Origin of the sequence: Micromonospora sp. L32, assembly GCF_052068055.1 — a bacterium.
Lineage (GTDB): Bacteria > Actinomycetota > Actinomycetes > Mycobacteriales > Micromonosporaceae > Micromonospora > Micromonospora purpureochromogenes.
Genome location: NZ_JBQHDD010000002.1, coordinates 612,612 through 667,580, shown reverse-complemented (window position 1 = coordinate 667,580; position 54,969 = coordinate 612,612). Strand labels below are relative to the sequence as shown.

The following is a 54,969-nucleotide window of genomic DNA, read 5'->3' as shown; positions in this document are numbered from 1 at the left end:
CTGACCCGCCCCGCCCGTCCGGCGGTCGGGTGATGCGGCGAATCGGCCCTGGCCGGCGGGGTGGGCCGGGAGGATGGGAAGGCGATGAGCTTCCTGACCGTCCTGCCGTTGGCCGTGGTCATGGTGGCCGGCACGCAACTGGTCGCGGCGGTCTTCCTCGCCTCCGGCGACCGGCCGCGGCAGGCCTCGCTGGGCTTCCTGGCCGGCGCGGCGGTCGTGGTGATGGCCGGTACGACGGCCGCCTGGCTGGTCACCCGCCGCGTGACCGGCCTCGCCGAGGACGTCGGGGCGGGCCCCCGTGAGGAGATCAGGACCGCCATCGGCCAGGTGGTGCTGGCGCTGCTCGTGGCGCTGGCCGCGGTGGTGTTCCTGCGCCGGCACTCGAAAGGTCAGCCGGCCTGGATGAGCCGGCTGCAGCACGCGGGCCCCGGGTACGCGTTCCGGCTCGGCCTGCTGATCATGGTGGCGATGCCCGTCGACGACCTCACCATGGCCACCGTGGGGGCGAACGTCGTCCGGTACGACCTGCCGTGGTGGCACCTGGTGCCGTTCGTGCTGCTCACCCTGCTGCTGCTCGCCCTGCCGTTGCTGGCGCTGCTGCTGCTCGGTCGGCGGGCCGAGCGCGCGCTGCCGACGATGCGGGACTGGGCCGACCGCCACTCCTGGATCGTCAGCGAGATCGTCGTCGCCTTCTTCATCCTGATGACCGGGGCCGACCTGCTCAGGTGACGTCACGATCGGCCCGCCAGTTCCGTCGAACTGTCGACCGGAAGGAGTCGAGATGAAGGTGCTGGTCACCGGTGCCGGTGGCACGCTCGGGCGGGCGGTGCTGCCCCGGCTGCGGGCGGACGGGTTCGACGTGCGGGCGATGAGCCGGCGGCCCCGGCACGACCCGGCGGCGGAGTGGGTGGTCGCCGACGTGGAGACCGGGGTCGGGCTGGCCGAGGCGGTGGACGGCGTGGACGCGGTGCTGCACCTGGCGTCGCTGCCGAACAGCCGGCGTACCCACCGGGTGGACGTGCTGGGCACCCGTGACCTGGCCGTCGCCGCCGGGGCGGCCGGCGTCGCCCACCTGGTGTACGTCTCGATCGTCGGCGTCGACCGGGTGCCCTACGCCTACTACCGGCACAAGCTGGCGGCCGAGCGGGTGGTGGCCGCCGGTCCGGTGCCCTGGACGGTGCTGCGGGCCACCCAGTTCCCGCCGTTCCTCGACGCGCTGCTGCGCGCGGCGAGTCGGCTCGGCCCGGTGATCGGCGACCCGGCGGTGCTCGCCCAGCCCGTCGACCAGCACGAGGTCGCCGGCCGGCTCAGCGAACGGCTCACCGCCGGCCCGCTGGGGGGCATCGAGGAGTACGGCGGTCCGCAGGTGCTCCGCTTCGACGAGGCGGCGCGCGCCTGGCGGGCGGCCCGGGGCTCGCGCCGGCCGTTGCTGCCGGTGCGGATTCCCGGCCGGCTGGGCAGCGCGCTGCGTGCGGGCGGGCTGACCACCACCGCCACCCCGACGGGCCGGCGGACCTGGGCGGATCACCTGGCTGACACGTACGGGGGAACCGGCCGGAGATGAAACCTCCCGCCGTTCACGTTCGCCTTACCGTGGCGCCATGTTCACCGTCATCGCCACCGTCATCCTCTACGTCTTCGGGTTCGTCTTCCTCTACGGCGTGATCCGGCTCGCCGTCCGGCACGGCATGGAGGACCTGGAGGCCCGCCGGCCGCAGGTGCTGCGGGTCGCCCAGTCGGCCACCGCCGACGACCGCGCCTTCATGCGCGAGAACGCCTTCCTCAGCGGTAACTGAGCCCGCGTCCGGGCCGGCGTGATCGACCCCGTTTGCGGCGTGTCGCGGCTTCGGCAGCGTGGGACACCGCGACACGCCGCAAGCGGGGTCGATCAACCCCGCCGGCCGGGCGGGTGCCGACGGGCGGATCAGTGCGGCGGGTGCGAGGATCGCAACCGTGATGGGGACGTTGAAGACCGAGCCTGCCCGCACCCGAACCGACCTGCTGGCGTCGCCGGTCGCCGCCGCGTTGGCGCAGTGGCCGGTCGAGGCTCCGGTGGACGTCGAGGACGTGCTGGTCGCCCCGATCGACGCGACGCTCGCCGACACCGCCGCCTTTTGCGCGGCGTACGAGGTGGGGCTGGACGTGTCGGCGAACTGCGTCGTCGTCGCCGGCAAGCGGGAGGGGGAGATCCGCTACGCCGCCTGCGTCGTGCTCGCCACCACCCGGGCGGACGTCAACGGGGTGGTTCGGCGGGCGCTCGACGTGCGCAAGGCGAGCTTCGCCCCGATGGCCGACGCGGTCGAGCTGACCAGCATGGAGTACGGCGGGATCACCCCGATCGGCCTGCCGGAGAGCTGGCCGATCCTGGTCGACTCCCGGGTGATCGCGACCCCGCACGTGATCATCGGATCCGGTGTCCGGCACAGCAAGATAGCGCTGCCGGGCCCGGCGCTCGGCGCACTGCCCGGCGCCCGGGTCGTCGAAGGACTGGCCCGCCCGGCCTAGCTCATCGGGTCGGCTCAGCCGGCCCAGCTCGTCACGCCCGTCGATGTGGTTGCACGTGAAACATCACGGGGATCGATGCCCGGTCAGGCGCCCGACTCGCGGCGCTCCACCTCGGACAGGGCTGCCAGCAGCGTCTCCGGCTCCTGCGCGCCGGTGACCGCGTACTTGCCGGCCAGCACGAAGGTGGGCACGCTGCTCACCCCGAGCTGCTGGGCGGCGGTCAGGTCGGCGGCCACCTCGCGGCGCCCGACCGGGGAGTCGAGGTGGTCGCGGACCTCGGTCTCGTCCAGGCCGACCTTGCCGGCCAGCTCGACCAACGCGTCCCGCGAGCCGAGATCCACCCCGTCGGTGAAGTGCGCCGCGTAGAGGGCCTCGACCATCTCCTCGGCCAGGCCGCGCTCGGTGGCGTACCGGATCAGCCGGTGCGCCTCGAAGGTGTTGGCCTGCACCGCGCGGTCGAAGCGCAGGTCCAGCCCCACCCCGGCCGCGACCTGGGTGACCTGGGCGAACATCGCCTCCGCCCGCTCCCGGCCACCGAACTTCGCGGCCATCGCCTCCACCAGCGGCTTCGGCTCGGTCACCGGCGTGGGGTCGAGCTGGAAGGGGCGGTAGCGGACGGTCACGTCACCGCCGTACGACGCCAACGCCTGCTCCAGCCGGCGCTTGCCGATCCAGCACCAGGGGCAGACCACGTCGGCGTAGATCTCGATCTCCATAACGGGGGTGAACAGCCAGCTCAGGCCGCTTGTTCCCGGACCTGGCGCTTGAGCCGGGCCAGGATGGCGGTGCCGCCGCGCACCCGCAGCGGGCTGATCGCCTGGGCCAACCCCATCCGCTGGTAGAGGTCGTCCGGCACGGCCAGCACCTGCTCGGTGCTCGCCCCGTCCAGGCCCTCGGCGAGGATGCCGGCGAAGGCGCGGGTGGTCGGCGCCTCCGGCGGGCAGTCGAAGATCGTGCTCACCGTCCGGTCCGGGTTGACCTCGGCGCGGAGGAAGAACGAGGTCTGGCACTCGGGCACCTGCTCCATGCCCTCCCGGTCCACGCCCGGCGGCAGGGGCGGGATGACGTCGGCGTATTCGAGCAGCATCTCCAGCACCACGTCGCGGGGTGCGGCGGCGAACTCCTCGACGATCTCGGCCAGCTTCGTCGGCATCTCGGGCATCCCGCCAGGCTACCGCCGCCCGCCCGGGACGCCCGGCGGTCGACGATCGGCGACCCGGCTTCCGGTGACGAAGGTCGCGGCTGGCGGCCATCGACCCGGCACCGCCACGCCCACGAGAGCGAGGGGCACCGGGTCGATCACGGGTCAGGCGTTCGGCGCCGCCTCGCTGATGTCGGCCAGCGCCGAGGTCGGGTCGAGCTGCATGGCCAGGTCGCCCAGGGAGACGATGCCCACCAGCTTGCGCTCGTTGTCGCAGACCAGCACCCGCCGGATGTTGCGCTCGCGCATCAGCGACGCCGCCTCCGAGGCGGTGGAGTGCTGCTCGATCATCACCACCTCCCGGGTGGTGATCGAGCCGATGGTGGTGGCCGACGGGTCGCTGCGCTCGGCCACCGCCCGCACCACGATGTCGCGGTCGGTCAGCACGCCGGCGAGGGTGGCGCCGTCGGTGACCACCACGTCGCCGATGTCCGCCTCCTTCATCACCCTGGCCGCCTCGTCCAGGGTGGTCTCCGCCGACAGGTAGACCACCTGCTTCGTCATCACGTCACTGACCCGGTACATGAGAGCCTCCGATAACACCCTTGCTCGATCCCGCAGCGGTACCCGGTGGCGCGCCCGCTACACCCGGTTGCCGAGGGTTCGGCCCACCTCGTCGACCAGCCGCTCGACCAGCCCGTCCACCGGCAGCTCCACCCGCTCGCCGCCGGCCCGGTCGCGCAGCTCGACGTACCCGTCGGCGAGCCGGCGGCCGACCACGACGGCGCGCGGGATGCCGATCAGCTCCGCGTCGGTGAACTTCACCCCGGCGGAGACGTTCACCCGGTCGTCGACCAGGACCCGCAGGCCGGCGGCGGACAGTCGCCCGCCGAGGTCGAGCGCCGCGTCGAGCTGCGGCCCCTTGCCGGCGGCGATCAGGTGTACGTCGACCGGCGCGATCGCCGCCGGCCAGAGGAGTCCCCGCTCGTCGTGGTGCTGTTCGGCGATCGCGGCCACCGCCCGGGAGACCCCGATGCCGTAGCAGCCCATGGTGGGCCGGACCGGCTTGCCGGCCGAGCCCAGCACGTCGACCGCGAAGGCGTCGGTGTAGCGGCGGCCGAGCTGGAAGATGTGCCCGATCTCGATGCCCCGGCGCATGGTCAGCTCACCGGTGCCGCAGGCCGGGCAGGGGTCGCCGGGGCGCACCTCGGCCGCCTCGATGGTGCCGTCCGGGGTGAAGTCGCGGCCGGCGACCACGTTGGTGGCGTGCCGGCCCGGCTCGTTGGCGCCGGTCAGCCAGGCGGTGCCGGTGACCACCCGCGGGTCGACCAGGTAGCGGATGCCGAGCTTCGCCATGATCTGCGGTCCGATGTAGCCGCGGACCAGCTCGGGATGGGCGGCCCAGTCGTCGAAGACGGCCACGGTGGCCGGGGCGAGGGCGGCCTCGACCCGCTTCAGGTCCACCTCCCGATCACCGGGCAGCCCGATGACCAGCAGGTCCGACGACTCCGCGCCCGGCCGGCGCACGCTCAGCACGACGTTCTTCAGGGTGTCGGCGGCGGTCCAGTCGTTCCGGTCGGCCAGCCGGCGGGTGTTCGCCAACTCGACCAGCGAGGCGATGGTGGGTGTCTCCGGGGTGTCGTGCACCTCGGTGGCACGCTGCGCGTCCGGGTCCGTGGCGGCCGGGGCGGGGGTGGTCACCGCCTCGGTGTTCGCCGCGTAGTCGCATTCCGTGCAGCCGACGAAGGTGTCCTCGCCGACCGGCGTCGCGGCCAGGAACTCCTCCGACGCCGAGCCGCCCATCGCCCCGGACGTCGCGTGCACCACCGTGTAGTCGAGCCCCAGCCGGTCGAAGACCCGCCGGTACGCCGCCCGGTGCCGCTCGTACGATTCCTGGAGGCCGGCCTCGTCGAGGTCGAACGAGTAGGCGTCCTTCATCAGGAACTCGCGCCCGCGCAGCAGGCCGGCCCGGGGCCGGGCCTCGTCGCGGAACTTCGTCTGGATCTGGAACAGCGTCACCGGGAAGTCCCGGTACGAGGTGAAGAGGTCCTTCACCAGCAGCGTGGCCATCTCCTCGTGCGTCGGGGCGAGCAGGTGCTCGGCGCCCTTGCGGTCGGCCAGGGTGAAGATGTCGTCGCCGTACTCCGTCCACCGGCCGCTGGTCCGGTAGGGCTCGGCCGGCAGCAGCGCCGGGAAGTGCACCTCCTGGTCGCCGATGGCGGTCATCTCCGACCGGACGATCTCGGTGACCCGGTCCAGCACGAGCTTGCCCAGCGGCAGCCAGGTGTAGCCGCCCGGCGCGGCGCGACGGATGTAACCGGCGCGCAGCAGGAGCCGGTGGCTCGGCACCTCCGCGTCCGCCGGATCCTCGCGCAGGGTCCGCAGCAGCAGGGTCGACGTACGTAGCAGCATTCGCGCAGCGTACGACCGGCGCGGCGGGGCCGGCGACGCCATTACGCGGGTCGGTGCCGAAACTTGTCGCGCACATCGGCCGTCCGGCCGGCAACCCGGCGATCCCGGGGTGGCGTCTGGAAAGGCATCAACGACTACCCCAAGGATCGGCTCGTGTGGACCCTCTCCTGAGTGAGTTCGACTCGTTCGTCCGTACCCGGACGCCGGCGCTGCTGCGCTCGGCTTACCTGCTGACCGGTGACCAGCACCTCGCCGAGGATCTCGTCCAGTCGGCACTGGCCCGTACCCACCGGTCGTGGGGTCGGCTGCACGACAGCGGCAACGCCGAGGCGTACACCCGCAAGATCATGTATCACCTGCAGGTCTCCTGGTGGCGACGCCGGCGGGTGCCCGAGTCGATGACGGGCGAGCTGCCCGAACCACGCGGAGGCGACTCGGGCCCCGACCACGCCCACCAGACCACCCTGCGGCTGACCCTGCGGGCGGCCCTGGCCAAGCTCTCCCCGAAGCAGCGGGCCGTGCTGGTGCTGCGCTTCTTCGAGGACCGCACCGAGGCCGAGGCCGCCGAGCTGCTCGGCGTCACCGTCGGCACCGTCAAGAGCCAGACCTCCAAGGCACTGGCCAAGCTGCGCATCGTCGCGCCCGAGCTCGCCGAGCTGTACGTCCTGGAAGGAAGCGCCCGATGAACGACCAGCGTCTCCGGCTCGACCTCGCCGACCTGGCCGAGGAGGTCACCCCGGTCGACCTGCGGGACCGCGCCCTGCGGACGTCCCGCCGGATCGGCATCCAGCGCGCGGTCGCCACCTCGGCCGCGGCGGTGGTGCTGTTCGGCGCGGCCACCGGCACCGCGTTCGCGTTCCTGCCGAACCGGGGTGCCGACCCGATCCCCGGCACCACGCCGTCGGTCACCGCCAGCCCGTCGCCCACCCCGTCCCCGACCCCGTCGCCCTCCGGCAGCCCGTCGATCGCCCCGCCGGCCACGTCGACCAGCAGCCAGCCCGCCAGCAGCGCCACCTTCGGCCGGCTCCACTACGGCCCGTTCACTCCGGGCGGGGCCGAGACCACCCACCTCTACTCGTGGAAGCCGGGTGACACCCCCGTCCGGCGGCTCGCCCTGCCGGTAAACCCGGCGCAGCTCAACGCCGCCGTCTCGCCGGACGGCCGCCGGGTGGCCTGGGTGGAGGACGGCGGCGCGCTGTGGACCTCCGCCCTGGACGGATCCGGCAAGCGCAAGCTCCACGACCTGGTCGACAACATGTGCTGGTCGCCCACCTGGTCGCCGAACTCCCGGCAGCTCACCGTGCGGCTGGGCGCGGCGGACGGCAGCTTCTCCAAAGCCGGCCTGCTGGACGTGTCGTCCGGCGCCTTCACCGAGGTGGCCGGCTTCGACGGCTGCCACCCGGTCTGGGCCGCCAACGGCACGGTGGCCTTCGCCGACGGCTCGAACGGCACCGTCGTCGTCACCGACCGAAACGGCGCCGGGCGGCGCACCATCCCGGGCCTCGGCAGCAAGGGCAGCCGGTACGTCTGCTTCGACGTCGCCAGCATCTCCCCGGACGGGCGGCGGATCGCGCTGTACCGGATCGACCGCGACGGCACCTATGGCGACGCGGCTCGCAGTCTGTCGGCCAACGCTGTGCTCGACACCCGGACCGGCAATGTGATGACCCTGCCGCTGGGCGGCCGTGAACTGCGGCAGGCCTACTTCCAGGCGGACGGCTCGCTGGTGGCCCGGGTGCGCAGCGGCGGCCGGTACACCCTGATCCTCGTCGACAAGGCCGGGAAGAAGGTCGCCGAGAAGCCGGAGCCGAGCAGCCTGGCGTCGATGCAGATCATCGCCGCCGTGGACTGACCCATCGGGTACGAGGGGGCGGGCCGTCCTCCAGGGGGCGGCCCGCCTGCTCGCCGTTACGCCGATGTGGCGGTATCCCGGCCTGGTCGACCCCGCCACTTCGGCGACATGGAGATGACCATCTAGCCTGGGGCATGCTCGAAGGTGGCTCCCGCAAGCGGAACCAGCCCGCACCACCTCACGTGATCTTCGAGGCGCTGACGGAGCCGAATCGCGATCCGGCTCGCCCCTGGTTGCTGCTGCTCGACGACGAGGAGCGACCTCAGACGCTCCGCGTCGACGCTCCGCACCTTGTCGTCTGGTCCTCGATCTGGCGGAAACGGCCGGACGCGACAGTTCGGTTCGACCTTCCGTCGGACGGCAATGGCGGGACGGATCTGCGCTGGACCCTGTTCCTGGCCGAGCCGCTGCCGGAGCCAGCCCTGCTCGGGCACATGCGCAAGCGCCTCAACCAGCTGATCAACGCGAACCTGCGGTACACGTTCGGTCAGTGATTCAGCAGGCGGGCGTCGGACGGGAGCAGGGCGTCCGCGAGAACGAATGCGTAGACGACGATCAGATCGCATCCATTCGGGGGCCGCGCCGCTCACGCTGGTCGGTCAACTCGGCCGCGGCCTCACCCGGCAGCGAGCGTGTTCCGTCCAATCTGCCGCCGAAGCGGGCGATGAGCGAGGCGTTGCGCAGGCGACGGGCATGGTCTCCCCCAGTTCCGGCAGGTACGCCTGGAGCGACTGGCCCCGGATGTGCGCGCGGTCGGCTCAAGCGTGGGTAGAACTTCACAGATTCAGCGCTGCTTGGCGAAGGTGACGAACGCGCGCCAGGTCTGCGGGTCGAAGGTGAGCACGGGGCCGGCCGGGTCCTTGCTGTCGCGGACGCCGACGACGCTGGGCAGGTTGTCGGCCACCTCCACGCACTCGCCCTGAGCACTGCGGGTGGACTTGCGCCAGGTAGCGCCGGTCAGGTCCATGACGTCATCACTTCCTTCATCAGCAGGGTCGACTGCCGGCGAGGCAGGGCCTCGCTGCGGACGCTCTCCCACCTCGCCAGCAGGATAGCGACATCGTCATCGGTATCGACCACTACGCCGCCGAGCTGGTTCTCCAGGTGACCAACCCATCCGCCGTCCGTGGTTCGCGCCAGGGTGAATGGCCCGGCTAGTCCAACATGCACGCTGACCTCGGCCGGGATGACGTGGACGCTGATGTGCGGGCGATCGACGCACTCGACGAGGTGCGCGATCTGCTGGGTCATGAGCCCTCGGAAGCCTTCGTCGGCACGACGGAGAACGACTTCCTCGATCACGGCCACGAACTGAGGTGCTTCCGTCCGCAGGAGAATGGCCTGCCGATCCATTCGGACTGCCAGCCGCTTCTCCACCTCGTCGTCGCTCAGAATGTCGTTCGTTCGGATCACCGCGCGGGCATAGTTCTCCGTCTGTAGCAGGCCGGGAATGATGCTCGGCTGGTAGCAGCGGAGCTGCTGCGACTGACGCTCCGCCTCCAGCCACGGCCGGAACCAGCTCGGCTGCCCGTCCCGCTCGGCGAGCTTGAGCAGCGACGTCAACAGCCCACCCGTGCCGAGCACCTCGTCCGCCCGCTTGAGGAAGAACCGGTCGAGCGGGCGCTGGCCCAGCTCGACCGCGGAAACCTGGGAACCCGAGAAGTGGACGAGTTTCCCGAACTCCTCCTGACTCAGCTCGGCGTTCACCCGGAGCCGGCGCAGTTGGGCCCGGATCAGCTCGGCGGTCGGCTCGCCTTCCACAGTTCCTCCACGATTCCCTCGGCGTCTCCACGGCCCGTCCCCGCGGCCGGAAGAGCTGACCGGGCTTCGCCCCGACCAGCGTCGATGCCTTCCGACGGTAATGGTGTCCTCACCAGACTGTCACGTAGCGGGTCGCCTTCCGTCCGGCCCGCTCCGGGGCCGCCCGTGACCCCCCGTGCAGGGGCGGCCCCGCCCCACGTCCGGAGGAGGTCGAGATGCGCCAACCGCTCCGCTGGTTGCGGTGCCGGGCGAACGGGAGCAGCGGGTGATCTTCAGCCAGCTCCCGGTACCCCGCCTCGGCCCGCATGCCGATCGGCCTCGGGCGTATCCGCCGGGCCGCCGGCCGCACCTGCCGATCCGCCCGCTCTGGGTGTGCCGGGCCTGCGGCCTGCCGTGGCCCTGCGCCGAGGCCCGGCTGCTGCTCAAGATCGAGTACGCCGATCAGCCGGTCGAGCTGGCCATCTACCTCTCCGGGCTCTATCACGAGGCCACCCACGACCTGTTCCGGCTGAACCCGCACGACGGGCCCACTCCACGGGAGCTGTTCGCCCGGTTCGTCGCGTGGGGGCCGTACCGGCGGCCGATGGTCGAGCCCCCGGACGACGACCGGAGCTGAGCCGCCCGATGAGGCAACATCTGATCATGATCGATTGGCGACTCGACCGGATCGGTTCGGCACTGCGCGGAGAGAACCCCACCGTCCTGGCCCGGCTTCCCGGCGGGTTCGCCGTGATCGGAGACGTGCAGTGGCTCCCGGGCTACTGCCTGCTGCTCGCGGACGACCCGGCCGTACAGCGGCTCACCGACCTGCCCAGGGCGAAGCGGCTGGCGTACCTGGAGAGCATGGACCGGCTGGGCGAGGCGGTCGAGCGGGCCTGCGCCGATGCCGACCCGGCTTTCCGGCGGGTGAACCTGGAGATCCTCGGCAACACGGACCCTTACCTGCACGCTCATGTCTGGCCGAGGTACGAGTGGGAGCCGCCGGAGATCGTCGGCAAGCCGGTCTGGCTGTACCCGGCGTCGAAGTGGCGCGATCCCGCCTCGGCGCTGAGCGAGCAGCACGACGAGCTGCGGGCCGCCATCACCCGGTACCTGACCGGGTAGCGGTCCCTGGTGGAACCGGATCGATGACCTCCGCCACGTTCGCCCGACGGGTAGCTGCGCGGGTCGGACCCGGTGTCAGACTGGTCGCCGCAGGCAACGAAGAGCGTGAGGGGGAGGCGGCGTGCGCTGGCGCAGCTTCGTCGCGGTGGGGGACAGCTTCACCGAGGGCATGGATGACGCGTACCCGGACGGCACCTACCGCGGGTGGGCCGACCTGGTGGCGACCCGACTGGCCGCCGAGGCCGGCCCGGACTTCGGGTACGCGAACCTGGCCATCCGGGGCCGGCTCTTCCCCAGCGTGGTGGCCGAGCAGGTGCCCGCCGCGCTGGCGATGAAGCCCGATCTGATCAGCTTCGCGGCCGGCGGCAACGATGCGCTGCGCCGTACCTTCGACCCGGACGCCCTGGTCACCCGCTTCGACGACGCGGTGCGGCAGCTCCGCTCCGGCGGCGCCGACGTGATCCTCTTCCGGTTTGCCGACGTGATGGCGCGGTTGCCCGGCCAGCGCCTGGTCGCCCCCCGGATGGAGCTGATGAACCGGGCGGTCGGCGAGACCGCCGAGCGGCACGGCGCGATCCTGGTCGACCTGTACGCCGACGACACCTTCCTCAACCCGATGCTGTGGAGCACCGACCGGCTGCACCTGTCGGCCGCCGGGCACCGGCGAGTCGCCGCCCAGGTGCTGACCGCGCTCGGGGTGGGCTGCGACGAGGAGTGGCTGCTGGTCCCCGAGCAGCCGGCTCCCACGCCCTGGCTGGCCGCCCGCGCCGCCGACCTGCGCTGGGCCGGCCGGCACCTGGCCCCGTGGATCAAGCGGCGGCTCACCGGGCGGTCCTCGGGCGATACCGTCACCGCCAAGCGCCCGCTGCTCGGGCCGGTCAGCGACTGACCGTGCGGACCATCCACGCCGCCACGCTGCTGCGGTCGACTCCGGACGACGAGCCGGTCGCCGGCCACGCGGTCCTCGTCACCGGCAACCGGATCGAGGCGGTCGCGCCGCTGGACGAGCTGACGGAGGCGTACCCGCAGGTGCGAGTGCGGCGGTGGGCCGGCACCCTCGGGCCGGCGCTGGTGCACGACGGGCCCCTGCCGCCGGCACCGAGCCCGCGCGAGCGAGTGCACGCGCTGTTCCGGCTCGGCGTCGCCGCGGTGCTCGCCGCGCACGTCACCGAGCCGGAGCTGCGGTCCGCCGCCGCCCGCAACGACGTCACGGTGCTGGACGGCCCGCGCCCGCCGGCGTTGGTCCCGAACGGCCGGGCCGACCTGGCCGTCTTCGCCGACGACGGCACCTGCCTGGCCACCGTGGTCGCCGGGCGGCTGGTGCACCGCCGCGCCTGACGAGGGCCGGTCAGCCGGGCCCGCCCGGTGGGGAGCGGCGCGACGGTCACCCCTGGCGGCCGATACCCCGTTCGACCGCAGGTGCCGACGTCAGGAGAACCAGGTCCAGGTGCGGTCGGTGCCCGAGCCGACGCCGACGATGCGCCAGGCTCCCTCACCCTGGAGGACGAGGGTGCCGTCGCGCAGCGCCCGGAGCGCCACCTCGCTGCTCCCGCTGTGGGCCAGGGCGTCCCGCAGCGCCGGCTGGTCGACGTAGCTGCCGTTCACGTAGAAGCCGACCCGGCCGAAGCTGTTGACGAGGATCGCGCCCTCGCCCGCCGCCGCGACCCCGTTGGCCGACAGCCGGTGCGGCAACTCCGGTCGCGGCTGCCACTCGTCGCCGACCAGGTGCCAGACGGCGCGTTCAGCACCGTCGACGAGCCAGACGTCCGTGCCCTCCGGCGAGACGACGGGCCGGCCCTCGGCCGCCACGGACGGCAGCTTCCGCCAGGTGCGCGCCTGGTCGGCGCTGACCACGACGGTCGTCCGGCCGTCGGTCATCGTGCTCACCCAGAGCCGCCCGTCGTTGCCCTCGACGAGGTCCGCAGCGGAGCCACGGTCGAGGGTCAGCGGAGGCTGTTGCCGGACCGGGCGGGAGTCGACCCGGGCGAGGTGGAACGACGCGCAGTCCTGCCCGCGCGCCTCCAGCTCCGGCGGGCAGGCCAGCCGGAAGCCGGAGGGCGAGTTTGGCGACGCCCGCTGCTCCAAGGGCGGTTCACTCTCCGGATGGCGGGTGAACGTGCGGCCGCCGTCCGTGGTGACATGGAACTCCTGCCCGGTCACGACCGTGGCGGTCTGCCCGTCGAGCGCGTCCAGGTATGCGCCGCCGTCGGAGACCGGCAGCGCGGAACCCTGCCAGGTCGCCCCGCCGTCGGTGGTCCTTCCCAGCGTCCGTCGGCAGCCGGTGGGAGCCTCCCGGGTGCAGGTGGTGAAGAGAGCCCAGCCGTGCCGGGCGTCCACGAACTCCAGGTCGGCCAGCTCCCCGACCGCCCCCGGCACCACGACCGTCCGCCGGGCCATCGCCGGGGGCTCCGGCGGGGTGGGCGGTCCGTCGTGGCGGCCTGCCACGGCGAACGCCCCGGCCGGACCGCCCAGCAGCAGGGCGATCATCCCGGCCAGCAGGCCCCGGCGCCGCCGCCGGCGCGCGCGGACCCGGGCCTGCGCCGCCGCGACCCCCGGCGGGCGGATGACGGTACGGGCGTCGGCCTCGAACTCGGCGAACATCTCGTCCAGGGCGGTCTCACGCATCGTGGGCCTCCTGCCGCTCGGTGAGGTGGGTGGCCAGCGCGGCGCGTCCCCGGAAGAGCCAGGAGCGGACGGTGCCCTCCGCCGCACCGACCTGCTCGGCGATCTCCCGGACGCTCAGCTGGGCCAGGTGGTGCAGCACGATCGCCCGCCGCTGCGTGGCGGGCAGGGTGGCCAGCGCCCGGGTCAACGCCACCCGGTCGGGTTCCGGCCCGGGCACGTACTCCTCCCGCTGCCGGGCCAGGTGCCGGACGGCGGTACGCACCCGGCGCAGCCGGCTGGTCGCCAGGTTCCAGGCGACCCGGCGCACCCAGGCGGACGGGTCGTCGTACCCGCTGACCCGGTCCCAGCGTTCGAGCAGTCGGCAGAACGCCTCCTGGGTGAGGTCCTGCGCCTCCGCCGGGTCCCCCAGGTACGCGTGCAACTGCACCGCGATCCGGTGGAAGTGGCCCTCGTAGAGGTCGGTGAAGTCCACGGGTGGCGTGACGGCCCGGGTCGGCCCGGTGTCCGGCCGTACGGTCATGTCGATCCTCTGTGGTCGGCGGGTTCGTCCCTGTCACGTGCCGGCGGTCACATCCGCTGCACCCGATTTCCGATGGCCGGCCGCCGTGCCGGGATCCGGCGTACCTTGGAGATCATGCCTGTGCCGAGCGATCCGAATCCCCGCCTCCAGTCGTACGCCGATCCGCAGCGCCTGGTCACCACCGAGTGGCTGGCCGAGCACCTGGGCGACGAGGGCCTCGTCGTGGTGGAGTCCGACGAGGACGTGCTGCTCTACGACACCGGTCACATCCCGGGTGCCGTCAAGGTCGACTGGCACACGGAGCTGAACGACCAGGTGACCCGGGACTACCTCGACGCGAAGAGCTTCGCCGAGCTGTGCGCCGCCAAGGGCATCGGCCGCGGCGACACGGTGGTCTTCTACGGCGACAACTTCAACTGGTGGGCCGCGTACGCGCTCTGGGTCTTCTCGCTCTTCGGCCACGCCGACGTACGGCTGCTCGACGGCGGCCGGCAGAAGTGGATCGCCGAGGGGCGGGAGCTGACCCGGGAGAAGGTGACCCGTCCCCGCGCCGAGTACCCGGTGCCGCAGCGCGACGACACGCCGATCCGGGCGTACCGGGAGCAGGTCATGGCGCACGTGGCCGCCGGCCGGCCGCTGGTGGACGTCCGCTCGCCCGGCGAGTACACCGGCGAGATGCTGCACATGCCGGACTACCCGCAGGAGGGCGCGCTGCGCGGCGGGCACATCCCGGGTGCGGTCAACAAGCCGTGGAAGTCGGCCGCGAACGAGGACGGCACCTTCAAGTCCGCGGACGAGCTGCGCGCCATCTACGCCGATCAGCTCGGGCTGAGCCCGTCGGACGACGTGGTGGCGTACTGCCGGATCGGTGAGCGGTCCAGCCACACCTGGTTCGTGCTGCGGCACCTGCTCGGCTACCCGCAGGTGCGCAACTACGACGGTTCGTGGACCGAGTGGGGCAACCTGGTCCGGGCGCCCGTCGCCAAGGGTGACCAGCCGGGCGGCATCGCCGGCTGATCCGTCCCGCGCCCCCGACGGCCGTGGTCACCGCTGGGTGACCACGGCCGTCGTCGTCACGGCGTACGCCCGTCCGGGACCGCCCCGGTCAGGTAGCGCTGGAGGGTGGGGCCGATCCAGGCGACCAGCTCGGCCGGTGTCGCGTCCACCATGGGCGGCAGGCCGACGATGTAGCGGGTGAAGGCCAGGCCGAGGGTCTGGCTGGCCACCAGGCCGGCGCGGCGGGCGGTGGTCGCCGGGTCGGTGTTGAAGCGCGCCACGACCGCGCCGAGCTGGTCGGCGAAGATGCCGCGGATCCGCTCGGCGGCACCCGGGTTGGTGCTGGCCGCCCGGAGCAGGGCGGCGAGCGTCTCGTCGCCCTCCCAGCGGTCCAGGAAGTGCCGGACCAGCACCTCGCCGAGCTGCCCGGTCGGCACGTCGGCCAGATCCGGCAGCCGCAGGTCGAACTCGGCCGCCGCCGCGAAGAGTCCCTCCTTGTTGCCGTAGTAGCGCATCACCATCGACGGGTCGATCCGGGCGTCGGCGGCGATGGCGCGGATGGTGGCGCGCTCGTATCCGTCGGCGGCGAACCGTTCCCGGGCGGCGCGCAGGATCGCGGCGCGGGTGGCGTCCGAGCGGCGGGCGGGGGTTGCGGCGGTCATGTCCCCGACTCTATGCCAACAAGCGTTGACACGACGCTCCATCCCGGCCTAGCCTTGCCTACAAGCGTTGGCAAACAGTTGTTGGCATAGGAGGGTGGGCCATGTTGCCCGAGCGCACCGACGTCCTGGTGGTGGGAGCCGGGCCGACCGGCCTCACCGTCGCCGCCACCCTCGCCCAGCGGGGGGTGGACGTGACCGTGGTCGACCGCGCCGCCCAACCGCCGGTCACCTCCCGGGCCGCCGTCGTGCACGCGTACACCCTGGAGATGCTGGACCGGATCGGTGCCGCCGCGCCGCTGGTGGCCCGGGGAGCGGCGTCGCGCCGGTTCACCGTCCGTGACCGCGACCGGGTGCTGTTCGGCGTCGGCTTCGGCGAGCTGCCGAGCCGCTACCCGTACGCGCTGCTGGTCTCCCAGGCGGTCACCGAGGCCGTGCTGACCGACCGGCTCACCGCGCTGGGCGGCCGGGTCCACCGGCCGCACGAGGTGAGCAGCCTGGACCGCGACGCCGCCGGCGCGGTGGTCGGGTTCGCCGACGGCGGCCGGGTCCGCGCCCGGTGGGTGATCGGCGCGGACGGCATGCACAGCACCGTGCGCGAGCTGGCCGGGATCGGCTTCGGCGGACCGGACGGCCGCGGCGAGTCGTTCGTCCTCGCTGACGTGCGGGTGCGCAGCGTGCTGCCCCGCGACGAGATCGCGCTCTTCCTGGCGCGGCCGGGGCCGCTGGTCTGGGCGCCGCTGCCGGACGGGGTGGTCCGGGTGGTCGCCTCGGTCGCCCAGGCCCCCCGCGCGCCGGACGCCGCGTATTTCCAGGCGCTGCTCGACGAGCGGGGGCCGGCCCGGCGGCCGGACCGCGTGACCGACGTGATCTGGAGTTCCCGGTTCCGGATCCACCACCGGGTCGCCGAGACCTACCGCGCCGGCCCGGTGCTGCTGGCCGGCGACGCCGCGCACGTGCACAGCCCGGCCGGCGGGCAGGGGATGAACCTCGGCATCTGCGACGGGGTCGCCCTCGGCGACACCCTCGCCGACGTCTTCGCCGGCGGACCGGACACCCTGCTCGACGACTACTCGGCCGCGCGCCGACCGCTGGCCGAGGAGGTCGCCGGCTTCGCCGACCGGCTGACCCGGCTCGCCACCGTTCCGCCGGCCGTCCGCCCCCTGCGCGACCTGCTGCTCCGCGCCGTCGCCGGCGCGCCGGCCGTCCGTCGGCGGCTGGCGCTGCGCCTCTCCGGACTGGCCCAGCGTCCGGGCTAGGCTGCCCCGATGGGCCAGGTGTGGCGGGAGTGGGGCGACGTGCTGCTCGCCACGCTGGTCGCGGTGCCGGTGACGGTGCTGCTGGTCGCGCTGCTGGCTCGGGCCCGCGCCGCGCCGACCCGCCGGGAGGCGTGGCGGTGCAGCGCCGTCGAGGTGGGCATGGTCGCCGGGACGCTGCCCTGGGTGTGGATGATCCTCACGCCGCGCGCCGCGCCCGGCGAGGTCAAGCTGGTGCCGCTGCGTGACCTGGTCGATCTCGTCGCGGCCGGCCCACCGGCCACCGTCGTGGTCCAGGTGGTCGGCAACCTGCTGGTCTTCGCCGCGCTGGGCTTCCTCGCCCCGGTACGCTCCGCCGCCCTCGCCGGCGTCGGCCGGCTCTTCCTGCTCGGTGCCGCCGCCTCCGTCCTGGTCGAGTCCGCCCAGTACGCGCTCGACCTCGGCCGGGTCACCTCCGTCGACGACGTGCTGCTCAACGCGACCGGAGCGGCCCTGGCCGGGCTGCTGTCCCGGCGGTGGTGGGCGGGGCGTCGTCCGGTGCCGGCGCGACCGGCCGCAGTGCCCGCCACGCCGCGAGCGTGACCAGCGCGAAGACCACCGCCGCCGCCCCGACCACCGGGCCCACCCCGTACGCCGCCCCGGCCAGCCCGGCGAGCGTCGCGCCGACCGGCGCGGTGAGCAGTGCCGCCATCCGCTGGGTGGCACCCACCCGACCGAGCAGCGCGGCCGGCACCCGACCCTGCCCGTACGCCGCCCACAGGCTGTTCCACACCGTGCTGCCACCCGCGAAGACGGCCAGCGCGAGCCCGGCCGGCACCGGGTGCCGGGCCAGCGCGAACCCGGCCAGGGCGACGGTCTGCGCGAGGAGCACCGCGCGCAGCGCGGAGGTGGTGCCGAGCCGGGCGGCCAGCCGCCCCGCCCCGAGCGCCCCGGCCAGCCCGCCGAGCACGACCGCCGCCATGAACAGCCCGTACCCGGCCGGCGACATCCGCAGAACGTCCAGCGCGTAGAGGACCAGCACCGCCATCAGCGCGCTGATCGCCAGGTTCGTCCCCGCGCTGAGCAGGGTGATCCGCCACATCGTCGGCTCACCCCGCAGCCACCGCACGCCGTCGGCGGCCTCCCGCCACACCGAGCGCCCCGCGCTGCCGCGCTCGCGGCGACCCTCGCCCCGCCACCGGGGGTCGGCGGCGGGGCGGGACAGGGCGAGGGTGAGCAGGGCGGCGAGGGCGAAGGTGGCCGCGTCCACGGCGAGCGGGACGCTCGGCGAGACCGCGAAGAGCACGCCGGCCAGCGGGGCGCCGAGCAGGCCGCCGGCCAGCGCGGTGCCGGCCTGGAGGCGGCCGTTGGCGGCGGGCAGGGCCGGCGCGGGCACCAGCGCGGGAAGCAGCGCGAACGAGGCGGCGTCGAAGAGGACGCCGAGCGCGGCGAGCAGGAACGCCGTCGCCACCAGCGCCGGCACCCCGGCCCGGTCCACCGCCACCACGCCGGCCAGCGCCGCCACCACGGCCGCCCGCAGGGCGTCCACCAGTGCCATCGTCCGGCGGCGGTCCCAGCGGTCGGCGTACACACCGCCCAGCAGGCCGAGCAGCAGCGGCGGGAGCTGCCCCGCGACGGTCACCACGGCCACCGCCCGGGGGTCGCGGGTCAGCGTCGCGGCCAGCAGGGCCAGCGCCGGCGTACGCAGGGCGTCGCCGAACCGGGAGGAGACGGCGGCGGACCAGAGCAGCCGGTAGTCCCGGCCGAGTGGGGTGGCGGTCATGCCGACGGACCCTGCCGCCTCGACCGGGTCGAGGGTCAAGGCGACCGGAAAGGGGTCGGACAGCGTCGGTGATCACCGGTACGGTGAGCGCCGAATCCGACCGGGGAGAGCGTGTGGACCGCACCTTCCAGGTCGACCTCCGTGGCGTGGTCGACCTGCTCAGTCATCACCTCTACGGCAGCCCACGGGTGTACGTCCGGGAACTGCTCCAGAACGCCGTCGACGCGATCACCGCCCGCCGGGCCACCGAACCGGACGCCCCCGCCCGGGTACGGATCGAGCCGCCGGAGCTGACCGGCGACGGCACCCTGCGGGTGCACGACACCGGCGTCGGCCTCACCGAGGCGCAGGTGCACGAGCTGCTGGCCACCATCGGTCGCAGCTCCAAGCGCGACGAGCTGGGCTTCTCCCGGCACGAGTTCCTCGGCCAGTTCGGCATCGGCCTGCTCTCCTGTTTCCTGGTCGCCGACGAGATCCGGGTGGTCACCCGGCACGCCGACCAGCCGACCGTGCTCTGGACGGGCTGGTCCGACGGCCGGTACGCCGTCCGGCCCGCCCCGCCCGAGCAGGCCCGGCCGGAGCCCGGCACCACGGTCACGCTGGTGCCCCGCCGCGACGCCGACCAGTGGCTCGGCGTGCCGACGGTGACCGAGCTGGCCCGCCTCTACGGCAGCCTGCTGCCGGTCGACGTGCGGGTCGGCGACACCCCGACCACCGCCGGGCCGCCGCCCTGGCCGACCGCCCCCGGCGCGCCGCTGGACCGGGCGGCCCTGGTCCGCTACGCCCAGGAGACCCTCGGCTTCGTCCCGTTCGACGTGGTGCCGCTGGCGGTGCCGGAGGCCGGGCTGACCGGGGTGGCCTTCATCCTGCCCACCCCGGTGAACCCGGCGGCGCGGGCCGGGCACCGGGTCTACCTCAAGCGGATGCTGCTCACCGAGCACGCCGACGGGCTGCTGCCGGACTGGGCCTTCTTCGCCCACTGCGTGGTGGACGCCAGCGAGCTGCGGCCCACCGCCAGCCGCGAGGCGCTCTACGAGGACACCCTGCTCACCGGCACCCGGGACGCCCTCGGCGACCAGGTGCGCGGCTGGCTGGTCCGGCTGGCCAAGCACGACCCGCGCCGGCTCGCCGAGTTCCTCCAGGTGCACCACCTGGGGGTCAAGGCGCTCGCCCTGCACGACGACGAGATGCTGCGCCTGGTCGACCAGTGGTGGCCGATGGAGACCAACGTCGGCACGCTCACCCTCGCCGAGTTCCGGCAGCGCCACGGCCTGCTCCGGTACGCCGCCAGCCTCGACGAGTTCCGCCAGCTCGCCGCCGTCGCGGCGGCGCAGGACCTGGCCGTGGTCAACGGCGGCTACACGTACGACACCGAGCTGATCGAGCGGCTGCCCGCGGTGGACCGGTCGGTGCTGATCGAACGGCTGGAGCCGAGCGACCTGACCACCCGCTTCGACGCGCTCGAACCGCACGTCGAGCTGGCCCTGCGGCCGTTCCTGACCGGCGCCCAGCGGGCCCTGGAACGGCTCGGCTGCGAGGTGGTGGTCCGGGCGTACGACCCGGTCTCGCTGCCGGCGCTCTATCTGGTCAGCCGCTCGGCGGCGTTCAACGACCAGCTCGCCGCCAGTCGCGAGAAGGCCGACGAACTGTGGGGCGGCGTGCTGGACGCGCTGGCCGCCTCCGCCCCGCCGGACCGCCCGCAGCTGGTGCTCAACCACCGCAACCCGCTGGTCCGCCGGGTCACCACGCTGACCGACCCGGAGCTGGTCGGGCTCGCCGTCGAGGCGCTCTACGGGCAGGCGCTGCTGCTCGGGCACCACCCCATCCGCGCGGCCGACGCCGCCCTGCTGAACAGTTCCTTCCTCGGCCTGCTCGGCCGGGCCGTACCGGGACGGGAGTGAACCGACCGTGAGCGACGACGACCTGTGGCGGCTGCTGCACGAGGCCCACAACATGCCGTACGGGGCGGGGCAGACCGCCGCGCTGGAACAGCTGATCCGGCGGGCCGACGCCGGCGACGACCGGCACCTCGCCTTCGCCGCCCGGATGCAGGCCACCACCGCGTACGTCTACGGCGGCGAGCCGGCGAAGTCCTTCGTGACCTTCTCCTGGTGCCTCGCCGAGTTCGACCGGGACCCGCAGCCCTACCACCAGCGCTTCGCCCACCAGCTGCTCTGGCACTTCAAGTACATGGTCAGCGCCATGCTGAAGTTCCCCGAGCTGCCGCTGGACCGCACCTACGCGGTGCTGGATGACATGGAGCGGCGCTACCGGGACACCGGGCACTCGCCGCAGGCCGTGTACAAGCACCGCTACCTGGTGGCGTCGCACCTCGGGGCGCACGACGAGGCGGCCGAGTGGTACCGCCGGTGGATGACCACCCCCCGCGACGCCCTCTCCGACTGCGCCGGCTGCGACCCGACCACGCAGGTGCACCACCTGTGCGAGGTGGGCCGGCACGACGAGGCGGTGGCCCTGGCCGAGCCGGTGCTCGCCGGCCGGCTCAGCTGCACCGAACAGCCGCAGGCGATCCTCACCGCGCTGCTGCCGGCGTACCTGCGTACCGGCCGGTCGGAGGCCGCGCGGAACGCGCACCGGGAGGCGTACCGGCGGCTGCGGTCGAACCTCTCCGACCTGTGGGAGATCGCCGACCACGTCGAGTTCTGCACCCTGACCGGGAACGACGCCCGCGCCCTGGAACTCGTCGAGCGGCACCTGGACTGGCTGGACCGGGCACCCACCCCGGCCGCCGCCATGCACTTCGCGGCCACCGCCGCGGCGGCGCTGCGGCAGGTGCCGGGCGAGCTGACCGTGCACCGCCGGGCGTTCGGCGACCGGCCGGCCGGCGAGGTGCCGGTGGGCACCCTCGCCGCCGAGCTGACCGACACGGCGACCGCGCTGGCCGCCCGGTTCGACGCGCGCAACGGCACGGCGTACCAGTCGGAGGTGGTCGCCCGGCGGCTCGCCGCGCAGCCCGTCGGGGAGCACCTGCCGCTCTCGGCCAGCCTGCGTCGCCGCCCGACCCGCACCCCCGAGCCGGCGCCGGCCGACGTGGCCGAGGCGGAGCCGGTGCAGGTGCCGGCCGGGGCGAGCGCCGAGGAACTGCTCGCCCTCGCCGACGAGTGCTGGCGCACCCACCGCACCGACGACTGCACCACCGTCCTCAAGGCGTACGACGAGCGCTTCGGCGGTGCCGAGCTGCCGGCGGCCACCGTGGCGCGCCGGCTGGAGCTGCGCGCGGGCGAGCTGAACGACGACGGTGACCCGGCGGCCTCCATCGAGGCCAACCGGGTGGCGCTGGCCGCCTGGCGGGCGGTGCCCGACCCGGTGCGCGCACAGGTGGTGGCCGGGCGCCTCGGCGCGCTGCTCTGCATGACCGACGAGGGCGCCGAGGAGGGGTTGGCGCTCGCCCGCGAGTCGGCGGAGCAGCTCGACCGGCACGGCGACCAGCGGGAGCGGGCCGCCGCGCACGACCGGCTGGCCCTGGCGTACGTGCACCGGCAGCGCTGGGCCGACGCGCTCGACGAGATCGACCGGGCCGCCGCCGAGGCGGACGTCGACCCGTGGCTGGCGGCCCGGGTGGCGCTGCACCGCGCGCACGTCCTGGAGGAGCTGGACCGGGGCGAGGAGATGGGCGACGCCGCCGAGCGGGCCCGCCGGCTCAGCCGCGAGGTGGGTTCGGCCGGCATGCTGGTCGCCGCCTGCCTGGCGTACGCCCGCTGGGCCGACGACCCGGCCGAGGCCGTCGCCGCCTGTGACGAGGCGCTGCGGGTGGCCCCGGCGGACGCCCGGCTGGCGGTCCGGGTGGCCCGGGGCCGGGCGCTGCTCGCCGCCGACCGGGCCGCCGACGCGGTGGACGACCTGGCCGAGGCGGTGACCCTCTGCGTGGAGCAGGGCGCCGAGGGGGACGCCTTCCTGCGGTGGGAGCTGGCCAACGCCTACCGGGTGGCCGGCCGGCTGAGCGAGGCCGCCGAGGTGGCCGAGGAGGCGGTGCTCGGGCTGGACCGGCTCGGTGCCCAGGCCGAGGCGGACCGGTGCCGGCACCTGCTGGCCGGCGTCTACGAGGGCCTGGGCGAGGTCGACCCGGCGCTCGCCCTGCTGGAACAGCTCGCGGAGAACCTGGACAGCCCGGACAACCTCCCGCACCGGGCGCAGGTGCTGGAGGAGGCCGGCGGCATCCTCTACGACGCCGACCGGGACGGGCTGGCCGCGCAGCGGTTCGCCGCGTCGGCGTCGGCGTACCGGCTGGCCGAGCTGCCGCTGGACGAGCTGCGGGCCCGGCGGCGGCAGTTGCTGGCGCTCTTCTGGTCCGGTGACCTGCCGGCCGCCTCGGCGCTCGTCGACGTGGTGGACGAGGCCGCGGCGGCGCTCACCGGGCTGCCCGAGGAGCCGCCCGTGGTGACGTACGAGCGGGCCCTCGCGGCCGAGGCGGTGGCCCGGGTGCTGACCGCCGAGGACCGTACGGTCGCGGCGCTGGACCGGCTGGACGGCGTGGCCGACCGGCTGCGGTCGATCGAGGCGTTCGGCGAGGCGGCGCAGGTCGAACTGCTCACCGGTGACCTGCTGCTGCGCGGTGACCGGCCGGCCGACGCGGAGCGCCTGCTCCGCGAGGTGCTGGGCGGCCTGCCGCCCGGCTCCCGGCCGGCCAGCCAGGCGGCCTGGCTGCTCGCCCGGGCCCTGGACGAGCTGGGCCGGTCGGCCGAGGCGGCAAAGCTGCGCGCCGAGCACGGGATCGAGGAGAACTGACGGCGGTCGCCGCCCCCGGGCGGCGGTGTCCGGGCAGCCGGGGGGCACGCGGTGGGCCGGCGGCGGAGGCGGTGAACCGACCGACGGGTAACCGAGCCTCCACCGCGGCCGGCGCGCGGTCTAGGCTTGCCCGGTGGCGGTGGAGCAGCAGGCGCGGGGCGGGGCGAGCGGCGCGACGGGCGCGGGCCGACGCCGGTCCCGTCGGGACGAGATCCTGGAGATCGCGGTCGGCCTCTTCGCCGCGCGCGGCTACCACGGCGTGTCGATGGACGACATCGGCGCCGCCGCGGGCGTGACCGGGCCGGCGCTGTACCACCACTTCGCCGGCAAGGAGGCGATGCTGGTCGCCGCGCTGATCCCGGTCAGCGAGGGGCTGCTCGCCGGCGGCCGGGACCGGGCCGCCGGCCACCCGGACGACCCGCGCGGCGCGCTGGAGTCGCTGATCGACTTCCACGTCGACTTCGCGCTGGCCAACCCGGCCGTGATCGCGCTGCACCTGCACGAGCTGGACCGCCTCCCCGACGAGCCGCGTCGCAAGATCCGCCGGCTCCAGCGGCTCTACGTCGAGGAGTGGGTGACCGTGCTGACCGCGCTGCACCCGGGGCTGCCCGACGGCGAAGCCCGGGTGCTGGCCCACGCCGCGTTCGGCCTGATGAACTCCACGCCGTTCCTCGGCGGCGAGGTCGACCGCCGCCGCCGCGCCGAACTGCTCCGCGCCGCCACCCTCGCCGCCCTCCTCGCCCCCACCGACCCCGCCTGACCCTCCGGGCCCGCCGCGCCCCCCGCCGGCGCCTCCGGCCGCCCCGCTCTCGTTGATCAAGAAGTTTGCGGCATGAATCCGGCTCAAGCCGACGCAAACTTCTTGATCACCACGCCGGCGGGGGCCGGGCGACTCGTGAGTAACCGGCGGCTCGTGGTTACCTGGCACCCGTCCCCACCCCTGGACGTCGGGAGGAAACATGATCGAGTCGCTGCTGGTCGCCAACCGGGGCGAGATCGCCCGCCGGATCATCCGTACCGCCAAGCGGCTCGGTATCCGCGCGATCGCGGTGCACTCGGAGGCCGACGCCGGTCTGCCGTTCGTCACCGAGGCCGACGAGGCGGTCTGCGTCGGCCCGGCCAACCCGGCGCAGAGCTACCGGAACGTCGAGGCGATCCTCGCCGCCGCCAAGTCGACCGGCGCGCAGGCGATCCACCCCGGCTACGGCTTCCTGTCGGAGAACGCGGACTTCGCCCGTACCGTCGAGGCCAGCGGCCTGATCTGGGTCGGGCCCCGCGCGGACGCGATCACCGCGATGGGTGACAAGATCAATGCCCGGAACCTGATGGCGGCGGCCGGTGTTCCGGTCGCGCCCGGCACCACCGACCCGGCGGCCGACCTGGACGCGGCGGTCGCGGCCGCCGCGGAGATCGGCTACCCGGTGATGGTCAAGGCCGCAGCCGGTGGCGGCGGCATGGGCATGGGCGTGGCCACCGACGAGACCGCGCTGCGCACCGAGTACGACAAGGTGCGCTCGTTCGCCGAGCGGATGTTCGGCGACGGCTCGGTGCTGATCGAGCGGTACTTCCCCCGGGTACGCCACGTCGAGGTGCAGATCCTCGGCCTGGCCGACGGCCGGGTGGTGGCGCTGGGCGAGCGGGAGTGCTCGGTGCAGCGGCGCAACCAGAAGCTGGTCGAGGAGTCCCCGTCGCCGGCGGTCTCCCCGGAGCTGCGCGAGCGGTTCCTGGCGGCGGCGGTACGGGCCGGCGAGGCGGTCGGCTACCGCAACGCCGGCACGGTGGAGTGCCTGTTGGTCCCGCGTCAGCGGGACTTCGAGGAGGATGGCGCCGGCTCCGAAGAATTTTTCTTCCTGGAGATGAACACCCGCCTCCAGGTCGAGCACCCGGTGACCGAGCTGGTCTACGGCGTGGACCTGGTGGAGGAGCAGTTGCGGGTGGCGGCCGGCCTGGCGCCGACGTTCGACCCGGACGCGCTCGCCCCGCGCGGGCACGCCATCGAGCTGCGGATCAACGCGGAGGACCCGAAGCGCTTCCTGCCGGGGCCCGGCGCGATCAAGACCTGGGTCGAGCCGACCGGCGAGGGCGTCCGGGTCGACTCCGGCTACATCGAGGGCAACACGGTCACCCCGTTCTACGACAGCCTGATGGCCAAGCTCATCGTCAGCGGCGCCACCCGCGCCGAGGCCATCGAGCGCGCCAAGTCGGCCGTCGCCGCCTTCGACCTGACCGGCCCGAAGAACAACCTCCCCTTCTTCGCCGAACTCCTGGAGAACGAGGAGTTCCTCTCCGGCGACTACGACACCGGCATCGTCTCCCGCATGCGCTGACCCCGCCTGTTCGCGTTGATCATGAGGTTGGCCGGCGGATCCGTCTGTTTCGTCCCGGTCAACCTCATGATCAACCCCGGCGGAGCGGTGGGTGGGATGCTGGGGGGAACCAGGTCAGCGCTACGTCACAGTGAGGTGACCCCTTATGGCGGAACTGCCGGACTTCGTCTCCATCCGTGAGGTCGGGCCGCGGGACGGGCTCCAGAACGAGGAGCCGATCCCCACCGACGCCAAGGTGCGGCTGCTCGACGCGCTCTCCGGCACCGGCGTCAAGCGGATCGAGGCGGTGTCGTTCGTGCATCCGAAGGCGATCCCGCAGATGGCCGACGCCGACGAGGTGTGGCAGCGCGCCACCCGGGCCGACGGGGTGCGCTACTCGGCCCTGGTGCCCAACACCCGGGGTGCGCAGCGGGCCCTCGCGGCCGGGTTCACCGAGATCGAGGTGGTCGTCTCGGCCAGCGACACGCACAACCGGCGCAACGTCAACCGCTCGACCGAGGAGTCGCTGGACGACATCGCCGAACTGATCGACCTGCTGCACGGGGCCGGCGCCCGGGCTGAGGTGATCGTGGCGACCAGCTTCGGCTGCCCCTACGAGGGCGACGTCGACCCGCAGCGGGTGGCCGGCATCGTCGACCGGGTCGTCCGCGACGGCGCCGACCGGGTCGCGTTCGGCGACACCACCGGCATGGGTACGCCCCGGCGGGTCCGCGAGCTGGTCACCGCGGTACGGGACCGCAACGCGCACATCCCGGTGCTGCTGCACTTCCACAACACCCGGGGCACCGCCCTGGCCAACCTGCTGACCGCGCTGGAGTTGGGCGTCACCGAGTTCGACGCCAGCGTCGGCGGCCTGGGCGGCTGCCCGTACGCCCCGGGAGCCAGCGGCAACCTGGCCACCGAGGAGGCGGTGCACATGCTGCACGACATGGGCATCGACACCGGCATCGACCTGGACGCGCTGATCGAGGCGGCCGAGCTGGCCGAGGAGCTGGTCGGCAAGAAGCTCCCCTCCGGCGTGCTGCGCGCCGGTCCCCGCACCCGCCTCACCCCGCTGCCGACCTGACCCGCCCCCCTCCGCCGTGATCAGGAGGTGTGCGCCGCACACCTCTTGATCACCGTGCCTGAGCACCGGCTCGGCCGCCGGTGGCGGGTCGCCGGAGGGTGGTCCGATGCGCTAGCCTAACGATCGTTCAGGTCAGTCGGTCCGCTCACGAGGTGGCCCGGCCCAGGCGGCGAGGGAGTCGGCGTGACGCTCGACGGTGAGGCACTGGAGCAGCTGCGCAAGCGCGCCCGGGCCGGCGGTGCGGACAAGTACCACGCGGCGAACGCCGCCAAGGGCAAGCTCTTCGCCCGTGAGCGGGTCGCGCTCCTGGTCGACGAGGGTTCCTTCGTCGAGGACGGCCTCTACGCGAACGCGATGGCCGACGGGCTGCCGGCCGACGGCGTGGTCACCGGCACCGCCACCATCGACGGCCGGCAGGTCTGCCTGATGGCCAACGACTCGACGGTCAAGGCCGGCAGCTGGGGCGCCCGGACGGTCGAGAAGATCATCCGGATCATCGAGCGGGCCTACTCGACCGGCGTGCCGATGGTCTACCTGGTCGACTCGGCCGGCGCCCGGATCACCGACCAGGTCGACCTGTTCCCGGGTCGGCGCGGTGCCGGCAAGATCTTCTGGAACCAGGTCCGCGCCTCGGGTTCCATCCCGCAGGTCTGCGCGCTGTTCGGGCCGAGCGCGGCCGGCGGGGCGTACATCCCGGCGTTCTGCGACGTGGTGGCCATGGTGGACGGCAACGCCAGCATGTACCTCGGCTCGGACCGGATGGTCGAGATGGTCACCGGCGAGAAGACGACGCTGGAGGCGATGGGCGGCGCCAAGGTGCACTGCGCCGAGTCCGGGGTCGGGCACTTCCTCTGCAAGACCGAGGCCGACGCGCTCGACGTGGTGCGGACCTACCTGTCGTACCTGCCGGCGAACTGGACCCAGCAGCCGCCCGCCGCGCCCGCCAAGCAGGCGTCCGACAAGGTCGACCTGGCCGCGCTGGTCCCGGCCAGCGAGCGGCAGGCCTTCGACATGCGCCGGTACGTCAAGGGCCTGCTCGACGACGGTTCGTTCTTCGAGATCCAGGCGCTCTGGGCCAAGGAGCTGACGATCGGCTTCGGCCGGCTGAACGGCGAGGTCGTCGGCGTGGTCGGCAACAACTCGATGTTCAAGGGCGGGGTGCTCTTCGTCGACTCCGCCGACAAGGCGACCCGGTTCGTGCAGCTCTGCGACGCCTTCAACGTGCCGCTGCTCTTCCTGAGCGACGTCCCCGGCTTCATGGTCGGCAGCGCGGTGGAGAAGCAGGGCATCATCCGGCACGGCGCCAAGATGATCACCGCGATCTCCGAGGCGACCGTGCCGAAGATCTGCGTGGTGGTCCGCAAGGCGTACGGCGCGGGCCTCTACGCGATGGCCGGGCCGGGCTTCGAGCCGGACGCGACCATCGCGCTGCCCACCGCGAAGATCGCGGTGATGGGGGCGGAGGCCGCGGTGAACGCCGTCTACGCCAACAAGATCGCCGCGATCGCCGACGAGACCGAGCGGGCCGCCTTCGTCGCCGCGAAGCGCGAGGAGTACGAGCGGGACATCGACGTCGTCCGGCTCGCCAGCGAACTGGTGGTCGACGCCATCGTCGAGCCGCACGAGCTGCGCGCCGAGCTGGTCCGCCGGTTCGCCGCCGCGCGCACCAAGGACCGGCACTTCTCCCGGCGCCGGCACGGCGTCACCCCGGTCTGACCCCCCGACCCGCACCACCCGACGCGGCGTCACGAGCGCCCGGCGGCCCGTCCACCCAGGACGTCCCACCAGGAGGATCACATGGACTTCCGGCTCAGCGAGGAACAAGAGGCGCTGCGGGAGAGCGTGCGGGAGTTCGCCCGCGAGGTCGTCGCCCCGGTCATCGGCGAGCACTACGAGAAGCACACCTTCCCGTACGAGGTGATCCGCCAGATGGGCAAGATGGGCCTGTTCGGCCTGCCCTTCGGTGAGGAGCACGGCGGCATGGGCGGCGACTACTTCGCGCTCTGCCTCGCCCTGGAGGAGTTGGCCCGGGTCGACTCCAGCGTGGCGATCACCCTGGAGGCCGCGGTCTCCCTCGGCGCGATGCCGATCTACCGGTTCGGCACGGAGGAGCAGAAGGCGACCTGGCTGCCGAAGCTGCTCAGCGGCGAGGCGCTGGCCGGTTTCGGGCTGACCGAGCCGGGCACCGGCTCCGACGCCGGCGGCACCCAGACCCGCGCGGTGCTGGACGAGGCGACGAACGAGTGGGTGATCAACGGCTCGAAGGCGTTCATCACCAACTCGGGGACCGACATCACAGCGCTGGTCACCGTCACCGCGGTCACCGGCACCAAGCCGGACGGCTCGAAGGAGCTGTCGACCATCATCGTGCCGACGGGGACGCCGGGCTTCACGGTGGCGCCGGGCTACTCCAAGGTCGGCTGGACCGCCTCGGACACCCACGAGCTGACCTTCGACGACTGCCGGGTGCCGGCGGCGAACCTGCTCGGTGAGCGGGGTCGGGGCTTCGCGCAGTTCCTGCGCATCCTCGACGAGGGTCGGATCGCCATCGCCGCGCTCGCCGTCGGCCTCGCCCAGGGCTGCGTCGACGAGTCGATCAAGTACGCGAAGGAGCGGCACGCCTTCGGCCAGCCGATCGGCAACTACCAGGCGATCCAGTTCAAGATCGCCGACATGGAGCTGAAGGCGCACACCGCCCGGCTGGCGTACTACGACGCCGCCGCCCGGATGCTGGCCGGTGAGCCGTTCAAGCGGCAGGCGGCGATCGCCAAGCTGCACGCCAGCACGATCGCGGTGGACAACGCCCGCGAGGCCACCCAGATCCACGGCGGCTACGGCTTCATGAACGAGTACCCGGTCGCCCGGTTCTGGCGGGACTCCAAGATCCTGGAGATCGGCGAGGGCACCTCCGAGGTGCAGCGCATGATCATCGCTCGCGACCTGGGCGTCTGATCCGGCCCCCGGCCCCTGCCGCCCCGCCGCACGGCAGGGGCCTGTCGGATTCCGGCGCGTCGGCTGGACGACGCACCCGTGTCGACCGTCGTATCGGGTCCGTACCCTTCGTGCCCATGACACCGGCTCATGATCACCAGTTGGCGCCGGGTGGTCGTACCCCGCTGGCGGAGCTGTTGCGGGGGCATCGGCTCCGGGCCGGTCTCACCCAGGCCGAGCTGGCCCAGCGGGCCGGAATCGGCGTGCGGACCGTCCGTGACCTGGAGCGCGGCCGGTCCAGCCGGCCGCAGCGCACCACCGTGGAGCTGCTCGCCGACGCGCTCGGCCTCACCGACGGGCCGCGCGCCGCCTTCCTCACCACCGCCCGTGGGCGGGTCACCGTCCCGGCCGTCGCCGCGGACCCGGGCCGCGCGCCGGCCGCCGGGTCCGCGCCCGGTGAACCCCATCCCGCAGGTACGCCGATCGCGCTTCCGCCCCCGGTCGAGCTGATCGGGCGGGAGCGGGACCTGACCGACCTCGCCGCGCTGCTCACCACGGGCCACTGGCCGCGGGTGGTGACCCTGGTCGGGCTGGCCGGCGTGGGCAAGACGGCGCTGGCCCTGGCGGTGGCGCACGAGGTCGTCACCGCGTATTCCGGCGGAGTGGCCGGCGTGCTCGTCGGCGAGGGCTCCGACGCCGCCGACGTGCTGGCCGCGATGAGCGCCGTGCTCGGCGCGGCCCGCCTGCCCGACCTGGCCGTCCGGCTGCGCAACCGGCCGGCGTTGCTGCTGGTGGACGCGGCCGAGCGCGCCCCGGACCCGCTGGCCGAGGCGTTGCGGCAGCTCACCGACGCGGTGCCGAGCCTGCGGGTGCTGGTGACCGGGCGGCACCCGGTGGGCGTACCCGGGGAACTGGTCCGTCCGGTGGCGCCGCTGGACGTGCCCCCGGCCGACGTGGTGGACGCCGCCGACCTGGCCCGCTACCCGGCGGCGGCGCTCTTCGCCGCGCGACTCGCCCGGGTCCGCCCCGAGCCGCCCGACCCGCGGGAGCTGCCCGCCCTGGCCGCGCTGGTGCGCCGGCTCGGCGGGCTGCCGCTCGCGATCGAGCTGATGGCGGCCCGGGGCCGGATCCTCGACCTCGACGAACTGCTCGACCGGTACGGCGACCGGGTTCTCGACCTGGCCAGCCCCGACCTGGGTCGACGTGGCTGGGAGGCCGCCGAGCCGGCGGGGTCGGGCCGCGCGCGGACGGCGGTGGCGGTGACCCTGCGCGAGGCGGTGGCCACCAGCTACCGGCTGCTCGCCGCCTCGGAGCGCGCGGCGGTGCGCCGACTCTCCGCGTTCGGCAACCGCTGGTCGGTGGAGCTGGCCGAGGAGCTGCTGGCCGACGAGGCCGACCGGGACGGCGCGGTCGTCGTCGACCCGGTTCCGCTGCTGGACCGGCTGGTGGAGCTGGGGCTGGTCAGCGTCCGGGGGGCCGGTCCGTTCCGGTTCCGGCTGCTCGACGCGGTCCGGGACTTCGCCGTCGAGCGGGCCGCCGGCCTGGGCGAGCTGACCGCGATCCGCCGCCGGCACGCCGTCGTCGTGGCCCGGCTGGTCACCCGGACGGCACCGGATCTGGTCGGGGCGAAACTGCCCGCCGCCGTACGCCAGCTCGACGAGGCGACCAGCGACATCAGCGCCGCCCTGGCGCACGCCGCCACCGACGACCCGCTGACCGCGCTGCGGCTGGCGGCGGCGCTGACCCGCTGGTGGCGGCTGCGGGGGCGGGACGTCTCCGGGCGGCAGTGGCTGCGCCGGCTGCTGGCCGACCCGCGTACCGCCGACGCCGACCCGGTGCTGCGGGCCTGGGCGCTGCTCGGGGTGGCCCGGCTCGCCGCCGAGCACGGCGCGGGGGCGCAGGAGCTGCCGGCGGCCCGCGCCGCGCTCGACGTCTTCGCCGCACACGGCGAGGTCACCGGTGAACTGGAAGCCCGTACGGTGCTCTGCGCGCTGCTCGTCGCCACCGGCGAGCACGACGAGGGGCGCGAGCAGGCGCAGGCGGTGCTGGCGCTGGCCACCCAGCACGGCCGGATCCGCGACATGGCGGTCGCCCAGAACAACCTCACCTGGCACGAGATCCGCCTCGGTGACCTGACCGGCGCCCGGCGGCGGCTGGCCATCGTCGACCGACTGGCCGCCCAGTGCGACGAACGGCGGCTGCGGCTGCTGGCCCGGGCCAACCTGGCCGACGTGGCCCGCCTCCAGGGCCGGTACGCCGAGGCGGTGGAGCAGGGCCGCCGGGTCGCCGGTGCGCTGGCGGACCTGGGCGACCCGGGACACCGTCGTCGGGTGCTCGGCACGGTCGGCCTGGCGCTGGCCGGGGACGGTCGGCTGGACGAGGCCGTCGACGTGCTGGCCGAGCTGCGGGCGGAGGCGCGCCCGGTGCCGCTCCCCGGTCCGGCGGTCCCGGTCGACGGGCCGCCGGCGGTCGCCTCCCCGTCGCGCCGCGACCTGGTCCCGTCCGGATCCGCGCTGCCGGACGGTGTGGTCGCGGCCCGCTCCGGGCCGGTGTCGCCGGGAGCTGTGGTGCCGTCGCCATCCGGGTCGGGCCGGCTCGGGTGGCCGGTGGGGCAGGGGCGCGCGGGCACGGCGGTGGCGACCCCGCAGCCGGAGGAGGGGATCGTCGCCCTGATCGAGGGGACGGTGGCGCTGCACCGGGGCGACCGGGAGCTGGCCGCGGAGTGGTTCGGGGCGGCGGTGGAGGCCGGTGTCGACGGTCAGTACCGCCGGGACGTGGTCGAGGCGTTGGTGGGGTTGGCGGCGAGCACGGGCGACCCGGCCGTGCTGGACCGTCTGGACCGGGCCTGCCGGGAGAGCGGGATCCGCCTACTGCCGTACGAGCAGGATCTGCTTCGCGGGCTCCGGCCGGTCGGCTGAGACCCGGGCTTCGTCCACGCGACCCGGCCCCTGCGCGGCTGGCGAGCGAGGGTTGGCCTGACCACCCGGCGAACGCGAGTGGTCGACGCACTAGCCGCGGGTGTGTTTGCGGATCTCCTCGGTGGCCTCGTCACGGCGGGCGCCGGGTACGCCTGACCGGCGAAGCGATCGCTACCTGGGGCGCGGCAGCGGGGGCGGGGAGGCGCGAGCGAAGAAGCCCCCTGGTGATTCCCCTCGCTCAATCGCTCGCGCCGGCACCCCCCCAGGTGCTCCCCCCGCACTCGACGAAGGCTAGCCACCCCTGGCGTCCGCTTTGCGGGACTTCACTGGGTTGTCCGGGCCGGCGTGGCCAGTTCTGCCGGTGGTTCTGCCGGTAGCGCGAGGCGGGGTGCCGGCGTCAGGCCGCCGGTTCGTTGGCGGGGGCCGGCTCGGTGCTGCCGGCGGTCGCCCCCGGGTGGACGGCGTCCCGCACCCGGCGCAGGCCGTCGAGCATCGCCGCCAGCGCCGCGGGTTCGAGCTGGCCGGTGAACCACTGCTCGATGATCCGCAGGTGACCGGGGAGGGTCTCGTCGAGGCGCTTCAGCCCCGACGGGGTGACCACCGCGTACGAGCTGCGGCGGTCGGACGGGCAGGCACTTCGGCACAGCAGGCCGTCGCGTTCCATCCGGTCCACCACGCGGGTCACCCCGCTGGTCGACAGGGAGGTCTGTGCCGCTAGGTCGGTCATCCGCAGCTGGTGCCCGGGGGACCGGGCGAGCCGCATCAGCACCTCGAACTCGACGGCGGAGAGGCCGTGCTCCTCGTACTGGTCGGCGAACCGGGCCGACAGCCCGGCGTACGCCTCGACGAGGAGGCCGACGGCGGTGATCCGGGGGTCGTCGAACACGTTCTGATTCACCTGGCCATCCTAACAGTGCTTGACACGGGGAATATTGCTGCGACTATAGTTGCTTCGTCAGTCGTTGGGCTTCTAAACAATCTCTTCCCTGGAGGACGCACCATGACCAGCACCGAGTCGGTTACCCGCGACTGGGAGGGCCTCACCGTCCCTACCGCCGGCACCTACCTGCTGGATGCGGCTCACAAGCGGGTCGGGTTCGTCGCCCGGCACATGATGGTCAGCAAGGTACGCGGTGAGTTCGCCGACGCCTCGGCCACCATCACCATCGCCGAGGACCCCATGCAGTCCTCGGTCACCGCCACCATCCAGGCCGCCAGCATCAACACCGCCCAGGCCGACCGGGACGCCCACCTGCGCAGCCCGGAGTTCCTGGACGCCGAGGTCTTCCCGACGCTGGAGTACCGCAGCACCGGTGTGAAGTCCCGGGACGGCAACGAGTTCGTGCTGCTCGGCGAGCTCACCATCAAGGGTGTCACCCGGTCGGTGGAGCTGGACGTCGAGTTCGAGGGCGTCGGCCGCAGCCCGTTCGGCCAGGACATCTTCGGCTTCTCCGCGAGCACCGAGATCGACCGGGAGGACTTCGGTCTGACCTGGAACGTGGCGCTGGAGACCGGCGGCGTGCTGGTCGGCAAGAAGATCAAGATCGAGATCGAGGGTGAGGCCGTCCGCCAGGCATGATCCCTGCGGACCCCACCCGGCGAGGCCCCTGCTCTCCTGAGCAGGGGCCTCGCTCCGTCTCCGGGTGCAAATTGTCACGAATTATTCGTCAGCCGCGCCGGTGCCCGCGGTGGCCGCTGGGTAGAGAGGGCCACAGCGCGTATTCGTTGGGCCACTGGCCCTGGCGAGGTGGCGCTCTTACCGTGGTTGTTCACAACGCGGGCGGGACGACACGGTCCCGCGCGCCTCGCGCCGGGAGGGCACATGGGTAGGGACGTCGAGCAGGGCGCCTTCTCCCGGGAAGACCGGGTCCGCTACCGGCAGAAGGTTCGGCGCAGTCTGGACGTCTTCGCGTTGATGCTGGACGACTTCGGCTTCGACGCGGACCGGCCGATGACCGGCCTGGAGATCGAGCTCAACCTGATGGACTCGGCGGGCGAGCCGGCGATGCGCAACGAGGAGATCCTGGCCGCCATCGCCGACCCGCTCTTCCAGACCGAACTCGGCCAGTTCAACCTCGAACTGAACGCCGCGCCCCGGCTGATCGAGGGCAGCGGGTTCGCCGAGTACGAGGCCGACCTGCGCAGCAGCCTGACCCGCGCCGACGAGCGGGCGGCGAAGTCCGACGCCCGGATCGTCCTGGTCGGCATCCTGCCCACGCTCACCGAGCGGCACCTGGTGGTGGACAACCTCTCCACCAACGAGCGCTACCGGGTGCTCAACGACCAGATCGTCGGCGCCCGGGGCGAGGACATCGAACTGGACATCCGGGGCGTGGAACGGCTCCAGACGCACACCGACTCGATCGCCCCCGAGGCGGCCTGCACCAGCCTCCAGTTCCACCTCCAGGTCGCGCCGGACAGCTTCGCCGACTACTGGAACGCCTCCCAGGCGATCGCCGGCGTCCAGGTCGCGATCGGCGCGAACTCCCCCTTCCTCTACGGGCGGCAGCTCTGGGCCGAGACCCGGATCGCCCTCTTCGAGCAGGCCACCGACACCCGCCCCGACGAACTCAAGGCCCAGGGCGTACGACCCCGGGTGTGGTTCGGCGAGCGCTGGATCACCTCGATCTTCGACCTGTTCGAGGAGAACGTCCGGTACTTCCCGCCGCTGCTGCCGATCTGTGCGGACGAGGACCCGGTGGCGGTGCTGCACGCCGGCGGGGTGCCCCAGCTCTCGGAGCTGCGGCTGCACAACGGCACGGTCTACCGCTGGAACCGGCCGGTCTACGACATCATGGACGGTCGCCCCCACCTGCGGGTGGAGAACCGGGTGCTGCCGGCCGGCCCGACCGTGGTGGACATGCTGGCCAACGCCGCCTTCTACTTCGGGCTGGCCCGCGGGCTGGCCGAGTCGGACCGCCCGATCTGGAGTCAGCTCACCTTCAGCTCGGCCGAGGAGAACTTCCACGCCGCCGCCCGGCGCGGCATGGACGCCGTCCTGCACTGGCCCCGCCTCGGGGACGTGCCGGTGGCCAAGCTGGTCCTCGACACGCTGCTGCCGACGGCGGCGACCGGGCTGGACCGGTTCGGCGTCGACCCGGCCGAGCGGGACCGGCTGCTCGGCGTCATCGAGCAGCGCTGCCGTACCGGCCGCAACGGCGCGGTCTGGCAGACCGAGGCGGTCTGGGCGGCCGAGCGGCACCGGGGCATGGACCGCGAGGCCGCGCTGCACCACATGGCCCGCCGCTACGCCGAACTCCAGCGCAGCAACGAACCCGTCCACACCTGGCCCGTCGACTGACCCACCCCCTCCTCACCGGGCCTCCCTGGCGCTGCACTTTCCCGGAAGGAGTGGCTGTTCCGCGTTGGATAGCCACTCTTCCGGGAAATTGCGTCGGGTGGGGGCGCGAGTGAGGGGTCAGCGGGGGCGGCGGGACGGGCGGGTCCGGGGGGCGGTGGCGGGTGACGCGTCCGAGGGGCCGGTGGTCTCCGGCGTCGGGTCGGGCGCGGTCTGGTCGGTCGAGGTCGTCGACTGCGCCCCGGGATCCCGGACGGGAGGGGTGGCCCGGCCGCGGCGGGCCGGTCGGGTCCGTCCGGTGCCGGTGGCGGGCGAGCCGTCGTCCGGGCGGCTGGTTCCGTCCGGCCGGGTGTCGGCCGGGGCCGGGTCCGTCCCGGCGAGCGGATCGGCGAGCCCTGTCCCGTCCGGTCGGGTGGCGGTCGTGGTCGCCGTGCCGACCGATGGTCGGGTCGCCGTGCCTGATTCCAAGTCGCCCGTCGGGCCGGCGGCCCGCCGCGTCGCGCCGGCCCGGCCGAGGGTGTCGAAGGGCTCGCCGGCCGACGCGAGGTCGCCGGCGAATCCGCCGTCGTTCAGGTCGCCGGTGCGCTGTCGGGGCACCATCGCCGGGCGAGCGGCCGCGCGCCGGTCGGCGCGCTGGGCGAGCGCGGCCACCAGCACCGAGCCGGCCGCGCCGACGAGGACCGCGTACGGTGCGACGAAGTGCGCCGAGACCTGCGCGGGGGTGACCTCGGCCAGCCGGGGCACGGCGACGAAGTAGGCGACCGCGACGAGCAGCGGACCCGCCGCACCGGACACGGCCGCGCCGAGCCGACGCTCCGCCACCCGGGCGGTACGCCGCGCGGCCAGCGCGCCGATCAGCAGCGCCGAACCGGCGGCCAGCAGCACCCCCGGCCAGTAGACGTAGTCCCGCAGCCAGAACCGGGCGCTGTCGGTGCTGATCTGCCAGATCCCGAGCTGGGCGCTGGTCAACCCGCGTCCCGCCAGCACCCCGTCCGCGACCGACACCACGGCGAGCAGCCAGATCCAGCCCACCGTGGCGATCACGTTGGTCGCGACGGCCCGCGTGTGCAGTGCCCAGATCGCGGTCAGCAGCCCGACCAGCACGCCGACCGCCGCGTACCCGGCGGCCAGGCTCTGTGGCGAGAAGGTGTCGGGCACGGTCGCCGCCCGGGCGGGCACGGCCACCAGCAGCACCGTGATCAGCGCACCCACCGCGCCGGCCACGGCCAGGGTCAGCCGGCGCAGCGTGCCGCCCGGCGCGGCCTCGCCGTCGTGTCCCCGCTCCTCCAGCCGCTGGGCGCAGACGGCCCCGGCGATGGTGGAGACGGCCGCGATCCAGGTCGCCCAGGCGAGGCTGGCGTACCAGGTGGCGCCGGCAGCGGCGGGCTCGGTCGCTGCCCAGTCGATGACGCCCAGCCCGTAGGCGAAACCCAGTTGTGCCGCACCCACGCCGGCAGCGACGCCGACCGCGGTGGCGACCGATCCTCCCCAGCCCAGTCTGGCCATGCCGGGGAGCGTAGCGTCCCCTGCTCGGCGCGGCGAGCCGTGTGACGACGGGGACGACGTGCGGTGACGGCTTGGCATCGCCCGGTACGGTCGCTGGTGACGAGGCGGAGAGTGCGATGAGCGACGGACACACCCTTCTGGACACTCCACAGCCGGGGCCGCGGGGTCGCGCCCCGCTGCTGATCGGCGGCGGGCTGGCCTTCGTCCTGCTGGCCACCGTGGGTGCGACCGCCGGCTGGGTGCTGGCCGGGCCGGACGAGCCGTCCTCCACCGATCCGCCGGCCGCGGCCGCGTCGACCGCCCTGACCTCGGCACCCGCCCCGACCTCGGCCGCCCCGTCACCGGCGGCGCAGCCGGCGACCGTCGCACCGACGACCCCCCGGACCTCCGCGCCCGCCCCGCCGAGCAAACCCCCCACCGGGTACGTGACCGTCCCCGACCTGGTCGGCGACGGCTTCGAGGGGGTACGCAGCGACCTGCGGGACCGGAAGCTGGGGTGGCGGTTGATCTTCGGCACCGGGTTGGGCGAGAAGGTCGAGCGCCTGGACCCCGCCCCCGGCACCCGGGTCAGCCACGGCACCACCGTCAAGGTGTACGTCGCCGGTCCGGCACCGGAGGCGGAGGTGCCCGATCTGGACGACTACGACTGCGCCGACGCCGCCGCGACGATCGTCGAGCGCGGCTTCTACCCGCGCTATCGCACGGGCCGGGTCGGCAAGGTCCGCTCCCAGGATCCGGAGCCCGACGTGACCCGGCACTGGAACGACGAGGTCGCCATCTCCTGCGGCGGCGAGGAGTAGGCACGGGCGGACGCCGCGCCGATCCCGGCGGCTGGTGATCCCGACCGTTACCGTGGACCGTCGAGGGCCACGACGCCTGCCCCGGTGGGAGAGGACGTGCGATGAGCGACGACCGCCAGGAGCCCGCCGACGACGCGACCCGCCCGCTGCCCTCCGATGACGACCGGACCCGCCCGCTGCCCCGCGCCGGCGACGGGCAGCCGCCGGGACCCCCCACCCCCGAACCCTTGGACGCGACCGCCCGGCACGAACCCTTGGACGCCACCGCCCGGCACGAGCCGCTGGACGCCACCGCCCGGCACGAGCCGCTGGACGCGACCGCCCGGCACGAGCCGCTGGACGCCACGGCCCGGCACGAGCCGCTGGACCGGACCCGGCCGCTGCCCCCGACCGGTGCCGGGGAGCAGACCGTGCCGGCCGTGCCGGCCGCGCCGCCCGTCTGGTCCGGGCGGGCCGGGGTGCCACCGCCGCGTCCGGCCGACTACCGGGAGCCGGTCGAGTGGTACGGCGAGGAGCAGCGTGGACGCCGCTGGTGGATGCCGATCCTGCTGGGCATCCTGGCGCTGCTGCTGCTCGCCGCCCTCGGCACGGGGATCTGGCTGGTGCTGCGGGCGGCCGACGAGCGGGACGAGGATCCCTCGCCGCCGCCGCCGACCAGCGCGCCGGTGACCACGGCTGCGACCACCGCCGCGCCGACCACCGAGGCGCCCAGCACGCCGGCCACCACGGCGGCCGCCCAGATCCCGGTGCCGCCCCTGGTGGGGCTGCCGCGGGCGTCGGCCGAGCGGATCCTGGACCGGCTCGACCTGTCGTACCGGGTGCGGACGCGGGAGTCGTCGGAGCAGCCGCCGGGCACCGTGATCGAGACCAACCCGGAGGCGGGTGAGCTGGTCGACGCCGGTGACCGGGTGACGTTGGTGGTGGCCGCCGCACCGTCGCCGACGGCTTCCCCGACCCGGACGGTCGAGCCGACGCCCGAGGTCACCCCCACCGGCTAGGAGGCTGTCGGCTCACCACATCCGGCGTCGCGTGCCGACCAGTCCCAGCCCGGCCAGGGAGATGGTCAGGCCGAGCAGGCCGGAGTAGAAGAGCGACTGGCTGAGGGCCTGCCGGGCGTCGGCTGTGGACGAGCCGGCCAGGGCCGCCTCGTCGCCGCCGGTGCCGGGCCGGGATCCGGCGCCGCTGGCGGGATCCTCCGAGGCGTTCGCCTCGGGACCCGGTGCGGTGTCGCCGTACCGGTGGTCGTCGGGTGCGGCGAGGTCCGCTGGGTAGTCGGAGTCGTCCTCGTAGCCGGGGTACCCGGCCACGCCGGGAGGTGGTGAGTTCTGCTCGACCACGGTGATCTCGGGAGCAGGAACCGGCTCGGCCAGCCGAGTCGCCGATTCGGCCGGATAGCGCACCACCACCACGAGGGTGGTGACGGCGCCGACCAGCGCCAGCAGCCCGAAGGCGTAACCGATACGGGACCTGTGGTGCCGCCGCGCGGCGGGCATATTGACCATGGCCATCCCAGGTTCAGGGTCCGGGACGCGCGGGGTGGTGAACTTTGCCGGGGTGGGCGTACCGAGTCTATGGCGACGGCACGCCTCCCGACCGGGTAATGGCGGAGGTCAGCCCACCGCCACCGGTGCGCGGTTGATCGTCCGTCGGGTCCGTACGGTGTGCTGGCGCGGCACGGGCGCCGTCTGGAGCTGCCGGAGACCGGCCTCCTGTACGAAGATCGACCGTCGGTTGACCGCGTCCCCCGCCGCGTTCAACTCGTAACCGTCGAGCCAGAGCCAACCGTCGTAGGTGGGCCAGTCGAGCACCCGGATGACCCGGAACGTGATGGGTCGGATGAACTGGACACTCGCCGCGCGAGTCACGTGCAGTACGTCACCGGAGCGGGGAAGCACATGGGCTCCTGGGGAGGATATGGCCGGCGGTGCCGGACCGGAGGGTTGTCGGGGGAAGGGTTTCTGGGCCCGGTGCCGGGGTCGTGCCCCGCCGCCCGGTGGATCGGTGGCGGTGGTCGGGCCGTACCCGCTGGTGGCGGACCGCCACCCGACCATCACCGTGCTGCTCCCGGTTACCGCACCCGCCGCCGCAGCCGTCGGGCGTGCAGCGGCGGGGTCATCACCCCGGGGCAGGTCTCGTCGTCGCAGCTGGACCGGGTCGCCCGGCCGTCGACCCGCCGCCGGTGTCGTCGCCGGACGGGGGAAGCGTGGGGAGACGGTGAGTAACCCGAGCCATACGGACAGAGTGCATCAGCGACGTGCGACATGCAAGTTGCACGTCGACTTTTGCCGATACGCGAGCGCGACACGTGAACGAGGCGCTTGATGACGCCGACCCCGGACCGGCACACTGGACGCCGGTTTCGCCCGACGCGGCCGGTCGACGACCGGCACCACCCCTGCCGCGAACGATCGCCCGCCGTTCGTCTGTCGCGCCTCGGCGGGTGTCGACGCAGGCGCGAGCCACCGGGAGGTAACCGGGTGAGCGCGAGGAACGGGGACCACCACCCGGTGAGCCGCGGGGTGCCGCGGTGAGCGAGCGGCGCAGCCCCACCATCCGGCGCCGCCGGCTGGGCGCCGAACTGCGCCGCCAGCGCGAGGCGGCGGGGATAACCATTGAGACGGTCGCCGAGCAGCTCGAGTGCTCGGCGTCGAAGATCTCCCGGATCGAGACCGGCCACACCTCCGCGACCCCGCGGGACGTCCGCGACATGCTGCGGATCTACGGCGTGGTGGGCGTCGAGAGCGACGAGCTCGTGCAGATCGCTCGGGAGGCCCGGCAGAAGGGTTGGTGGCACCCCTACAGCACCGTGCTGGTCGGGGCGTACGTCGGCCTGGAGGCGGCGGCCAGCTCGATCCGGGCGTACGAACAGCAGGTGGTCCCGGGCCTGCTGGAGACCGAGGAGTACGCCGGGGCAATGATCCGGGCGGCCCGCCCGGACTTCACCGTCGACCAGGTGCAGCAACGGGTGCGTGTCCGTCTGGGCCGTCAGTCGTTGTTGACCCAGGACGATCCGGTCGATTTGTGGGTGGTGCTCGATGAGGCGGTGCTGAGCCGGCCGGTGGGCGGCGACGCGGTGATGCGTGGCCAGCTCCAGCGGCTGGTGGAAGTGGCGGAACTGCCGAACGTGACGCTTCAGGTCCTGCCCTTCGAGGTGGGCGCGCACGCCGGCATGGACGGCACCTTCACCATTCTCAGCTTCCCCGAACCGAGTGATCCCGATGTCGTGTACGCGGAGAACGCCACGGGTGGGCTCTTCCTGGAGAAGAGCGACGAACTGCAGAAGTACAGCTTCATCTTCGATCACATTCGAGCAGCGGCCATTCGCCCGGAGGAATCCATAGCTCACATCGCGAAACTGGTAGAGGAGCCGCTGTGGAAATGGCGACCAAGGAGTTCCCCGTGGACCTGAGGCACGCGACGTGGTTCAAGAGCTCGAAGAGCGGGCCGAACTGCGACAACTGCGTCGAGGTGGCGTACGTGACCGGGGCGGTCGGCGTTCGGGATTCGAAGGACAAGACGGGCCCGGCCCTGGTCTTCGCTCCGGGAGACTGGCACGCCTTCGTCACCCGGACACGGAGCGGCGGGTTCGTCCAGCACTGATCGACGCAACGTGGCGTTGACGACGGGTCGGCCGGGGATCCCTCCGGCCGGCCCGTCGCCAGTTGCGTTCCGTCTCGTTGAACCCCTCGATACGGCGCTGGTCGACAACCCGCCGCACGGATCGGAAACCGAGCGAGGCAGGCGAGACGGATGACGACGATCGGTTCAGACAACCTCACCAACGGCCCGGGCAAGTCGGAGCGCTTCGGCGGCAAGTACCGCGGCGCGCGCCGGGACACGGTGCTCACCGAGGTCGTGTCCACCGACAGCGAGGTCGGCGGGCGGGACGCCGGGTCGGCCGCGCCGGAGCAGGCCGGGCCGCCGCTGACGCTGCCCTCGCTCGACCCGAACCCGCTGACCGAGCCCTCGTTCCCGCCGGCCGGGTGGCCGCTGGAGCCGAGCGAGTCGCTGGTCGACCACCCGCTGCTGCGCGGCTTGCTGATGGAGTTGCCGCCGAAGGGCAGCGTGCCGCCGCCCGGCTGGCTGGACCGCTGGTTCGAGGCGACCCGGGCGATCCTGGAGCTGCTATACGTGCAGGGGCCGAGCCGCACGCGCTGAGGTCGCCGCCGCCTCCGGTAACGCCCGCTCGGCGAGCCGGCTGTGGCGGAGCGCCAGGCGTACCCCGATCGCGATGACCGCGAGACCGCCCAGGGTGACGGCCGGTCCGGTCAGGCGGGGGTCGGCGGCGAGGTCCAGCCCCGCGGCCGACAGCACCGGCGGCAGTGTGGCCAGCGCGGTGACCTGCACCGGCAGGCCGATCAGCGGATGCGCCCCGGCGGCCCGCAGGCCGTGCGGCGCCGGCGTCTCCGGCGCGGTGGCGAACGCGCCGGCGCCGGCCCGGAGCCGGCGCAGCCGCCGCACCGTGCAGACCGCGACGGCGAGCGCCGGGCCGGCGGCCAGGCCGAGCCCGGCGGCGGCCCGGTCGACCGGCGTCGCGCCGGCACTGGTCAGGCCGACCGCCAGCACCGCCGCCGTCAGGCCGAGGCCGGTCAGGGTCAGAGCGAGCAACCATCCGGTACGCCGGCGGAGTGCGCGGGCGTGGTCCAGCCGGGGCAGTCGGTCCGCCACCACACCGGCGGCCAGCCAGACCGCGGCGATCGGCAGCAGAACGATGAGATGGCCATCCATGTGCTCAGCCTTCTCCAGTTCGGCGGTCGGCGAATCCGGGGCCGGCCCCCGGTTCGCCCCCTACCTCACCCGTAGGGGCATCTCGCCGGCGTTATGGACGCTTCGACATGTTTAACTCCCGGACCTCACCGATCTACCCTCATGTGGATCGGCAACCATCGATCAACCTCGGATTCGCGGGTGGACGGTCGGCTGCCGGTCGGAGGGAGGTAGGGAGATGGGTCTTTCACACAGGTCCGCACTCGTGGGGGTGGCCACCCTGGCGATGTTGGCAACCGCCGCACCCGCCATGGCCGCCGAGCCCGTCGGGGTGATCCGGGAAGCGGGTGGGGCCACCGCCGTGCCGGACAGCTACATCGTGGTCTTCAAGGACAGCGCCGTCGGCCGGAGCCGGGTGGGTGACAACGCCCAACGGCTGGTCGGCAGGCACGGCGGCCAGGTCGCCCGCACCTACACCGCCGCGCTGCGCGGCTTTGAGGTCAAGGTCGGCGCGACGGCGGCGGCCCGGATCGCCGCCGACCCCGCGGTGGCGTACGTCGAACAGAACCACACCGTCTCCATCTTCGGCACGCAGGCCAACCCGCCCTCCTGGGGCCTGGACCGGATCGATCAGCGCAACCTGCCGCTGAACAGCTCGTACACCTACCCGACCACGGCGTCCAACGTGCGCGCCTACGTCATCGACACCGGCGTGCTGTACGGGCACAACGACTTCGGCGGCCGGGCGGTCTCCGGCTTCGACGCGGTGGACGGCGGCTCCGCCGACGACTGCAACGGCCACGGCACGCACGTCTCGGGCACCGTCGGCGGCTCCTCGTACGGCGTGGCCAAGGGCGTGCAGATCGTCGGTGTCCGGGTGCTGAACTGCCAGGGCAGCGGCACCAACGCCCAGGTCGTGGCGGGCATCGACTGGGTGACCGCGAACGCGGTGAAGCCGGCCGTGGCGAACATGAGCCTCGGCGGCTCCGCCAACAGCTCGATCGACACGGCGGTCACCAACTCCATCAACTCCGGCATCACCTACGCCGTCGCCGCCGGCAACGGCGACATCTTCGGCAACCGCCAGAACGCCTGCAACTACTCCCCGGCCCGGGTCGGTTCGGCGATCACGGTCGGTGCCACCCAGAACAACGACGCCGCCGCGAGCTTCTCCAACTTCGGCACCTGCGTCGACATCCTGGCCCCGGGCGTCAACATCACCTCCGCCTGGTACACCGGCAACAGCGCGACGAACACCATCAGCGGCACCTCCATGGCGTCGCCGCACGTCGCCGGCGCCGCGGCGCTCGTCCTCTCGGCCAACCCGTCGTGGAGCCCGCAGCAGGTTCGCGACAACCTGGTCAACGCCGCGACTCCGAACGTGGTGACCAACGTGGGCACCGGGACCCCGAACCGACTGCTCTACGTGGACAACGGCACCACCCCGCCGACCAACGACTTCTCGGTCTCGGTGTCGCCGACCTCCGGCTCCACCGCCCCGGGCGGGTCGGTGACCGCCACCGTGGCCACCGCCACCACCAACGGCTCCGCGCAGTCGGTCAGCCTCTCCGCCAGCGGCCTGCCGGCCGGCGCGACCGCCTCGTTCAACCCGTCGACGGTCACCTCGGGCGGCTCGTCCACGCTCACGATCGCCACCTCGGCGAGCACCCCGCCCGGCACGTACACCGTCACCGTCACGGGCACGGCCGCGTCGGGCACCCGTACGGCGACGTACTCGCTGACGGTGACCGGCTCGGGTGGTGGTGGCTGCTCCGGCAGCAACGGCACGGACGTCGCGATCCCGGACACCGGTGCCACCGTGTCCAGCTCGATCGTGATCTCCGGGTGTGGCCGCAACGCCTCGTCGGCGTCGACCGTCGCGGTGAACATCGTCCACACCTACCGCGGTGACCTGGTCATCGACCTGGTCGCCCCGGACGGCTCCGCGTACCGGCTGAAGAACAGCAGCTTCTTCGACGGTGCCGACAACGTCAACGCCACCTACACCGCGAACCTCTCGTCGGAGGCGGCGAACGGCACCTGGCGGCTCCAGGTGCGCGACGTCTACTCGGGCGACACCGGCTACCTCAACACCTGGACCCTGACCCTCTGACGCACCCTCGCCGCGGGGCTCCTTCCGACCGGAAGGGGCCCCGCACCATGCCTGGCCGGGCCCGCCGGCTCCGCGGACCTGCCGGGTGGCGCGGCTGCGCGGGTCAGACCGAGAAGGTGGCCGGGCGTTCCGTGGCCGGCGCCGGGGGCTGCGCCTTCCACAGGCCGGTCTTCTGCCCGGCGAGGCGGGTCAGGTACGCCGGGTTGAGGATGACGTACCGGCGCCAGAGCCGCTTCGGCTCCAGGCCGAGCCGCCAGAACCACTCCAGCCCGGCCCGCTGCATCCACGCGGGCGGCTGCTTGAGCAGGCCGGCGTGGTAGTCGAAGGCCGCGCCGACCGCCATCAGCGGCATGTCCAGCAGCGGCCGCATCGCGTACGCGAAGACCTCCTGGCGCGGGCAGCCCAGGCCGACCAGGACGAGCCGGGCCCCACTGGCCCGGATCCGGTCGGCGATCTCCACGTCCTCGCCCGGCTGGACCGCGCGGAACTTCGACGGCTCCACCCCGGCGATCTTGAGCGCGGGGAACATCCGCTCCAGCGCCGGGATCAGCCGGGCCAGCGTCTCCTCGGTGGAGCCGTAGAGGTAGACCGGCAGCCCCTCCTCGGCGAAGCGGCGCAGCACGTGCAGGGTCAGCGTCGGGCCGTAGACCCGGTCCGCCAGGCCGGCGTGGTGCAGCAGGTTGAGCGCCCAGCGGACCGGCTGGCCGTCGGGGGTGACCACGTCGAAGGAGTTCAGCCGGGCGTTGTGCGCCGGGTCGAGCACCCCGGTCATCACGCCGTGCACGGCCAGCGCGGTCAGCGCCAGCGGCCGGCGCTCGTGCGCGGCGGCCACCACCTGTTCGGTCGCCGAGGCGTAGTCGGTCGCGTCGACCAGGACGCCCAGGACGTTCCGCTTGCCCTTGCCGGTCATGCCTGCGGCACCCACTTGTCGACGTTGGCCTCGTAGATCTCCCGCATGATCATCGGTACGTCGTAGACCTGCTTCCAGTCCGGGTAGTCCGCCTGGAAGGCCTCGTTCGAGCCGATCCACCACTTGTGGTCGCCGATCCGGTTCGCCTCGACGTACTCGGTGACCATCTCCCGGCCGGTGATCTGCTCGGCCAGCGTGAACGCCTCGCGGTTGGAGGTGTTGGAGTGCCGGCCGCCGCCCAGGTTGTAGACGGCCGCCGAGCGCGGGTTGCGGAAGAACGCCTCGAACGCGGAGACCACGTCCGAGCTGTGGATGGCGTCCCGGACCTGCTTGCCCTGGTAGCCGAAGATCTTGTACGTGCGGCGCTCCATGTTCGCCCGCATCACGTACCCGAGGAAGCCGTGCAGCTCCGTCGCGGAGTGCGCCGGGCCGGTCAGCGTGCCGCCCCGGAAGCAGGCGGTCTTCATGCCGAAGTACCGGCCGTACTCCTGGACCATCACGTCGGCGGCGACCTTGGAGGCGCCGAAGACCGAGTGCAGGCAGGCGTCGATCGACATGTCCTCGCGGATGCCCTGCTCGTACGGGTGGCCCGCCTCGATCTCCCACCGGGTCTCCAGCTCCACCAGGGGCAGGCTGTTCGGGCGGTCGCCGTAGACCTTGTTGGTCGAGCAGTGGATCACCGGTGCCTCGATGCAGTGCTCGCGCACGTTCTGCAGCACGTTGAGGGTGCCGCCGGCGTTCACGTCGAAGTCGGTGAAGGGATCGCGCACCGCCCAGTCGTGCGAGGGCTGCGCGGCGGTGTGGATCACCACGGCGATGTCCCGGCCGTAGCGCGCGAAGAGCTTCGCCAGCGAATCCCGGTCCCGGATGTCGATGCTGTGGTGCGAGTACGCGGACGCCAGCTCGTCGGCGAGCCGCCGGACGTTCCACGCGGTCGACGCCTCGGCGCCGAAGAACTCCTGCCGCATGTCGTTGTCGATACCGACCACGTCCAGGCCGAGACCGGCGAAGTGCCGGACCGCCTCGGACCCGATCAGACCGCCCGACCCGGTCACCAACGCGACACTCACACGCCACTCCTGGTCAGTAGGAGGCTGGGAAACCCTCGGAGCATAGCGTGACGTCCGGCACGCTCCGATACGAGTCGAGGGCCCCGCAAACTGCGGAGCCCTCGTCGATCTGGTGGGGAAGGGGGGAGTTGAACCCCCACGTCCTTTCGGACACACGGACCTGAACCGTGCGCGTCTGCCATTCCGCCACTTCCCCGTGGCTTGACCTCGAACACTGTAGCTGGTGCTGATCCCGCTGTCGCCAGCGGGCCTACGTGTCCTGCGTCATCGCCTCGACTGGTTACGCTCCGTGGAGCGGTCACCGCCTCGGCGGACGAAACATTAGCACGCCCGGAGGGCCCCTTCCGAACGGCCTGGCACGCGCCCGCCGAGCGGCGCGCGAGCTGCATGCGCGCCGGCCGGATACCATCATGTCCTCGGGACCCGAGGAGGAGCCGGTGAGCGTGCTGCAACGCTTCGAGAAGCGTCTGGAAGGCCTGGTCGAGGGGGCCTTCGCCAAGGTCTTCAAAGGGGTGGTCCACCCCGTGGAGATCCTCAACGCCATGCAGCGGGAGGCCGAGGCGCACAAGGCCATCCTGGCCGGTGGGCGCACGTTGGTGCCCAACCGCTACGTGATCGATCTCTCGCCGTACGACCACAGTCGGCTGGCGCCGTACGCCGCCGCGCTGGCCCAGGAGCTGGCCCAGTCGCAGGCGGAGTTCATCGGCGAGCAGGCGTGGACGGTCTACGGCGACGTGATCGTCGAGATCGAGCGCGGCGAGGGACTGGACACCGGCATGTTCCGGGTCACCGCCGAGGTCTACACCGGTGGCGAGGTCGCCCCGGTCTCCGCGCCCGGTGGCTACGACGCCGGCCCGCCGGCGTACCCCGCGTACGACCAGGGCGGGGGATACGGCCCGCCGCCGGGACACGGCGCCGGCGCCCGCAACGTCCGGCTGGTCTCCGGTGACGGCCGCACCTACCCGCTCCAGATGGGGTCGACGGTGATCGGTCGCGGCGACCAGGCCAACCTGCGCCTGCCGGACGTCGGGATCTCCCGGCGACACGCCCGGCTGGACTTCGACGGCGGGCAGGTCGTGCTGACCGACCTCGGGTCGACCAACGGCACGATGGTCAACGGCCAGCGCGTCTCCGCGGTCGCCCTCAACCCCGGCGACATGATCCAGCTCGGCACGACCACCCTGACCTTCCGCGTGGACGGCTGACGCGCCTTGCCGGAGCTCGTCATCACCGTCGCCCGGTTCGGGTTCCTCATCCTGCTGTGGATCTTCGTGTTCACGGTGGTCGGCGTGATCCGCCGCGACCTCTTCGCAGGAGCCCGGTCGGGCCGGCTGGTGGCCGCGCCACGCGCGGTGGGCGCCTCCACCGGCCAGGCGGCGAAGCCGGCGAAGGTGAAGCGGGGCAGGGCCGCGCACCAGCTGGTGGTCACCGCCGGCCAGCTCGCCGGCACCCGGATCACCCTCGGCGAAGCACAGATCACCATCGGACGGGCCGAGGACTCCACCCTCGTCATCACCGACGACTACGCCTCCGCGCGGCACGCCCGGCTCGTGCCGCGCGACGGGCAGTGGTTCGTCGAGGACCTCGGCTCGACTAACGGCACCTACCTGGATCGCGCTAAGGTCTCCGGACCAACCCCCGTCCCCCTCGGCGTGCCGATCCGGATCGGCCGCACTTCTCTCGAATTACGGCCATGACTCTGACCCTGCGCTATGCGGCCCACAGCGACCGCGGTCTGATCCGAGACGGAAACCAGGACTCCGTCTACGCCGGGCCGCGGCTCCTCGCCGTCGCCGACGGCATGGGCGGCATGGCCGCCGGTGACGTCGCCAGCAACATCGTCATCGGTGCCATGGCGCCGCTCGACGAGGACGTCCCAGGGGACGCCCTCGTCGACGCGCTGCGCTCGGCCGTGGGCACCGCCAACCAGCAGCTCCGCGACACCGTGGACGCCAATCCGCAGCTGGAGGGGATGGGCACCACGCTCACCGCGACCCTCTTCTCCGGCAGCAAGCTCGGAATGGTCCACATCGGTGACTCGCGGGCCTATCTCCTGCGCAACGGTGAGTTCGCGCAGATCACCAAGGACGACACCTACGTCCAGATGCTCGTGGACGAGGGCCGGATCAGCGCGGAGGAGGCGAGCAGCCACCCCCAGCGCTCGCTGCTCACCCGCGCCCTGGACGGTCGCGACATCGACCCGGAGTACAGCGTCCGCCAGGTGCTGCCCGGTGACCGCTACCTGATCTGCAGCGACGGGCTCTCCGGCGTGGTCAGCGCGGACACCATCGCCGACACCATGCGGGAGTACACCGACCCGCAGCAGTGCGTCGAGCGGCTGGTGCAGCTCGCGTTGCGTGGCGGCGGCCCGGACAACATCACCGTGATCATCGCGGACGCCACCGACCAGGACATCGTCGAGGCGAGCCCGATCGTCGGCGGTGCCGCGTCCCGGGACCGGGGCATGGCCACCTCGGCCGACGTCTCCACCCCGGCCGCCCGCGCCTCGGCGCTCTCCGCGCCGCGTCCCCCGGTGCCGGAGGACCCGGCCGCCAACCGGGACGACGAGCCGGATCGCCCCCGCCGCCGGCCGCTGCGTACCGTGGCGATGCTGGTGGCGCTGCTGGTGATCCTGGGCGGCGGTCTCTTCGCCGGCTGGAGCTACACGCAGCGGCAGTACTACGTCGGGGCGACCGAGCAGGGGCAGCTCGCGGTCTTCCGCGGCGTCCCCGGCCAGGTCGCCGGGCTCGACCTGTCCAGCGTGCACTCGACCAGCCAGGCCAAGCTGGACGATCTCACCCTCGCCGCGCAGGAGCAGGTCAAGCAGGGCATCCAGGCCAAGAGCGAGCCCGACGCGGTCCGCCGGCTGGCCGAGTTGACCCTCGACGACCCGGCCAACCCCAACCTCAAGCCGGTCTGCCCGCCGAGCCCGACCGTGGCGGCGAGCGCCTCCCCGGTCGCGCCGACCGGCAGCCCGGCCCCGCCCACCCCGACCGCCAGCCGCCCTCCGGCCGGCACCGTCACCCCCGCGCCGACCACCACGCCCGACGCCCCGGCCTCCGACCCGGTACCGCCGGTCGTGGATCCGGCGGGCTGCCGGTCGACCGAGTGAACGTCGGCTGAGAGCCCGAGGATCGATCCGTGACCGCAGCCGCCACACCGGCAGTCTCGCCCGCCACAACGGGCGAGCAGCCCGGCGTGCGCCTGGCCCGGTCCCGGCGCAACGCGGAACTCTCCCTGCTGCTGCTGGCCCTGGTGCTGGTGGCGGCGTACGCGGCGATCGTCGAGGCGAACATGCTCGACACCGTCACCCCGGACTTCTGGATGCCGGCGGCGGCGCTGGGCGTGGTCTTCCTCGGCATGCACCTGGTCATCCGGTGGCTGGCACCCTTCGCCGATCCGGCCCTGCTGCCGGCGGTCGCCCTGCTCAACGGGATCGGGGTCGGCTTCCTGCGCCGGCTCGACCTGAGCAAGGCGGCGCCGGTCGAGCGGGAGACGCTGGCCGTCTTCGCCGGCACCGGCGGTCGGCAGCTCGCCTGGACGCTCGCCGCGGTGGTCCTCGCCGCCGGGCTGCTCGCCCTGATGCGCGACCACCGCTCGGTCTCCCGGTACGCGTACACCCTGGGTCTGGCCGGCATCGTGCTGGTGATGATCCCGGCGGTGCTGCCCGGCCGGTTCTCCGAGATCAACGGTGCCAAGCTCTGGATCCGGGTCGGCGGCTTCTCCATCCAGCCCGGTGAGTTCGCGAAGTTGGCCCTGCTGGTCTTCTTCGCCTACTACCTGGTCCGCAAGCGCGAAGTGCTCTCGCTGGCCAGCCGCCGGATCCTCGGCATCGACTTCCCCCGTGGCCGGGACCTCGGTCCGGTGGTCGTGGTGTGGCTGATCAGCCTCCTGGTCCTGGTCTTCGAGAAGGACCTCGGCACCTCGCTGCTGTACTTCGGCATGTTCGTGGTGACGCTCTACATCGCCACCGAACGGGTCAGCTGGCTGCTGATCGGTCTGGTCCTCTTCTTCGGCGGCGCCTATCTCGCGTACGTCCTGGGTGGCACCGTCGGCGGGCCGTTCGCCAACTTCTACACCCGGGCGGAGATCTGGCTGGACCCGTTCGCGGAGCCGTACGACCGGGGTTACCAGCTGGTGCAGGGCCTGCTCGGCCTGGGCAGCGGCGGCCTCTTCGGCACCGGCCCGGGTGCCGGCGAGCCGCTGGAGATCCCCGAGGTGCAGAACGACTTCATCTTCGCCGGCATCGGCGAGGAGATCGGCCTGTTCGGGCTCACCGCGTTGCTGGTGACCTACCTGCTGATCGTCGAGCGGGGCCTGCGGGCCGGGCTCGCCGTCCGGGACTCGTTCGGCAAGCTGGTGGCCGGCGGTCTCGCCTTCACCCTCGGGCTCCAGGTCTTCGTGATCGTCGGCGGGATCAGCAAGCTCATCCCGCTGACCGGTCAGACCACGCCGTTCCTCTCCGCCGGTGGTTCCTCGCTGATGGCCAACTGGCTGCTCATCGCGGTGCTGCTGCGGATCTCCGACGCGGCCCGCCGCCCGGTGACCCAGGGCTCCGGCCCGGCGGCCCGACCCGCTGGCGGCCCGCCGGAGCAGCTGCACGGTGCTCCCACGGAGGTGATCCGGCCGTGAACGCACCCCTGCGCCGCGTCGGCGTCGTCGTCATGATCCTGTTCGGTCTGCTCTTCGCGAACCTGAACTGGATCCAGGCCTACAAGGCCGACGAATACCGCAACAGCGACTACAACGGCCGGGTCCAGGTGGCCGAGTACGAGCGCCGGCGCGGCAACATCGAGGCCGGCGGCACCGCCTTCGCCACCAGCAGGGAGACCAGCGGCAAGCTGAAGTTCCTGCGCGCCTACCCCGGCGGGGCGAAGTACGCGCACGTGCTCGGCTACAAGCCGGTCAACCTCGCGGACACCGGCATCGAGCGGGTGGAGAACGAATTCCTGGCCGGCACCAGCGACGCGTTGATCGCCAACCGGATCAAGGACATGTTCACCGGCGACGAGACCGGTGGCGGCAACGTGCTGCTCACCCTCTCCAAGCGGGCCCAGGACACCGCGTACGAGCAGCTGCGCAACAACAACAACGGGGTGAAGAAGGGCGCGGCGATCGCCATCGACCCGCGTACCGGGGCGGTGCAGGCGCTCGTCTCGATGCCCAGCTTCGACCCGAACCCGCTGGCCGACCACGACACGAACCAGGCCTCCGCGGCGTACAACCGGCTGGAGCAGGACCCGGACGGTCCGCTGAAGAACCGGGCGCTCTCCGAGACGCTGCCCCCCGGCTCCACCTTCAAGATCGTCGTGGCCGCCGCGGCCCTGGAGAACGGGGTCGGCAAGAACACCCAGATCCCGGCCGGGGCGAGCTGGACCCCACCCACCTCGGGCTCCCCGATCCGCAACGCCGCCCCGTCGATCTGCCCCGAGCCACAGGTCAGCCTGATCGAGGCGGTCCGGGAGTCGTGCAACACCGGCTTCGCCCAGCTCGGCGTGAAGCTCGGCGCGGACACCGTCAAGGAGAAGGCCCGCCAGTTCGGCTTCGAGCAGGACGACCTCACCGTCGGCCAGCTCGGCGAGGACGGCCTCACCGTCGCGCCGAGCCGGACCGGCGCGATGGAGGCCCCCGGCGGCGGCACCGACCCGGCCGCGCTGGCCCAGTCCTCCATCGGGCAGCGCGACGTCAAGATGACCCCGTTGCAGGGCGCGCTGATCGCCGGCGCGGTCGCCAACGGCGGCAGCCAGATGCGGCCGCACCTGGTCAGGCAGCTACTCGCGCCGGACCGCACCACCAGCTACTACACCGCCAACCCGCGTCCGCTGCGTCAGCCGGTCAATGGCACGGTCGCCGCCGACCTGCGGGAGATGATGGTCGCCGTCGTGCAGAGCGGCAGCGGCACCAATGCGCAGATCAGCGGCTACACGGTCGGCGGCAAGACCGGTACCGCCCAGTCCGGGCCGCAGACGCCCGACCACGGCTGGTTCATCGGTTTCGCCCTCGACAAGAACGGCACCCCGATCTCCGCGGTCTGCGTGGTGCTGGAGGAGGCGGGCAGCGGCGGCAGCGCCGAGGCGGCCCGGATCGCCGGCCGGATCATGCGGGCGGCGATCGCCGACTCCGGGGGCCGCTGACATGCTCCACCCCGGCGTGCAGCTCGGCAACCGCTACCGCCTCGACGAGCGGATCGCCAGCGGCGGCATGGGCGACGTGTGGCGCGGCACCGACCAGGTGCTGGGCCGTACGGTGGCGGTGAAGAGCCTGCTGCCGGCGCTGCTGGACGACCCCGGTTTCGCCGAGCGGTTCCGGGGCGAGGCGCGCACCATGGCCACCATCAACCACCCGGGCGTGGTCGACGTCTACGACTTCGGCAGCGACCAGCAGATCGCCTTCCTGATCATGGAGTACGTCGAGGGCGACGCGCTGTCGGCGACGCTGAGCCGGGTCGGCCGGCTCACCCCGGCCCGGACGATGGCACTGGTCGCCCAGGCGGCCGACGCGCTGCACGCCGCCCACGAGAAAGGCATCGTGCACCGGGACGTGAAGCCGGGCAACCTGCTGGTCCGGCCGAACGGGACGCTGGTGCTGACCGACTTCGGCATCGCCCGCTCCGACCTGGTCGGGCAGCTCACGGCCGCCGGCTCGGTGCTCGGCACCGCCTCGTACATCTCTCCGGAGCAGGCCACTGGCGCGGTCGCCACCCCCGCCTCCGACGTGTACGCGCTCGGCGTGGTGGCGTACCAGTGCCTCGCCGGCCGGCGTCCGTTCGACGGGGACAACCCGCTCGAGATCGCGATGAAGCACGTCCGGGAGGCGCCCCGGCCGCTGCCCGGCGACATCCCGCCGCAGGTCCGGGCGATCGTGGAGCGGGCCCTGGCGAAGGATCCCGCGGCCCGCTGGCCCAGCGCCGCCGCGCTGGCCTCGGTGGCCCGGCAGGCGAAGCTCGCGCTGTCCCAGCAGGCCCGCGCCGGTGGGCACGCCGGCCCGGTCTCCGGGGCGCCCGCCTCCCCGGCCGCCCCGGTGGCCCGCGCCCAGGTGCCGGCCGCCGGACAGCAGCACCGGCCGCCCGCGCTGGCCCAGCAGCACCGCCCGCCGGCCGCCGGACAGGCCCGCCCGCCGGTCGCCGCGCGGCAGCCGCAGCCGCCCGCCGCGGCGCAGCGCCAGCCGGCCCCGGCCGGGCCGCAGTCCCGGCCGCCGGTCGCGCAGCCCGCGCCGCCGCGCGGGGTCGGGTCACCGGCCCCCACCCGGTCCGACCGCCCCGTCGGGTACGCCCGGCAGCCGGTCCCGGCTGCTGTTCCGCCGCGTCGTTCCAGGTCAGGGATGGTGACCGTGGCCATCCTGCTGGCCGTACTGGTCCTGGTCTGCTCCGGCGTGATTTCCTACAGGGCGCGGCAGGGCGCGCTGACCGGTGACCCCGGCGCATCCGGCCCGCTGAGCGTGACGTCCGGCGCGGTGAGCGCGTACGGGCGCGACGATCTGGCCCAGAAGCCGTACCGTCGGGTGGAACGGCTTCGACCGGGTGGCGGCGAGACGACGACGAGCGAAGGACGACGAACGCGATGACAGCGCAGGCCCGCCTGCTCGGTGGCAGGTATCAGGTCGGCGAGCTGCTCGGCTACGGCGGCATGGCGGAGGTTCACCGTGGTCGTGACCTCCGGCTGGGCCGGGACGTCGCGATCAAGATGCTCCGCACCGACCTGGCCCGGGACGCCACCTTCCAGATGCGGTTCCGCCGGGAGGCGCAGAACGCCGCCTCGCTGAACCACCCGGCGATCGTCGCCGTCTACGACACCGGCGAGGAGACCGCGCCGACCGGCGAGACGCTCCCGTTCATCGTGATGGAGTTCGTCAACGGCCGCACGCTGAAGGAGGTCCTCGGCGTCGAGGGCCGGCTCCAGCCGCGTCGGGCGCTGGAGATCTGCGCCGACATGTGCGCGGCGCTGGAGTTCAGCCACCGGCACGGGATCATCCACCGGGACATCAA

Annotated in this window: 55 protein-coding genes and 1 tRNA gene (2 of these 56 running past the window's edge); 38 read left to right on the top strand and 18 right to left on the bottom strand. The window is 73.3% G+C overall.

The genetic code is table 11. The features are described 5' to 3' along the window. From ACTMTB_RS07810 to ACTMTB_RS07790, 5 genes are all read left to right on the top strand, one after another. On the top strand, nt 1-4 hold the 3' portion of the coding sequence (locus ACTMTB_RS07810; protein WP_441143630.1) for an MFS transporter. Its footprint begins 1,373 nt before the window's first position; only the last 4 of its 1,377 coding nucleotides appear in the window; its start codon lies off the left edge, out of view; the stop codon is at nt 2-4. 80 nt (nt 5-84) lie between these two features. Continuing rightward, a complete protein-coding gene (locus ACTMTB_RS07805; RefSeq protein ID WP_441143628.1) occupies nt 85-729 on the top strand; it encodes a GAP family protein in 645 nt (214 codons plus the stop codon). Between the two features lie 52 nt (nt 730-781). Beyond that, nucleotides 782-1,564, top strand: a complete 783-nt coding sequence (locus ACTMTB_RS07800; RefSeq protein ID WP_441143626.1) for an SDR family oxidoreductase — start codon at nt 782-784, stop codon at nt 1,562-1,564. A gap of 37 nt (nt 1,565-1,601) precedes the next feature. After that, nucleotides 1,602-1,796: a hypothetical protein gene (locus tag ACTMTB_RS07795; protein ID WP_441143624.1), complete on the top strand. Its 195-nt coding sequence runs from the start codon at nt 1,602-1,604 to the stop codon at nt 1,794-1,796. Nucleotides 1,797-1,956: 160 nt separating this feature from the next. Next, entirely contained in the window at nt 1,957-2,505 is a 549-nt protein-coding gene (locus ACTMTB_RS07790; RefSeq protein ID WP_441144023.1) for a YbaK/EbsC family protein, read from the top strand. Between the two features lie 83 nt (nt 2,506-2,588). Here the strand turns inward: ACTMTB_RS07790 and ACTMTB_RS07785 are convergent, their stop codons facing one another. The 4 genes from ACTMTB_RS07785 to ACTMTB_RS07770 form a co-directional block, all read right to left on the bottom strand. Continuing rightward, nucleotides 2,589-3,221: a DsbA family oxidoreductase gene (locus tag ACTMTB_RS07785; protein WP_441143622.1), complete on the bottom strand. Its 633-nt coding sequence runs from the start codon at nt 3,219-3,221 to the stop codon at nt 2,589-2,591. Nucleotides 3,222-3,241: 20 nt separating this feature from the next. Next, a complete protein-coding gene (locus tag ACTMTB_RS07780; protein WP_441143620.1) occupies nt 3,242-3,667 on the bottom strand; it encodes a SufE family protein in 426 nt (141 codons plus the stop codon). A gap of 144 nt (nt 3,668-3,811) precedes the next feature. Beyond that, nucleotides 3,812-4,231 (bottom strand): CBS domain-containing protein, encoded by a 420-nt coding sequence (locus tag ACTMTB_RS07775; RefSeq protein WP_210773569.1) that lies wholly within the window; start codon nt 4,229-4,231, stop codon nt 3,812-3,814. A gap of 57 nt (nt 4,232-4,288) precedes the next feature. Continuing rightward, nucleotides 4,289-6,058, bottom strand: coding sequence for a proline--tRNA ligase (locus ACTMTB_RS07770; protein ID WP_441143618.1), 1,770 nt, complete (start codon nt 6,056-6,058; stop codon nt 4,289-4,291). A 155-nt stretch (nt 6,059-6,213) separates the two neighbouring features. Between ACTMTB_RS07770 and ACTMTB_RS07765 the strand changes: the two genes are divergently transcribed. The 3 genes from ACTMTB_RS07765 to ACTMTB_RS07755 all read left to right on the top strand — a co-directional run bounded on the left by ACTMTB_RS07765 (nt 6,214) and on the right by ACTMTB_RS07755 (nt 8,404). Then, nucleotides 6,214-6,744, top strand: coding sequence for a SigE family RNA polymerase sigma factor (locus ACTMTB_RS07765; protein ID WP_280838900.1), 531 nt, complete (start codon nt 6,214-6,216; stop codon nt 6,742-6,744). Beyond that, nucleotides 6,741-7,910: a hypothetical protein gene (locus tag ACTMTB_RS07760; protein ID WP_441143616.1), complete on the top strand. Its 1,170-nt coding sequence runs from the start codon at nt 6,741-6,743 to the stop codon at nt 7,908-7,910. The genes ACTMTB_RS07765 and ACTMTB_RS07760 overlap by 4 nt, the downstream gene beginning before the upstream one ends. Nucleotides 7,911-8,092: 182 nt before the next feature. Continuing rightward, nucleotides 8,093-8,404: a hypothetical protein gene (locus ACTMTB_RS07755; protein WP_441143614.1), complete on the top strand. Its 312-nt coding sequence runs from the start codon at nt 8,093-8,095 to the stop codon at nt 8,402-8,404. A gap of 290 nt (nt 8,405-8,694) precedes the next feature. Here ACTMTB_RS07755 and ACTMTB_RS07750 read toward each other — a convergent pair whose 3' ends face one another. Beyond that, entirely contained in the window at nt 8,695-8,877 is a 183-nt protein-coding gene (locus ACTMTB_RS07750; protein ID WP_441143612.1) for a DUF397 domain-containing protein, read from the bottom strand. Beyond that, nucleotides 8,868-9,671 (bottom strand): helix-turn-helix domain-containing protein, encoded by an 804-nt coding sequence (locus tag ACTMTB_RS07745; RefSeq protein WP_441143610.1) that lies wholly within the window; start codon nt 9,669-9,671, stop codon nt 8,868-8,870. Before ACTMTB_RS07745 ends, ACTMTB_RS07750 begins: the two co-directional genes overlap by 10 nt. A gap of 241 nt (nt 9,672-9,912) precedes the next feature. Here ACTMTB_RS07745 and ACTMTB_RS07740 point away from each other — a divergent pair, with 241 nt between their 5' ends. The 4 genes from ACTMTB_RS07740 to ACTMTB_RS07725 all read left to right on the top strand — a co-directional run bounded on the left by ACTMTB_RS07740 (nt 9,913) and on the right by ACTMTB_RS07725 (nt 12,113). Further along, complete coding sequence (locus tag ACTMTB_RS07740) at nt 9,913-10,287, top strand: hypothetical protein (protein ID WP_441143608.1); 375 nt, start codon at nt 9,913-9,915, stop codon at nt 10,285-10,287. Between the two features lie 26 nt (nt 10,288-10,313). Then, complete coding sequence (locus ACTMTB_RS07735; protein WP_441143606.1) at nt 10,314-10,775, top strand: HIT family protein; 462 nt, start codon at nt 10,314-10,316, stop codon at nt 10,773-10,775. A 121-nt stretch (nt 10,776-10,896) separates the two neighbouring features. Beyond that, nucleotides 10,897-11,664 (top strand): SGNH/GDSL hydrolase family protein, encoded by a 768-nt coding sequence (locus ACTMTB_RS07730; RefSeq protein ID WP_441143604.1) that lies wholly within the window; start codon nt 10,897-10,899, stop codon nt 11,662-11,664. A 2-nt stretch (nt 11,665-11,666) separates the two neighbouring features. Continuing rightward, complete coding sequence (locus ACTMTB_RS07725) at nt 11,667-12,113, top strand: imidazolonepropionase-like domain-containing protein (RefSeq protein WP_441143602.1); 447 nt, start codon at nt 11,667-11,669, stop codon at nt 12,111-12,113. Nucleotides 12,114-12,203: 90 nt separating this feature from the next. On the opposite strand, the gene ACTMTB_RS07720 is transcribed toward ACTMTB_RS07725, so the two are convergent. Both ACTMTB_RS07720 and ACTMTB_RS07715 read right to left on the bottom strand, forming a co-directional pair. Then, nucleotides 12,204-13,400 carry a hypothetical protein gene (locus tag ACTMTB_RS07720; protein WP_441143600.1) on the bottom strand — a complete coding sequence of 399 codons (1,197 nt, stop codon included), beginning with the start codon at nt 13,398-13,400 and terminating at the stop codon, nt 12,204-12,206. Continuing rightward, a complete protein-coding gene (locus ACTMTB_RS07715) occupies nt 13,393-13,920 on the bottom strand; it encodes an RNA polymerase sigma factor (RefSeq protein WP_441143598.1) in 528 nt (175 codons plus the stop codon). Before ACTMTB_RS07715 ends, ACTMTB_RS07720 begins: the two co-directional genes overlap by 8 nt. 114 nt (nt 13,921-14,034) lie before the next feature. On the opposite strand from ACTMTB_RS07715, the gene ACTMTB_RS07710 reads away from it, so the two are divergent. Then, the gene (locus ACTMTB_RS07710) at nt 14,035-14,937 is read left to right on the top strand and encodes a sulfurtransferase (protein WP_346537455.1); all 903 of its coding nucleotides are present in this window, start codon (nt 14,035-14,037) and stop codon (nt 14,935-14,937) included. Between the two features lie 56 nt (nt 14,938-14,993). Here ACTMTB_RS07710 and ACTMTB_RS07705 read toward each other — a convergent pair whose 3' ends face one another. Further along, nucleotides 14,994-15,578 carry a TetR/AcrR family transcriptional regulator gene (locus ACTMTB_RS07705; RefSeq protein ID WP_441143596.1) on the bottom strand — a complete coding sequence of 195 codons (585 nt, stop codon included), beginning with the start codon at nt 15,576-15,578 and terminating at the stop codon, nt 14,994-14,996. Between the two features lie 101 nt (nt 15,579-15,679). Between ACTMTB_RS07705 and ACTMTB_RS07700 the strand changes: the two genes are divergently transcribed. Together ACTMTB_RS07700 and ACTMTB_RS07695 are read left to right on the top strand one after the other, a co-directional pair. After that, nucleotides 15,680-16,834 (top strand): FAD-dependent oxidoreductase, encoded by a 1,155-nt coding sequence (locus ACTMTB_RS07700; RefSeq protein ID WP_441143595.1) that lies wholly within the window; start codon nt 15,680-15,682, stop codon nt 16,832-16,834. Nucleotides 16,835-16,843: 9 nt separating this feature from the next. Then, a complete protein-coding gene (locus ACTMTB_RS07695; protein ID WP_441143593.1) occupies nt 16,844-17,413 on the top strand; it encodes a VanZ family protein in 570 nt (189 codons plus the stop codon). Here ACTMTB_RS07695 and ACTMTB_RS07690 read toward each other — a convergent pair. Then, complete coding sequence (locus ACTMTB_RS07690; RefSeq protein WP_441143591.1) at nt 17,304-18,593, bottom strand: MFS transporter; 1,290 nt, start codon at nt 18,591-18,593, stop codon at nt 17,304-17,306. The genes ACTMTB_RS07695 and ACTMTB_RS07690 overlap by 110 nt on opposite strands. 113 nt (nt 18,594-18,706) lie before the next feature. Between ACTMTB_RS07690 and ACTMTB_RS07685 the strand changes: the two genes are divergently transcribed. The 8 genes from ACTMTB_RS07685 (at nt 18,707) to ACTMTB_RS07650 (ending at nt 32,581) form a co-directional block, all read left to right on the top strand. Continuing rightward, a complete protein-coding gene (locus tag ACTMTB_RS07685; protein WP_210773586.1) occupies nt 18,707-20,494 on the top strand; it encodes an HSP90 family protein in 1,788 nt (595 codons plus the stop codon). Nucleotides 20,495-20,501: 7 nt separating this feature from the next. Further along, on the top strand, nt 20,502-23,339 hold the full coding sequence (locus tag ACTMTB_RS07680) for a hypothetical protein (protein WP_441143588.1): 2,838 nt from the start codon (nt 20,502-20,504) through the stop codon (nt 23,337-23,339). A gap of 133 nt (nt 23,340-23,472) precedes the next feature. Beyond that, nucleotides 23,473-24,099, top strand: a complete 627-nt coding sequence (locus ACTMTB_RS07675; RefSeq protein WP_441143586.1) for a TetR/AcrR family transcriptional regulator — start codon at nt 23,473-23,475, stop codon at nt 24,097-24,099. Between the two features lie 199 nt (nt 24,100-24,298). Next, nucleotides 24,299-25,666, top strand: coding sequence for an acetyl-CoA carboxylase biotin carboxylase subunit (locus ACTMTB_RS07670; protein ID WP_441143584.1), 1,368 nt, complete (start codon nt 24,299-24,301; stop codon nt 25,664-25,666). A 145-nt stretch (nt 25,667-25,811) separates the two neighbouring features. Beyond that, nucleotides 25,812-26,732 carry a hydroxymethylglutaryl-CoA lyase gene (locus tag ACTMTB_RS07665; RefSeq protein WP_280838920.1) on the top strand — a complete coding sequence of 307 codons (921 nt, stop codon included), beginning with the start codon at nt 25,812-25,814 and terminating at the stop codon, nt 26,730-26,732. Nucleotides 26,733-26,915: 183 nt separating this feature from the next. Continuing rightward, the gene (locus ACTMTB_RS07660) at nt 26,916-28,448 is read left to right on the top strand and encodes an acyl-CoA carboxylase subunit beta (RefSeq protein WP_441143582.1); all 1,533 of its coding nucleotides are present in this window, start codon (nt 26,916-26,918) and stop codon (nt 28,446-28,448) included. 81 nt (nt 28,449-28,529) lie between these two features. Further along, nucleotides 28,530-29,684: an acyl-CoA dehydrogenase family protein gene (locus tag ACTMTB_RS07655; protein ID WP_441143580.1), complete on the top strand. Its 1,155-nt coding sequence runs from the start codon at nt 28,530-28,532 to the stop codon at nt 29,682-29,684. Between the two features lie 116 nt (nt 29,685-29,800). Further along, complete coding sequence (locus ACTMTB_RS07650) at nt 29,801-32,581, top strand: ATP-binding protein (protein ID WP_441143578.1); 2,781 nt, start codon at nt 29,801-29,803, stop codon at nt 32,579-32,581. A 397-nt stretch (nt 32,582-32,978) separates the two neighbouring features. On the opposite strand, the gene ACTMTB_RS07645 is transcribed toward ACTMTB_RS07650, so the two are convergent. Beyond that, nucleotides 32,979-33,479, bottom strand: a complete 501-nt coding sequence (locus ACTMTB_RS07645; RefSeq protein WP_441143577.1) for a MarR family winged helix-turn-helix transcriptional regulator — start codon at nt 33,477-33,479, stop codon at nt 32,979-32,981. A gap of 102 nt (nt 33,480-33,581) precedes the next feature. Here ACTMTB_RS07645 and ACTMTB_RS07640 point away from each other — a divergent pair, with 102 nt between their 5' ends. Then, on the top strand, nt 33,582-34,160 hold the full coding sequence (locus ACTMTB_RS07640) for a YceI family protein (RefSeq protein ID WP_441143575.1): 579 nt from the start codon (nt 33,582-33,584) through the stop codon (nt 34,158-34,160). A gap of 243 nt (nt 34,161-34,403) precedes the next feature. Beyond that, nucleotides 34,404-35,882, top strand: a complete 1,479-nt coding sequence (locus ACTMTB_RS07635) for a glutamate--cysteine ligase (RefSeq protein WP_441143573.1) — start codon at nt 34,404-34,406, stop codon at nt 35,880-35,882. 117 nt (nt 35,883-35,999) lie between these two features. On the opposite strand, the gene ACTMTB_RS07630 is transcribed toward ACTMTB_RS07635, so the two are convergent. Beyond that, nucleotides 36,000-37,385: a hypothetical protein gene (locus ACTMTB_RS07630; RefSeq protein ID WP_441143571.1), complete on the bottom strand. Its 1,386-nt coding sequence runs from the start codon at nt 37,383-37,385 to the stop codon at nt 36,000-36,002. 116 nt (nt 37,386-37,501) lie between these two features. Here ACTMTB_RS07630 and ACTMTB_RS07625 point away from each other — a divergent pair, with 116 nt between their 5' ends. After that, nucleotides 37,502-38,185 carry a PASTA domain-containing protein gene (locus ACTMTB_RS07625; RefSeq protein ID WP_441143570.1) on the top strand — a complete coding sequence of 228 codons (684 nt, stop codon included), beginning with the start codon at nt 37,502-37,504 and terminating at the stop codon, nt 38,183-38,185. A 101-nt stretch (nt 38,186-38,286) separates the two neighbouring features. Next, nucleotides 38,287-39,183 carry a PASTA domain-containing protein gene (locus ACTMTB_RS07620; protein ID WP_441143568.1) on the top strand — a complete coding sequence of 299 codons (897 nt, stop codon included), beginning with the start codon at nt 38,287-38,289 and terminating at the stop codon, nt 39,181-39,183. Nucleotides 39,184-39,195: 12 nt separating this feature from the next. Here the strand turns inward: ACTMTB_RS07620 and ACTMTB_RS07615 are convergent, their stop codons facing one another. Continuing rightward, entirely contained in the window at nt 39,196-39,693 is a 498-nt protein-coding gene (locus ACTMTB_RS07615; protein ID WP_441143566.1) for a hypothetical protein, read from the bottom strand. A 102-nt stretch (nt 39,694-39,795) separates the two neighbouring features. Further along, a complete protein-coding gene (locus tag ACTMTB_RS07610) occupies nt 39,796-40,080 on the bottom strand; it encodes a hypothetical protein (RefSeq protein ID WP_357613005.1) in 285 nt (94 codons plus the stop codon). A 632-nt stretch (nt 40,081-40,712) separates the two neighbouring features. Between ACTMTB_RS07610 and ACTMTB_RS07605 the strand changes: the two genes are divergently transcribed. The 3 genes from ACTMTB_RS07605 to ACTMTB_RS07595 all read left to right on the top strand — a co-directional run bounded on the left by ACTMTB_RS07605 (nt 40,713) and on the right by ACTMTB_RS07595 (nt 42,343). Continuing rightward, nucleotides 40,713-41,594, top strand: coding sequence for a helix-turn-helix domain-containing protein (locus tag ACTMTB_RS07605; RefSeq protein ID WP_210777653.1), 882 nt, complete (start codon nt 40,713-40,715; stop codon nt 41,592-41,594). Further along, nucleotides 41,564-41,785 (top strand): DUF397 domain-containing protein, encoded by a 222-nt coding sequence (locus ACTMTB_RS07600; protein WP_210777652.1) that lies wholly within the window; start codon nt 41,564-41,566, stop codon nt 41,783-41,785. The genes ACTMTB_RS07605 and ACTMTB_RS07600 overlap by 31 nt, the downstream gene beginning before the upstream one ends. 150 nt (nt 41,786-41,935) lie before the next feature. Next, nucleotides 41,936-42,343, top strand: a complete 408-nt coding sequence (locus tag ACTMTB_RS07595) for a hypothetical protein (RefSeq protein ID WP_441143563.1) — start codon at nt 41,936-41,938, stop codon at nt 42,341-42,343. Here the strand turns inward: ACTMTB_RS07595 and ACTMTB_RS07590 are convergent. Continuing rightward, nucleotides 42,311-42,913 (bottom strand): hypothetical protein, encoded by a 603-nt coding sequence (locus ACTMTB_RS07590; RefSeq protein WP_441143561.1) that lies wholly within the window; start codon nt 42,911-42,913, stop codon nt 42,311-42,313. The genes ACTMTB_RS07595 and ACTMTB_RS07590 overlap by 33 nt on opposite strands. Nucleotides 42,914-43,130: 217 nt before the next feature. On the opposite strand from ACTMTB_RS07590, the gene ACTMTB_RS07585 reads away from it, so the two are divergent. After that, nucleotides 43,131-45,005, top strand: a complete 1,875-nt coding sequence (locus ACTMTB_RS07585; RefSeq protein ID WP_441143559.1) for a S8 family peptidase — start codon at nt 43,131-43,133, stop codon at nt 45,003-45,005. Nucleotides 45,006-45,108: 103 nt separating this feature from the next. Here the strand turns inward: ACTMTB_RS07585 and ACTMTB_RS07580 are convergent, their stop codons facing one another. From ACTMTB_RS07580 to ACTMTB_RS07570, 3 genes are all read right to left on the bottom strand, one after another. Further along, nucleotides 45,109-45,915 (bottom strand): WecB/TagA/CpsF family glycosyltransferase, encoded by an 807-nt coding sequence (locus tag ACTMTB_RS07580; RefSeq protein WP_088964318.1) that lies wholly within the window; start codon nt 45,913-45,915, stop codon nt 45,109-45,111. Beyond that, complete coding sequence (locus ACTMTB_RS07575) at nt 45,912-46,985, bottom strand: NAD-dependent epimerase/dehydratase family protein (protein WP_441143557.1); 1,074 nt, start codon at nt 46,983-46,985, stop codon at nt 45,912-45,914. The genes ACTMTB_RS07580 and ACTMTB_RS07575 overlap by 4 nt, the downstream gene beginning before the upstream one ends. A 110-nt stretch (nt 46,986-47,095) precedes the next feature. Further along, nucleotides 47,096-47,181: transfer RNA gene (locus tag ACTMTB_RS07570), tRNA-Leu, on the bottom strand. A gap of 214 nt (nt 47,182-47,395) precedes the next feature. Between ACTMTB_RS07570 and ACTMTB_RS07565 the strand changes: the two genes are divergently transcribed. The 7 genes in view from ACTMTB_RS07565 to pknB are tightly spaced (at most 29 nt apart) and all read left to right on the top strand, a layout consistent with a single transcriptional unit that may run on beyond the window. Next, nucleotides 47,396-48,190: an FhaA domain-containing protein gene (locus ACTMTB_RS07565; RefSeq protein ID WP_154940880.1), complete on the top strand. Its 795-nt coding sequence runs from the start codon at nt 47,396-47,398 to the stop codon at nt 48,188-48,190. A gap of 6 nt (nt 48,191-48,196) precedes the next feature. Next, nucleotides 48,197-48,682, top strand: coding sequence for an FHA domain-containing protein FhaB/FipA (locus ACTMTB_RS07560; RefSeq protein WP_210777645.1), 486 nt, complete (start codon nt 48,197-48,199; stop codon nt 48,680-48,682). After that, nucleotides 48,679-50,097 (top strand): BofC C-terminal domain-containing protein, encoded by a 1,419-nt coding sequence (locus ACTMTB_RS07555; protein WP_441143554.1) that lies wholly within the window; start codon nt 48,679-48,681, stop codon nt 50,095-50,097. Before ACTMTB_RS07560 ends, ACTMTB_RS07555 begins: the two co-directional genes overlap by 4 nt. Nucleotides 50,098-50,126: 29 nt before the next feature. Next, nucleotides 50,127-51,617, top strand: coding sequence for an FtsW/RodA/SpoVE family cell cycle protein (locus ACTMTB_RS07550; RefSeq protein ID WP_280838938.1), 1,491 nt, complete (start codon nt 50,127-50,129; stop codon nt 51,615-51,617). Beyond that, nucleotides 51,614-53,119 (top strand): peptidoglycan D,D-transpeptidase FtsI family protein, encoded by a 1,506-nt coding sequence (locus tag ACTMTB_RS07545; RefSeq protein ID WP_441143552.1) that lies wholly within the window; start codon nt 51,614-51,616, stop codon nt 53,117-53,119. Before ACTMTB_RS07550 ends, ACTMTB_RS07545 begins: the two co-directional genes overlap by 4 nt. Before the next feature lies 1 nt (nt 53,120). After that, nucleotides 53,121-54,548: a protein kinase domain-containing protein gene (locus ACTMTB_RS07540; RefSeq protein WP_441143550.1), complete on the top strand. Its 1,428-nt coding sequence runs from the start codon at nt 53,121-53,123 to the stop codon at nt 54,546-54,548. After that, nucleotides 54,545-54,969 carry the start of a Stk1 family PASTA domain-containing Ser/Thr kinase gene (gene pknB, locus ACTMTB_RS07535; RefSeq protein ID WP_441143548.1) on the top strand. 1,372 nt of this gene lie beyond the right edge of the window, so the window shows 425 of its 1,797 coding nt (coding positions 1-425); it begins with the start codon at nt 54,545-54,547; its stop codon lies off the right edge, out of view. The genes ACTMTB_RS07540 and pknB overlap by 4 nt, the downstream gene beginning before the upstream one ends.

Excerpts from the sequence above, each read along its gene's own strand:
- ACTMTB_RS07700 (WP_441143595.1), top strand. The coding sequence starts at position 15,680 with ATGTTGCCCGAGCGCACCGACGTCCTGGTGGTGGGAGCCGGGCCGACC.
- ACTMTB_RS07655 (WP_441143580.1), top strand. The coding sequence starts at position 28,530 with ATGGACTTCCGGCTCAGCGAGGAACAAGAGGCGCTGCGGGAGAGCGTG.
- ACTMTB_RS07770 (WP_441143618.1), bottom strand. The coding sequence starts at position 6,058 with ATGCTGCTACGTACGTCGACCCTGCTGCTGCGGACCCTGCGCGAGGAT.
- ACTMTB_RS07580 (WP_088964318.1), bottom strand. The coding sequence starts at position 45,915 with ATGACCGGCAAGGGCAAGCGGAACGTCCTGGGCGTCCTGGTCGACGCG.
- ACTMTB_RS07555 (WP_441143554.1), top strand. The coding sequence starts at position 48,679 with ATGACTCTGACCCTGCGCTATGCGGCCCACAGCGACCGCGGTCTGATC.
- ACTMTB_RS07640 (WP_441143575.1), top strand. The coding sequence starts at position 33,582 with ATGACCAGCACCGAGTCGGTTACCCGCGACTGGGAGGGCCTCACCGTC.
- ACTMTB_RS07650 (WP_441143578.1), top strand. The coding sequence starts at position 29,801 with ATGACACCGGCTCATGATCACCAGTTGGCGCCGGGTGGTCGTACCCCG.
- ACTMTB_RS07805 (WP_441143628.1), top strand. The coding sequence starts at position 85 with ATGAGCTTCCTGACCGTCCTGCCGTTGGCCGTGGTCATGGTGGCCGGC.
- ACTMTB_RS07800 (WP_441143626.1), top strand. The coding sequence starts at position 782 with ATGAAGGTGCTGGTCACCGGTGCCGGTGGCACGCTCGGGCGGGCGGTG.
- ACTMTB_RS07565 (WP_154940880.1), top strand. The coding sequence starts at position 47,396 with ATGTCCTCGGGACCCGAGGAGGAGCCGGTGAGCGTGCTGCAACGCTTC.
- ACTMTB_RS07790 (WP_441144023.1), top strand. The coding sequence starts at position 1,957 with ATGGGGACGTTGAAGACCGAGCCTGCCCGCACCCGAACCGACCTGCTG.
- ACTMTB_RS07795 (WP_441143624.1), top strand. The coding sequence starts at position 1,602 with ATGTTCACCGTCATCGCCACCGTCATCCTCTACGTCTTCGGGTTCGTC.
- ACTMTB_RS07720 (WP_441143600.1), bottom strand. The coding sequence starts at position 13,400 with ATGCGTGAGACCGCCCTGGACGAGATGTTCGCCGAGTTCGAGGCCGAC.
- ACTMTB_RS07735 (WP_441143606.1), top strand. The coding sequence starts at position 10,314 with ATGATCGATTGGCGACTCGACCGGATCGGTTCGGCACTGCGCGGAGAG.
- ACTMTB_RS07625 (WP_441143570.1), top strand. The coding sequence starts at position 37,502 with ATGAGCGACGGACACACCCTTCTGGACACTCCACAGCCGGGGCCGCGG.
- ACTMTB_RS07715 (WP_441143598.1), bottom strand. The coding sequence starts at position 13,920 with ATGACCGTACGGCCGGACACCGGGCCGACCCGGGCCGTCACGCCACCC.
- ACTMTB_RS07690 (WP_441143591.1), bottom strand. The coding sequence starts at position 18,593 with ATGACCGCCACCCCACTCGGCCGGGACTACCGGCTGCTCTGGTCCGCC.
- ACTMTB_RS07785 (WP_441143622.1), bottom strand. The coding sequence starts at position 3,221 with ATGGAGATCGAGATCTACGCCGACGTGGTCTGCCCCTGGTGCTGGATC.
- ACTMTB_RS07695 (WP_441143593.1), top strand. The coding sequence starts at position 16,844 with ATGGGCCAGGTGTGGCGGGAGTGGGGCGACGTGCTGCTCGCCACGCTG.
- ACTMTB_RS07760 (WP_441143616.1), top strand. The coding sequence starts at position 6,741 with ATGAACGACCAGCGTCTCCGGCTCGACCTCGCCGACCTGGCCGAGGAG.
- ACTMTB_RS07630 (WP_441143571.1), bottom strand. The coding sequence starts at position 37,385 with ATGGCCAGACTGGGCTGGGGAGGATCGGTCGCCACCGCGGTCGGCGTC.
- ACTMTB_RS07710 (WP_346537455.1), top strand. The coding sequence starts at position 14,035 with ATGCCTGTGCCGAGCGATCCGAATCCCCGCCTCCAGTCGTACGCCGAT.
- ACTMTB_RS07620 (WP_441143568.1), top strand. The coding sequence starts at position 38,287 with ATGAGCGACGACCGCCAGGAGCCCGCCGACGACGCGACCCGCCCGCTG.
- ACTMTB_RS07590 (WP_441143561.1), bottom strand. The coding sequence starts at position 42,913 with ATGGATGGCCATCTCATCGTTCTGCTGCCGATCGCCGCGGTCTGGCTG.
- ACTMTB_RS07615 (WP_441143566.1), bottom strand. The coding sequence starts at position 39,693 with ATGGCCATGGTCAATATGCCCGCCGCGCGGCGGCACCACAGGTCCCGT.
- ACTMTB_RS07670 (WP_441143584.1), top strand. The coding sequence starts at position 24,299 with ATGATCGAGTCGCTGCTGGTCGCCAACCGGGGCGAGATCGCCCGCCGG.
- ACTMTB_RS07750 (WP_441143612.1), bottom strand. The coding sequence starts at position 8,877 with ATGGACCTGACCGGCGCTACCTGGCGCAAGTCCACCCGCAGTGCTCAG.
- ACTMTB_RS07780 (WP_441143620.1), bottom strand. The coding sequence starts at position 3,667 with ATGCCCGAGATGCCGACGAAGCTGGCCGAGATCGTCGAGGAGTTCGCC.
- ACTMTB_RS07595 (WP_441143563.1), top strand. The coding sequence starts at position 41,936 with ATGACGACGATCGGTTCAGACAACCTCACCAACGGCCCGGGCAAGTCG.
- ACTMTB_RS07540 (WP_441143550.1), top strand. The coding sequence starts at position 53,121 with ATGCTCCACCCCGGCGTGCAGCTCGGCAACCGCTACCGCCTCGACGAG.
- ACTMTB_RS07585 (WP_441143559.1), top strand. The coding sequence starts at position 43,131 with ATGGGTCTTTCACACAGGTCCGCACTCGTGGGGGTGGCCACCCTGGCG.
- ACTMTB_RS07635 (WP_441143573.1), top strand. The coding sequence starts at position 34,404 with ATGGGTAGGGACGTCGAGCAGGGCGCCTTCTCCCGGGAAGACCGGGTC.
- ACTMTB_RS07600 (WP_210777652.1), top strand. The coding sequence starts at position 41,564 with ATGGCGACCAAGGAGTTCCCCGTGGACCTGAGGCACGCGACGTGGTTC.
- ACTMTB_RS07705 (WP_441143596.1), bottom strand. The coding sequence starts at position 15,578 with ATGACCGCCGCAACCCCCGCCCGCCGCTCGGACGCCACCCGCGCCGCG.
- ACTMTB_RS07665 (WP_280838920.1), top strand. The coding sequence starts at position 25,812 with ATGGCGGAACTGCCGGACTTCGTCTCCATCCGTGAGGTCGGGCCGCGG.
- ACTMTB_RS07775 (WP_210773569.1), bottom strand. The coding sequence starts at position 4,231 with ATGTACCGGGTCAGTGACGTGATGACGAAGCAGGTGGTCTACCTGTCG.